General features: G+C 50.3%; 41 protein-coding genes and 1 pseudogene (1 of these 42 running past the window's edge). 26 read left to right on the top strand and 16 right to left on the bottom strand.

The features are described from left to right. From AC6R0L_RS05170 to AC6R0L_RS05150, 5 genes are all read left to right on the top strand, one after another. On the top strand, positions 1–1069 hold the 3' portion of the coding sequence (locus AC6R0L_RS05170) for an MFS transporter (RefSeq protein WP_500628480.1). Its footprint begins 137 nt before the window's first position; the window shows 1069 of its 1206 coding nt (coding positions 138–1206); its start codon lies off the left edge, out of view; its stop codon occupies positions 1067–1069. Positions 1070–1175: 106 nt separating this feature from the next. Beyond that, positions 1176–2498 carry a DASH family cryptochrome gene (locus AC6R0L_RS05165; RefSeq protein ID WP_500628503.1) on the top strand — a complete coding sequence of 441 codons (1323 nt, stop codon included), beginning with the start codon at positions 1176–1178 and terminating at the stop codon, positions 2496–2498. Then, a complete protein-coding gene (locus tag AC6R0L_RS05160; protein WP_500628479.1) occupies positions 2499–4055 on the top strand; it encodes a cryptochrome/photolyase family protein in 1557 nt (518 codons plus the stop codon). A gap of 128 nt (positions 4056–4183) precedes the next feature. After that, the gene (locus AC6R0L_RS05155; protein WP_487903702.1) at positions 4184–4915 is read left to right on the top strand and encodes a sulfite exporter TauE/SafE family protein; all 732 of its coding nucleotides are present in this window, start codon (positions 4184–4186) and stop codon (positions 4913–4915) included. 68 nt (positions 4916–4983) lie between these two features. Then, positions 4984–5418, top strand: coding sequence for a YccF domain-containing protein (locus AC6R0L_RS05150; protein WP_334552219.1), 435 nt, complete (start codon positions 4984–4986; stop codon positions 5416–5418). A 178-nt stretch (positions 5419–5596) separates the two neighbouring features. Here AC6R0L_RS05150 and AC6R0L_RS05145 read toward each other — a convergent pair whose 3' ends face one another. Next, on the bottom strand, positions 5597–6364 hold the full coding sequence (locus AC6R0L_RS05145) for an ABC transporter substrate-binding protein (RefSeq protein ID WP_487903701.1): 768 nt from the start codon (positions 6362–6364) through the stop codon (positions 5597–5599). A gap of 22 nt (positions 6365–6386) precedes the next feature. Continuing rightward, positions 6387–7466, bottom strand: a complete 1080-nt coding sequence (gene hisC / locus AC6R0L_RS05140; RefSeq protein WP_500628478.1) for a histidinol-phosphate transaminase — start codon at positions 7464–7466, stop codon at positions 6387–6389. Positions 7467–7671: 205 nt separating this feature from the next. On the opposite strand from hisC, the gene AC6R0L_RS05135 reads away from it, so the two are divergent. After that, on the top strand, positions 7672–8562 hold the full coding sequence (locus AC6R0L_RS05135) for a LysR substrate-binding domain-containing protein (protein WP_334552173.1): 891 nt from the start codon (positions 7672–7674) through the stop codon (positions 8560–8562). An 18-nt stretch (positions 8563–8580) separates the two neighbouring features. Here the strand turns inward: AC6R0L_RS05135 and AC6R0L_RS05130 are convergent, their stop codons facing one another. Together AC6R0L_RS05130 and glgX are read right to left on the bottom strand one after the other, a co-directional pair. Then, positions 8581–9447, bottom strand: a complete 867-nt coding sequence (locus AC6R0L_RS05130) for a glycerol kinase (protein ID WP_500628477.1) — start codon at positions 9445–9447, stop codon at positions 8581–8583. Positions 9448–9451: 4 nt separating this feature from the next. Continuing rightward, positions 9452–11404, bottom strand: coding sequence for a glycogen debranching protein GlgX (glgX, locus tag AC6R0L_RS05125; RefSeq protein ID WP_487903697.1), 1953 nt, complete (start codon positions 11402–11404; stop codon positions 9452–9454). 450 nt (positions 11405–11854) lie between these two features. On the opposite strand from glgX, the gene lamB reads away from it, so the two are divergent. Both lamB and AC6R0L_RS05115 read left to right on the top strand, forming a co-directional pair. After that, a complete protein-coding gene (gene lamB / locus AC6R0L_RS05120; RefSeq protein ID WP_500628476.1) occupies positions 11855–13150 on the top strand; it encodes a maltoporin LamB in 1296 nt (431 codons plus the stop codon). Between the two features lie 81 nt (positions 13151–13231). Beyond that, positions 13232–14143 carry a MalM family protein gene (locus tag AC6R0L_RS05115; RefSeq protein ID WP_500628475.1) on the top strand — a complete coding sequence of 304 codons (912 nt, stop codon included), beginning with the start codon at positions 13232–13234 and terminating at the stop codon, positions 14141–14143. Between the two features lie 149 nt (positions 14144–14292). Here AC6R0L_RS05115 and pulA read toward each other — a convergent pair whose 3' ends face one another. Then, entirely contained in the window at positions 14293–17916 is a 3624-nt protein-coding gene (pulA, locus tag AC6R0L_RS05110; RefSeq protein WP_500628474.1) for a pullulanase-type alpha-1,6-glucosidase, read from the bottom strand. 411 nt (positions 17917–18327) lie between these two features. On the opposite strand from pulA, the gene AC6R0L_RS05105 reads away from it, so the two are divergent. After that, positions 18328–18942 carry a fumarylacetoacetate hydrolase family protein gene (locus AC6R0L_RS05105; RefSeq protein ID WP_500628473.1) on the top strand — a complete coding sequence of 205 codons (615 nt, stop codon included), beginning with the start codon at positions 18328–18330 and terminating at the stop codon, positions 18940–18942. A 13-nt stretch (positions 18943–18955) separates the two neighbouring features. Here the strand turns inward: AC6R0L_RS05105 and AC6R0L_RS05100 are convergent, their stop codons facing one another. The 3 genes from AC6R0L_RS05100 to AC6R0L_RS05090 all read right to left on the bottom strand — a co-directional run bounded on the left by AC6R0L_RS05100 (position 18956) and on the right by AC6R0L_RS05090 (position 21836). Beyond that, positions 18956–19264: an AzlD domain-containing protein gene (locus AC6R0L_RS05100; protein ID WP_487902175.1), complete on the bottom strand. Its 309-nt coding sequence runs from the start codon at positions 19262–19264 to the stop codon at positions 18956–18958. Further along, a complete protein-coding gene (locus tag AC6R0L_RS05095) occupies positions 19261–19977 on the bottom strand; it encodes an AzlC family ABC transporter permease (RefSeq protein ID WP_500628472.1) in 717 nt (238 codons plus the stop codon). The genes AC6R0L_RS05100 and AC6R0L_RS05095 overlap by 4 nt, the downstream gene beginning before the upstream one ends. 146 nt (positions 19978–20123) lie before the next feature. Next, complete coding sequence (locus AC6R0L_RS05090; protein ID WP_500628471.1) at positions 20124–21836, bottom strand: phospho-sugar mutase; 1713 nt, start codon at positions 21834–21836, stop codon at positions 20124–20126. A 513-nt stretch (positions 21837–22349) separates the two neighbouring features. On the opposite strand from AC6R0L_RS05090, the gene coxB reads away from it, so the two are divergent. From coxB to AC6R0L_RS05070, 4 genes and pseudogenes are all read left to right on the top strand, one after another. Next, positions 22350–23501 (top strand): cytochrome c oxidase subunit II, encoded by a 1152-nt coding sequence (gene coxB, locus AC6R0L_RS05085; RefSeq protein WP_500628502.1) that lies wholly within the window; start codon positions 22350–22352, stop codon positions 23499–23501. After that, positions 23498–25165, top strand: a complete 1668-nt coding sequence (gene ctaD, locus AC6R0L_RS05080) for a cytochrome c oxidase subunit I (RefSeq protein ID WP_334552161.1) — start codon at positions 23498–23500, stop codon at positions 25163–25165. Before coxB ends, ctaD begins: the two co-directional genes overlap by 4 nt. Before the next feature lie 8 nt (positions 25166–25173). After that, positions 25174–25710: pseudogene (locus AC6R0L_RS05075) on the top strand (cytochrome c oxidase assembly protein); the annotation flags it as partial. 188 nt (positions 25711–25898) lie between these two features. Continuing rightward, positions 25899–26783, top strand: a complete 885-nt coding sequence (locus AC6R0L_RS05070; protein WP_500628470.1) for a cytochrome c oxidase subunit 3 — start codon at positions 25899–25901, stop codon at positions 26781–26783. A 51-nt stretch (positions 26784–26834) separates the two neighbouring features. Here AC6R0L_RS05070 and AC6R0L_RS05065 read toward each other — a convergent pair whose 3' ends face one another. After that, the gene (locus AC6R0L_RS05065; protein ID WP_487902182.1) at positions 26835–27068 is read right to left on the bottom strand and encodes a DUF2909 family protein; all 234 of its coding nucleotides are present in this window, start codon (positions 27066–27068) and stop codon (positions 26835–26837) included. 46 nt (positions 27069–27114) lie between these two features. Between AC6R0L_RS05065 and AC6R0L_RS05060 the strand changes: the two genes are divergently transcribed. The 5 genes from AC6R0L_RS05060 to aroG all read left to right on the top strand — a co-directional run bounded on the left by AC6R0L_RS05060 (position 27115) and on the right by aroG (position 31694). Next, entirely contained in the window at positions 27115–27894 is a 780-nt protein-coding gene (locus AC6R0L_RS05060; protein ID WP_500628469.1) for an SURF1 family protein, read from the top strand. Continuing rightward, positions 27878–28462 (top strand): redox-active disulfide-containing membrane protein, encoded by a 585-nt coding sequence (locus AC6R0L_RS05055; protein ID WP_500628468.1) that lies wholly within the window; start codon positions 27878–27880, stop codon positions 28460–28462. Before AC6R0L_RS05060 ends, AC6R0L_RS05055 begins: the two co-directional genes overlap by 17 nt. A 10-nt stretch (positions 28463–28472) precedes the next feature. Continuing rightward, on the top strand, positions 28473–29564 hold the full coding sequence (locus tag AC6R0L_RS05050; protein WP_500628467.1) for a COX15/CtaA family protein: 1092 nt from the start codon (positions 28473–28475) through the stop codon (positions 29562–29564). Then, positions 29557–30453 carry a heme o synthase gene (gene cyoE / locus AC6R0L_RS05045; RefSeq protein ID WP_500628466.1) on the top strand — a complete coding sequence of 299 codons (897 nt, stop codon included), beginning with the start codon at positions 29557–29559 and terminating at the stop codon, positions 30451–30453. The genes AC6R0L_RS05050 and cyoE overlap by 8 nt, the downstream gene beginning before the upstream one ends. A 185-nt stretch (positions 30454–30638) precedes the next feature. Next, complete coding sequence (aroG, locus tag AC6R0L_RS05040; RefSeq protein ID WP_487902187.1) at positions 30639–31694, top strand: 3-deoxy-7-phosphoheptulonate synthase AroG; 1056 nt, start codon at positions 30639–30641, stop codon at positions 31692–31694. Between the two features lie 108 nt (positions 31695–31802). On the opposite strand, the gene AC6R0L_RS05035 is transcribed toward aroG, so the two are convergent. Next, on the bottom strand, positions 31803–33869 hold the full coding sequence (locus AC6R0L_RS05035; RefSeq protein WP_500628465.1) for an alpha-amylase: 2067 nt from the start codon (positions 33867–33869) through the stop codon (positions 31803–31805). 91 nt (positions 33870–33960) lie between these two features. Then, a complete protein-coding gene (locus tag AC6R0L_RS05030; RefSeq protein ID WP_487902189.1) occupies positions 33961–34359 on the bottom strand; it encodes an XRE family transcriptional regulator in 399 nt (132 codons plus the stop codon). A 94-nt stretch (positions 34360–34453) separates the two neighbouring features. On the opposite strand from AC6R0L_RS05030, the gene AC6R0L_RS05025 reads away from it, so the two are divergent. Then, a complete protein-coding gene (locus tag AC6R0L_RS05025; RefSeq protein ID WP_500628464.1) occupies positions 34454–35362 on the top strand; it encodes an aldo/keto reductase in 909 nt (302 codons plus the stop codon). 291 nt (positions 35363–35653) lie between these two features. Beyond that, positions 35654–47866 carry a retention module-containing protein gene (locus AC6R0L_RS05020; RefSeq protein ID WP_500628463.1) on the top strand — a complete coding sequence of 4071 codons (12213 nt, stop codon included), beginning with the start codon at positions 35654–35656 and terminating at the stop codon, positions 47864–47866. A 67-nt stretch (positions 47867–47933) separates the two neighbouring features. Here the strand turns inward: AC6R0L_RS05020 and AC6R0L_RS05015 are convergent, their stop codons facing one another. Next, the gene (locus AC6R0L_RS05015) at positions 47934–48545 is read right to left on the bottom strand and encodes a TetR/AcrR family transcriptional regulator (protein ID WP_500626767.1); all 612 of its coding nucleotides are present in this window, start codon (positions 48543–48545) and stop codon (positions 47934–47936) included. A 110-nt stretch (positions 48546–48655) separates the two neighbouring features. Here AC6R0L_RS05015 and AC6R0L_RS05010 point away from each other — a divergent pair, with 110 nt between their 5' ends. Then, on the top strand, positions 48656–49816 hold the full coding sequence (locus tag AC6R0L_RS05010; RefSeq protein ID WP_500628462.1) for an MBL fold metallo-hydrolase: 1161 nt from the start codon (positions 48656–48658) through the stop codon (positions 49814–49816). 72 nt (positions 49817–49888) lie between these two features. On the opposite strand, the gene AC6R0L_RS05005 is transcribed toward AC6R0L_RS05010, so the two are convergent. Both AC6R0L_RS05005 and AC6R0L_RS05000 read right to left on the bottom strand, forming a co-directional pair. Next, the gene (locus AC6R0L_RS05005) at positions 49889–50980 is read right to left on the bottom strand and encodes a mechanosensitive ion channel family protein (RefSeq protein WP_500628461.1); all 1092 of its coding nucleotides are present in this window, start codon (positions 50978–50980) and stop codon (positions 49889–49891) included. Positions 50981–51060: 80 nt separating this feature from the next. After that, positions 51061–51501, bottom strand: coding sequence for a DUF2850 domain-containing protein (locus AC6R0L_RS05000; protein WP_334552145.1), 441 nt, complete (start codon positions 51499–51501; stop codon positions 51061–51063). Positions 51502–51799: 298 nt separating this feature from the next. Here AC6R0L_RS05000 and ppnP point away from each other — a divergent pair, with 298 nt between their 5' ends. Further along, the gene (gene ppnP / locus AC6R0L_RS04995; RefSeq protein WP_500628460.1) at positions 51800–52081 is read left to right on the top strand and encodes a pyrimidine/purine nucleoside phosphorylase; all 282 of its coding nucleotides are present in this window, start codon (positions 51800–51802) and stop codon (positions 52079–52081) included. Positions 52082–52265: 184 nt separating this feature from the next. Next, positions 52266–52553 (top strand): hypothetical protein, encoded by a 288-nt coding sequence (locus AC6R0L_RS04990; RefSeq protein ID WP_334552143.1) that lies wholly within the window; start codon positions 52266–52268, stop codon positions 52551–52553. Here AC6R0L_RS04990 and AC6R0L_RS04985 read toward each other — a convergent pair. Further along, entirely contained in the window at positions 52522–53460 is a 939-nt protein-coding gene (locus AC6R0L_RS04985; RefSeq protein ID WP_500628459.1) for a LysR substrate-binding domain-containing protein, read from the bottom strand. The two genes, AC6R0L_RS04990 and AC6R0L_RS04985, sit on opposite strands and share 32 nt — an antisense overlap. Before the next feature lie 90 nt (positions 53461–53550). Between AC6R0L_RS04985 and AC6R0L_RS04980 the strand changes: the two genes are divergently transcribed. Beyond that, positions 53551–54495 carry a DMT family transporter gene (locus AC6R0L_RS04980; protein WP_500628458.1) on the top strand — a complete coding sequence of 315 codons (945 nt, stop codon included), beginning with the start codon at positions 53551–53553 and terminating at the stop codon, positions 54493–54495. 21 nt (positions 54496–54516) lie between these two features. Here the strand turns inward: AC6R0L_RS04980 and AC6R0L_RS04975 are convergent, their stop codons facing one another. After that, positions 54517–55599, bottom strand: coding sequence for a DUF3541 domain-containing protein (locus tag AC6R0L_RS04975; protein ID WP_500628457.1), 1083 nt, complete (start codon positions 55597–55599; stop codon positions 54517–54519). Positions 55600–55981: 382 nt separating this feature from the next. On the opposite strand from AC6R0L_RS04975, the gene AC6R0L_RS04970 reads away from it, so the two are divergent. Further along, positions 55982–57313 carry a diguanylate cyclase gene (locus AC6R0L_RS04970; protein WP_500628501.1) on the top strand — a complete coding sequence of 444 codons (1332 nt, stop codon included), beginning with the start codon at positions 55982–55984 and terminating at the stop codon, positions 57311–57313. A gap of 9 nt (positions 57314–57322) precedes the next feature. Next, positions 57323–57671: Mpo1 family 2-hydroxy fatty acid dioxygenase (locus AC6R0L_RS04965; protein ID WP_500628456.1), on the top strand; the 349-nt coding region annotated here is incomplete at its 3' end.

Here is a 57671-nt window from a genome sequence, read left to right as displayed (position 1 = left end):
TTTCGCGATTGCCCTACAAAACCTACTATTTGGTGCGTTTCAGCCGTTTGTTGGTATGGCCGCTGATCGCTTCGGCGCCAAACGTATTATTGTCGGTGGCGCTCTGGCCTATGGATTGGGGCTCTACTTGACCTCGATCGCCACCGCGCCTAGCGTGTTGTATCTCTCATTGGGTGTGTTGGTTGGCCTTGGCCTTAGTGCAACCAGTTATGTGATTGTACTCGGGGCGGTAGCTAAAGTGGTGCCCGCACAGCACGCGGCTAAAGCGTTTGGATTGACGACCGCCGCGGGCTCGTTTGGCATGTTTGCGATGATCCCGGGCGCTCAAGCTCTGCTGTCTGATTTTGGCTGGCAAGGCGCGATGCAGGTGTTTGCGCTGCTCTGTTCTACTATGGTGGCTTTTGCTCTGTTTATGAAAACGCCTAAAACGAGTGCGGCGACCACTCAGGTGGCGGATGATCAAAACCTTAAACAGGCACTGAAAGAAGCCTTCTCCCACAAGGGGTATTGGCTGATCCATGTTGGCTTCTTTGTTTGTGGTTTTCATGTGATGTTCATTGCAACCCATTTGCCCAGTTACTTGGCTGATAAAGCCCTGCCTGCGTCTACGGCGGCGATGGCGCTGGCGTATGTCGGTATCTTCAATATTTTTGGTTCGTACTTTTGGGGCGTACTGGGTGATAAATTCAGCAAACGCCACGTGATGGCGGCTTTGTATGTTATGCGCACTATAGTCATCGCTGGGTTTGTCACTTTGCCTGTTACTGAGTCGACGGCGGCGCTTTTTGGCGGGGCGATCGGCTTTGTATGGCTAGGGACTGTGCCGCTGACGTCGGGTTTAGTTCGGCAGATCTTTGGCGCGAAATACCTTTCCACCTTGTATGGGTTGGTGTTTTTCAGCCACCAAGTCGGCAGCTTTCTTGGCGCGTGGGTGGGCGGTCGAATTTATGACTACTACGGCTCTTACGATCCGATTTGGTGGTCGACCGTGGTCTTGGCCTTTGCTGCGGCATTGATTCATTTGCCGATCAACGACAAGCCTGTGACAAGATTGGCCGCTGCGAGCTAATCCGCCCGTTCAACCTAATCCAAAGCTTTAAACTAATCCATAATGGTACAAACTGCGTATTGAATGGGAGTGATTGATTTTATGGAGCAAGGCTTTGTCACTCCCCATATCTCGAAGAGGGTTGTACTGGTTTCACAATGATTTTCGTCTGACAGACAACCCATTACTTCAAGCCGCAGCAGAGCAGGTCGATGAGATGCTTTGCGTCTGCAGCCCGCCTCAAATGACCCATTTCCTCTCAAGCTTTTCTCAGCAGTGCCAGTTGGGAGCGAGCAGAGAGGCTTTTTGGTCTCAATCGGCCAGAGATCTGGCGGCCAGTTTGGCAAAATTGGGTCAAAACCTCTATTGTTTGCCTGATCTTAGCGCCGCTTCGCTCGCAGCTCTCATTCGAGAGCAGGGCATTACCCACTTTTATTGTCAACGTTTTGCCGGTATAGATGAGCAGCGCATAGTGGATGCGTTGCAAGCAACGTGTCCTGATCTCAATATCATCCAAAGAGAGAGTGGCCACATACTTGATGAATCTGAGCTGCCTTTTTCACTCGCCGAACTGCCTGCCACTTTTAGCCGATTTCGAAACCGTGTAGAACCCCTTGCAGTGCCAGGGCCCTTGCCTGCGGTGGAGACATTGCCAAGTGTGATTGAGGTCGACTACCCCCTAGTGACGACGAGTCTCTGCCAAAGCGGGCAGTTTCAGGGGGGAGAGCGCGCGGCGCTAGCCCATTGTGACGATTACTTTTCGACGTCCAACGCGAGTCACTATAAAGCGACCCGCAATGGCCTTGAGGGCATGGCTTACTCGACCAAGTTCTCACCGTGGCTCGCTCAAGGTTGTCTCAGTGCACGGACCATTTTGGCCAAACTGGCGCAGTATGAGGCGGCTCATGGAGCCAACGAGTCAACCTATTGGATTGCGTTTGAGCTACTGTGGCGTGACTACTTCTACTGGTATGCAAGATTGCATCGTCAGCGTTTATTCGCTTTTCGAGGTATCACAGAGCAAGCGCCGCTCACGTCGTTTTACCCGGAGCGCTTTGCGGCGTGGATAGCAGGGGAGACGCCTTATGCTATCGTTAATGCATGCATGAAACAGTTGCGTGCGACAGGGTATATGTCCAACCGCGGCCGTCAACTGGTGGCGAGCTGTTTGGTTCATGAGTTGGGTATGGATTGGCGTTATGGTGCTGCGTACTTTGAAACGCAGTTGGTGGACTACGATGTGGCCTCAAACTGGGGAAACTGGCAGTATCTTGCGGGCGTCGGAGCGGATCCACGCAGCGGGCGCCAATTTAATCTCGAGAAACAGACCCAAACTTACGACCCAGACCGTGAATTTATCCGCCGTTGGCAGGGGACACCCTCGCACTCGTGCTTAGATGCCTTCGATTACAATGGTTGGCCGATTGAGGATAGCGGGGAGGGGAGATAAGTGAACTATTCCTGCGTTCGGCTCATTTTGGGTGACCAGTTAAATCATCAGCACGCTTGGTTTGCACAAAAAGAGGAAGGGGTGCTTTACCTGATCGCAGAGCTGCATCAAGAAGCCCACTACACCCGTCATCATAGCCAGAAAATCGCGGCTTTTTTTGCCGCAATGGCGAACTTTGCGCGTGAGCTACAAGAAGTGGGGCATCACGTGGTGCATCTGACCCTCGATGACACCGAGCCCTACAAGGATCTGCCCTCACTAATCGTGCATTGGGTCGAGCGGGTTAATGCCGAGACGTTCGAGTATCAAAGGCCGGATGAATATCGACTGATGCGGCAGCTAGAGCAGTTGTCACTGCCTCAATGTACAGTGCACTGCGTCGAAAGCGACCACTTTTTGCTGCCATTTGATGAGATTGGCGACTATTTTAAGTCGGGTAAAGCGGTCAAGATGGAAAATTTCTACCGCAAAATGCGCCAGCGCTTTGATATTTTGATGGACGCAGACAAACCCGTCGGTGGGCAGTGGAATTTTGATGGCGACAATCGCAATAAGCTCAAAAAGTCCGATATTGAAGCGCTGCCGAGAGCTTTGCTGTTTGCCAACGATGTCACATCGATCAATGAGCGTATCAAGCGTCATCAAATCCCGACGATCGGGCAGCAGCAAGAGCGTCTTGTCTGGCCGATATCTCGCCATCAAGGCTTGAATCTGTTGGCACACTTTTGCCGAGTGTGTCTACCGCTTTTCGGTCGCTTCCAAGATGCGATGACCGATCAGCATCCTAGCCAATGGAGCCTCTACCACAGCAGGCTCTCTTTTGCGATCAACACTAAAATGCTCAGCCCAAGGGAGGTGGTGGACGCAGCGTTAGAGAGTTACCACCAGAGCCAGCGCAGTGACAACCCGATTACGCTGGCGCAGATTGAAGGTTTTGTCCGTCAGATCATCGGGTGGCGCGAGTATATGCGCGGCATCTATTGGATCAACATGCCAACCTACGCGACGCTCAATGAGCTGCAAGCCCAGCGCCCCTTGCCGAGCTACTTTTGGCATGGTCGCACTCAGATGAAGTGTATACGTGCTTGTATTGGTCAATCGCTTGAGTGGTCTTACGCCCACCATATTCAACGCTTGATGGTCACGGGCAATTTTTGCTTGCTGGCTGGTGTTGCACCGGACGAGGTTGATGCGTGGTACCTTGGCATCTATATTGATGCCATAGAGTGGGTAGAGATGCCCAACACGCGCGGGATGGCGCTGTTTGCCGATGGAGGCATCATTGCCACCAAACCTTATTGTGCAAGCGGAAACTACATCAACAAGATGAGCGATTACTGCAAAGGGTGTCACTACGATGTGAAGCAACGTAGCGGGGAGAGGGCCTGCCCGTTCAATAGCTTGTACTGGCGTTTTATGTTGCTTCATCGTGAGCGTCTCAGTCGCAACCCACGCATCGGTATGATCTATCGTAGTTGGGATAAGCTGTCAGAGGCCGAGCAGGCAGAGGTGTTATCAACGGCGGAGCGTTACCTAGCGCAGATAGACGCGTTGTAACGCCGCACCTTGCAAGCAATGAGGTACTTAGCGTGATCTGTGGTATCTCCATGACGCTATCTCAGTTAAGATACGTTATTGATTGATTATCAAAAGCGGTAAACACCGTTTTTTGTTTGCGTTGACCTATGTTTGCTGAGTGGATGACTTCAGAGGCGCTGATTGCGGCGCTGCTTATTTTTATTGGTTCTTTTGTCCAAACCGCCATCGGTTTTGGTTTGGCGATTGTGGCGGCGCCACTGCTGTTCTTGGTGTCACCGGATTATGTTCCCGCCCCGATTTGTCTCGTTGCGCTGTTTATCTCGCTGCTGAATGCGCTCAAGCATCGCGCCAGTGTGGAAATTGGCGGCTTGAAAATGGCGTTGATTGGTCGGGTGCCGGGCTCTATCGCTGGTGGCGTATTGCTGGTGATGGTCTCGACCGACATGCTCGCGCTTTGGCTCGGTTTATTAGTGCTCTTTGCCGTGGCGGTGAGTCTGCTGCCTTTTCGTATTGAGCCAACCCCCGTCAAAATGGGCATCGCAGGTTTCTTTTCTGGCTTTTTTGGTACCAGCAGCGCCATCGGCGGGCCGCCGATGGCGCTTTTGTTGCAGCATCAAGAAGCAAACCAGTTGCGCGGTAATCTCTCGGCGTTCTTTGTCTTTAGCTCGATCATTTCTTTGATGATTCAAATGCCCGCGGGCTTTTTGAATTGGCACCATGTCTGGATCACCGTGCCGCTGATCCCTGCTGCTTGGGTGGGCTACAAGCTGGCTCAGATGACGACGCATTCGTTACCCAAAGAGAAAATTCGCGTGGGCGCCTTATTGCTGTGCAGTATCAGTGGTATCACGGCCGTGTGGCAGGCGCTGGCCAGCTAATGAGCGTGCGAAGCGGTTTTGTGTTTGAATAGATGACCAACAGTGATTGAGGAGATCTGGGAATGACTATGCTAAGAATGCTAGGCAATGTGATTTGGTTTGTGTGCGGCGGCGTCATTATGGGGCTGATGTGGTGGTTATTTGGTCTGCTGGCGTTTATTAGCATCATTGGCATTCCATGGGGGCGGGCGTGTTTTGTGATGGGCAATTTTTCCTTTTTTCCGTTTGGCCAAGAGGCGATCTCTCGTGAAGAGCTGACCAATGAGGTCGACATTGGCACCAGTCCATTTGGGCTGGTGGGTAATATCATCTGGTTTCTACTGGCGGGGATTTGGCTTGCGATTGGTCATATTTGTTCTGCGGTGGCGTGCTTTATCACCATCATTGGTATCCCTTTTGCGCTGCAACACCTGAAATTGGCGCTGATTTCGCTCGCACCGATTGGTAAAACGGTTGTGCCCGTCGAGCAAGCCGCTCGGGCACGCTATTCAAATCGCCCGTAGATTCCGTGAGTTCCACTCACCAAAGAGCCCCGCTTACTATATATAACAGTGTGCGGGGCTCTCTTTTTGACGCTCTGTTAGACGAACGACTAGGAAAACGCGTCTTACGCTCAGTGACTCAAAGAGTCATTGGTTCGCCGAGTTTCTATTTATTCGTCCGTCATTTATTCGCCGGTAATTATTCGCCGTAGATGTCGAAGCTAAAGTATTTGCTGGCGATCTTGTCGTAAGTGCCGTTGGCGCGAATGGCGGCAATGGCTTGGTTAAACTGCTCGGCTAACGCTGTGTCGCTTTGACGTAGTGCCAGTGCAGTGCCTTCACCAATGTAGGCTTTGTCAGTCACTGCTTCACCCACAAATTCAAACCCTGCACCAATTTCTTTGTCTAGGAAGGCAAGCGCGAGTTGATCTGAGTTACCAAAGGTGACGTCCAGACGACCGTTTTGCATGTCGATGTACACTTCATCTTGACCACTGTAGCGTTTGATTTCAGCCACATCACCAAACTTGTCCGTGACGTAACGGTCGTGAATCGTACCTGACTGCACACCGATTACTTTCCCTTTCAGTCCGGCTTGGCTGATCTCAATGTTGCCTTGCTTAGCGGTGACGAAACGTGCTGGCGTTTGGTAATACTTGTCGGTAAAGAGAATGCGCTTTTTACGCTCTTCAGTAATACGCATCGAGGCCATGATGACGTCCGACTTGCGCGCGAGTAAGCTTGGAATTAACGCATCCCAACCTTGTGATACCCAAGTGCACTCCAGTTTTGCTTCAGCACATAGGGCATCGGCGATTTCAATGTCAAAGCCCGCAGGTTTGCCATCGGCATCCATGTAGTTGAAAGGGGGATAAGTGAAATCAGACGCCAGACGCACGGTTTTCGCCAACGCTGGGGCGGTCATCATAGTGGCGGTGCAAGCAATGAGAGTGAGGAGTTTTTTCATCGTGGTTCCTTTTTATAATGGGTTACTGCGCCGAAGTGGCGGGGTAGCGACACATGAGCTCGGCAACTTCATCCATGCTTTGCTCTGAGCCGATGGTAATACGAACGCAATGCTTCAAACTTGGCTCATGAGCCTGATTGCGCGTGACCACGCCATGCTCGGCGAGGTACTGAAACAGGTCCACACCGGGTTTGGTGCGAATTAGAACAAAATTTGTCGCGCTCGGATAGAGGGTCTCGATCCAGTTCAGTGAGTCAATGCGCGCGATAAAGCGCTGTTTGGTCTCAATCAGACGCTGAGTCGCCGCGGCGACTTTTTTTAGTCCCTCGTTGCTGAGCGCTTTAAGCACAATCTCCGCCGTGCTGTCAGGCATCGGGTAAGGAGGGACGAGCTTTTTCACATAGTCCATAACCGCGGGTTGAGCGATGATAAAACCACAGCGCACCGCCGCCAAACCGAAGGCTTTGGATAAGGTTCGGATGACGACTAGATGCGGATAGTGATCGATAAGGTCGACCACGCTCTCGCCAAGTTCAAACTCAATGTATGCCTCATCCACGACCACGATGGCGTCGTTCGCTGTATTTTCGAGCACGGTAATGACGTCTTGACGGGCGAGCAGTTGGCCCGTCGGATTATTCGGCGAGCAGAGAAAAATAAGGTTCACCTTTGGCGCTGCGCGTGTGATGCCTTCAACATCTAACGCAAAAGCATTGCCCATCAAAGGGACATCAATAGTGTCGACCGCGAAGGATTCGGCGCAAAACTCATACATGGCGTAGGTTGGCGAGCAAATCGCGATCTTGTCTTTACCTGGCTGGCAAAAGGTTCTGACCAACAGATCAATCGCCTCATCGGCGCCGCGTACGGCCATCACATCCTGGTCGGTATTGCAGTACGCTTGGTAAGCGTGCGCGATGTCGTGAGGCAAGTAGTCAGGGTAACGGGAGTAATCGGATTGTTGTTCATCAAAAAAGATCGGGGTCTCTAATTCGTTGGCGTTGAGCCACACGCGCCCATGACCACCGATGCGTCGAGCAGATTGATAAGGTATTAATTTTTTTATGCTCTCAGGCGCTAATTTATCCGCTAATGAATCCATTTACGTTCCTTTGACTGATTTTATAGTCGCTCACAATGAAAAATTATTTCTTATAAGCGGTTTGTATTGCCAATTTAGTCAAAAATGGGAGTTGGATGAAACGAAAATAATACATGATAGCTATGCATTTTTGTCATGGCTTGTGCTAGGGGTTTTAACATGATTTGTGCTAGAGTCGTAGCATTCTGGCAGACAAGTATTGACGATGAATCATCGACTTCCTTCGACAAAAAATTTGCAAGCCTTCTTGGCAACGGCGGAGCATCTCAATTTTACTCATGCGGCGAGTGCGATGGCGATGACGCAAGGGGCGATCAGCCGTCAGATTCAGTCACTTGAATCCATGATGGGGGTGAGCCTGTTTTATCGCCACGCTCGCGGTTTGGCACTGACACCAGACGGACTCAAGTTTGTGCCACTAGCCGAAGCGGTTATTCACCAATTGCAAAATGCGGTGCGTGAGGTCGCAGAGAGCGCCAACCGCATTAAACTCAATGCACCTAGCTGTATCACCACGTTTTTGCTGGAAAAATTGACGGCCTTTCAGATTTCTCATCCGGATATCAATGTTGAGCTTACCTCGACCACCAAGCATCAGCTCCACCCTAACTTTGATAGTTTTGATCTGGTGATTATGTATGGCCGAGCCAGTGCGACCAAGCGTGTGAGACAGGTGCTTTTGTTTGAGGAGCGGCTTTCCCCGGTTTGTGCACCGCAGATCTGGCACCAAGCGCAGCAAGAGGGGGGCGGTGATGCTTACCAGTCATTGCGGCGCGTTAACTGGCTGCACGCGAATGCGGAGCAATCCGATTGGCAGCTGTGGCTTGATAGTATTGGGCTCAGTCAACTGCGCGGTGCACGTAACCAAACCTTCGCCACATTGGATCAAGCGATGAATGCCGCGCAACTGGGCTACGGGATGACGGTCGGCGATCTCACGCTGGCAGCGCGTCAAATCGAGCATCAACAACTGATTCAGCCTTTTGAACATGAGGTGCTGTCCGGCAAAGGCTACTATTTGATGGCTCCCGCAGACAGCGACAATCCGAATTTGAGTGCCTTTGTTGAATGGTTGGCGTCGGTGAATACGCCTTAGTCTTTGGCCAGTGGAAGGTTAATACGCCTTGATACCGTAAGCGCGCAGTTTGGCGGGTAGACACTCATCGAGTGTCTCGACCTCTTTTGGGTGTATCTCAATCAGTTCAAAACCATGTTGAGTGTAGAGGGCGTGAAGGGTCTCACGTTGGTCATCTGGCATTGCGCCGCTGTCTGAGCCCCAATACTGGATATAGACGTTGCCCGTTGGTAGATAAAAATCGCTCAACACATCTTGCTCAATAGGCAGCGGTCTATCATAGGCGTGGACAACGCCGTTCATGTACAGCCAGTTATCAATCAGTAGCTCACCTTTTGAGCGAACATAGTGCCCGTCTAAGGTGCGATGTTTGGCTTCAAACTTTTGCCGAAAGCTAGAGAGGGATTTATCCGTCGCGTGCGCCTGTGCATCTTGACCGGAAAACTCGACCACCGTTTGCCTCAGGCGTTTGTTGCGCGCTATTGAGTCATGCCAGACGACAAATTTCTGGCCGCTCTGTTTATCCTCCCGTTGGTAACCACCGACACTGAGCCCCGTCTGGCTCACTTGCCAGCCTTGCTCGGTTTTTTGGATCCAACCGAGTTCTTGAAGCAGTTGATTGATTTTTTTCGCCGCTAGGGAAAAGCGCTCGCCAAGCTCGGTGGCGGTGAGCGTTTTGCCGCTGGTGGCGTCACTATCAATCAGTAGGTTGCTTGGCCAGACGATAAACTGGCCAAATTTGGGGTGGGTGGCGTAGTCACCACCAAACTTTTTGCCCAGTTCCGTCAACACCCAACTCTCGTCATCACGATTGATGTAGCCAGCCAGTTTCAACTGATTAAACAAGGCTTTGGCGTCCAAGCCGCGCTGTTTTGCCAGCGCGGTAGTAGAGAGTTTGTCGGCCACTGGCTTAACTTGCCTTATAGTGGAAAATCGCCATCGATCCTGGCGCGATCAGCACTTGCTTGTGATCAATGGTTTGATGCACTTCGTGCGAATCGGTGTTGCAGATCATCATCCACTCTTGTTGATTTTCTGCTGGCAAGGTAAAGCGCGCGGGCGCCGTAGTTTGGTTGATGCAGTAGAACAGCTCGTCACCTGCTTTGTCGATGCCCAGTTGCAAAGCGACGCAACTGAGTTGGTTCCAATCTTCATGTTCCATGAAGGTGCCATCAATGCGTCGCCACAGTACGCGGTTTTCATTGCGGGTATCGCCACTAAAGGCGCGAATGAACGGCACCATGTAGGTTTGACGCGCTTTCACCATTTGAGCCAGCCACTCACGGAAGCTCTGCTTGTCTTGGGTCATAGACCAATTGAGCCAGCTAATTTCGTTGTCTTGGCAGTAGGCGTTGTTGTTGCCCCCTTGGGTGTGAGAGAGGACGTCGGCGGTCAAAATATGCGGAATGCCGAAGGCGAACAGTAAGCTCGCCATGAAATTGCGTTTCTGCCGCTCGCGTTTTTCGATAATGCGCGGATTATCGGTTGGCCCTTCGATGCCATAGTTTGCGGAGCGGTTATCCCCGTGACCGTCCCGGTTCTGTTCGCCGTTGGCGTCATTGTGTTTTTGCTTATAGGAGACCAAGTCCTGCATGCAAAAGCCATCATGATAGGTGATGTAGTTAACGGTCAGTTTATAGGGCCAATTCGCCGCGCTGTAGAGGTCACGCGAGCCCATAATGCGCGTCGCAAACTCTTTCATAAACCCTTGGTCACCGCGCCAAAAGCTGCGGGTGATGTCTCTTAGGCGATCGTTACACTCATTCCAGCCAACCGGAAAATTCCCTACTTGATAGCCGTTCGGGCCAATGTCCCAAGGTTCGGCAATCAGCTTCACCTCACGCAAGATAGGATCCTGGGCAACAGCTTTAAAGAAAGCGGTATTAGGGTTAAAGGCTTCACGTTCACGACCCAAGGTTGCGGCTAGGTCAAAGCGGAAACCGTCCACTTGGAACTCCTGCGCCCAATAACGCAGCGTGTCCATGACTAAGTTGAGGCTCGGCTGGTAAGAGAGATCCACCGTATTGCCACAGCCAGTGTAGTTGGCGTAGTGATCGTCGTGACGCAAGTAGTAGTTGGCATCCAGCGCTTTGAGGTTAAACACTGGGCCATCTGCGCCACCTTCGGCGGTGTGGTTGTAGACCACATCCAAAATCACCTCGATACCGTGGCGATGCAGCTCGCGAATGGTGGTTTTCAGCTCAGTCACGGCGTCATGCATCGCGTATCTTGGGTCTGGCACCATAAACAAGTATGGGTTGTAGCCCCAATAGTTGACTTTATCCATCTTGAGCAGGTGCGGCTCATGCATACAAGCGGCGACGGGCAGCAGTTGCAAAGTATTGATGTTCTGCTGCTTGTAAAATTGGATCATCGCTTCGCTGACTAAGCCCAAGTAGGTACCACGCGAGTATTCAGGCACATTCGGGTTAAGTTTGGTGACCCCTTTGACATGCGTTTCAAACAGCACCATTTCGTCACGCGGGCGATGAGGCTTAGCGACACCTTGCCAATCAAAACTGGTTTTAGTGACGACGCACTTGGCTAATTGGAAACTTTTTTCAGCATTGAAAGGGAGGTCATAGAAGAGAGGCTTGTCGAGGGCTTTGGCATAAGGATCAGAGAGATAATGCTCTGCATCGTTGACCCGGGTAATAAAGCCGTATTTTTGCCCCGCTTTAATCCCTTCTATATAGGTGTGCTTAATGCCCGCGTCTTCATTATCGAGCGGGTACGTCGTATAAGAGCCATCGGCTTTAAAAAGCGCGAGTTGTAAGTCTTGGTTAGAAGGCGAAAAAATCGAGAAGTTACAACCTGCTGCATCCAAGGTGGCCCCTAATGGGTATGGGCGAGAGCACTGCATTGTCTTTTACTTATTGTCGTGTGTTTTTCAATCTCACTTTAGTAAATAGTTTTGTTTATAGCAGGTCAAGCCTATTACCAAAATAATTCTCAATGAAATTTAATTACAATTTAATGAAATCAAAAAACCAAATCGTGAGCCGTGTGTCATTTCGTGCGAAACTTTGTTTCGAAATCCTCCTCTACTCCTCCCGATTAGTGTGATCTCAACCAAATCAACGGCGTACTCCCACATTCCTCCTCCCTTCTCATCCCCCTCAAATTAATCTGAGGTGGAGGAAGTCAGCCTTACCCCGCTTCGTTAATCTAGCCACAGTTGAAACGAACGAGGATGAAGCGCAAGCCAAGTCCTATCTTACCTCTCTTTTTCAAACACTCCGTTACTGCCTTGCGGGATGTCCTTAGAGGAAGAGAGTAAAAGAATAATAATCCCTATAAATGGAGTTAAATAATGAAAAAAGTAAGTGTAATTGCTGCTGCAGTGGCTGCGACATTATCTGCTGGTGCTTTCGCAGCTGATGTGGAATTCCACGGTTACTCTCGTGCAGGTGTTGGCCTGAGTGGTGAAGGTTCTCACGTAACTTACGAGAAAAATAAAGTAGGCCGTCTTGGTAATGAAGACGACCTCTATGCAGAAATTGGCTTGAATGCTGAGCTGTACAACAAAGGCGATGTCTCTTTTAAACTGGAGTCTTTGGTCGCATACAGTCAGGACGGCAACAACAACTGGGAAGGTAACGCGAACGCATTACGTGTGATGAACGTGCAAGCCAAAGGCTTGATCGATTCAGACAAAGACGCCGTTCTATGGGCTGGTCAGCGTTATTACCAACGTAAAGACATTCATATCACGGACTTCTACTTCCTCGACACGTCTGGTGGTGCTGGCGGCGGTATCGAAAATCTATCTCTAGGTGGCGGTAAACTGTCTGTTGCTTTGATGCATGATGATGGCTCACAAACGGTTGCTGATGGTGAAGAGTTTGTGTTTGACAAGGATCAATGTACTGGTTCAGGAACCCCAGCGGATGATACTTGTTACAAAAAGGCCGCCAAGACTAAAGATGAAAAAGTGTCCGGCTATACTTTGGACCTACGTTATGCAGGTATCGACCTTTGGGAAAATGCCAACTTAGAGCTCGCCTTAGCGTATGATTTTGCTTCTGAGGCGAAAGGCCAAACAGTGGCGGCTGATGATGGACTATTGCTAACTGCGGTCATTGGTCAAGGTTTGTCGAATGGTTTTAACCAAACAGTCCTTCAGTACGGTACCTCTTCTTACGGTAAGCAAATGGCGACCTATGGTGGCGGTGGCTGGTTTGATCGCTCAGGTGGTAACAATGACGCTGATGGCTTCCGTATCATCAACTGGGGCGTAACAGGTCTGGGTGACGCTTGGGAATTGGGTCACGTAGTCATGTATGCACAAGCTAATGATACTGACAAAGGTGACATCACCGCATACAACGCAGTTGTTCGCCCAATGTATAAGTGGGATGAGAACATGCGTACTATCTTTGAAGCGGGTTACTTTGCTGACGAAACAAAGTCTGGTGGCACGACGACAGACGCGTCTGGTTCTAAGCTAACGATTGCACAAGCATGGTCTGCGGGTTCTAGCTTCTGGGCGCGCCCTGAAATCCGTATCTACGGTTCATACTTCATGGATCACGAAGCAGATAGCTTTGCAAATGATACCGATGACACAGAGTTCAGTGTTGGTATTCAAATGGAAGCTTGGTGGTAATATAGTTTCCTAGTCTTATAAGTCCATAAATCCAAGCCGGCTTATTGTAGTCGGCTTTTTTCGTTTAACGCAGAGGTAGCGATGAAACAACTCGTATTAGGCTGTGCAATCAGCATGGCACTACTTGGCTGTACCACGACGGAAACCGTTGTTTTTGATTCCGCGGGTGTCGCTCAAGTGGCTCAGTCATACTCAGACATTCAATGGGTTGAGGTAACGCCAACCAAGCGAATTAATTTTGCTATTGATGACACCAACCAGACCTACACCTTTGCAACGGGTCAAAGTGCGATTGCGGCGTTTACTATCGATACGCAAGGCAAAGAGTTGGAGTTAGAACTCGTTAGTCATTTTAAAAAAACGGTCTTTTACCCCAATGCGTTGCTGCTCAATGAAAACAATCAAGTCCTCAAGCGTTTTGGAAAAGATGATTTTGAATACAAACATGCGTACGCGCTTGATGGCGATCGCCTTGTCAGTGAAGTGACGGTTCAGCCTGTAGGTAAACAGAAAGTCAAACTGTTGGTCTTTACAACACCTGAGTTGGTCACGGGGGAGTCTGAAGTCTTGCATCCCGTTAAGCTTGACGCTATTGCTCGCGGAAACTATCCGCCTGATGTCCCTAACCCAATCATTCCTCATGCGGAATTTGGCCAGCTGACACTGGTCGCAACCGTGGATGATGCGGTCATCGTTGAAGAGCCGATCACCGTTGCAAGCACGGATACCGCTCATGCTCAGTTCCAAAAAGAGTTGGCAGAGCAGAAGAGCACCGCGAATCAACTGACGTCAGAAGTTGCGGTGATCAGCACCGATGAAGTAGCAGAGTCATCACTGTTGACTGACGCTCAGAGGTCTTTCTACTTGTCTAGCATTGAAAACGCGGTCAATGCAGGGTTACTCGACAAAGCCTTGAGCCTGCTAGAAGAAGCCAAAGCGCTCAACGTTGAAGGTGCACAAGAGACCTTTATCAAAGCGGTGAATGCGCGCTAACCACTAGCGATTCGAACGTAGTTAACCGTACGATTAGTTAAAAAGAAGCCCATGTGATAATGAATACACATGGGCTTTTTCGTGCTTTTGTCAATATGCAGTCTGAATGGAACAAGTGAGGCGCCCATCGGCGCCTCGTCTTGCTTAGGTTAGTTGGCCTTTACCACAGAAAGCACAGGCTGAGTTTCGCTGTCGTTTTGTAGGTAAACGGCATTAAGCTTAAAGGTGTAGTCACCCGCTTCGCTGATGGTGACTGAGCAGTTGCCGTCGCTACCAAGTGGTAGTGAGCTGCTGGCTTGTGCGGCGTTGTCGCAACCGATGTTGGGGTTACTCCAACCTGAGTCGGCGAATTTGAACGCGTAGCTTCCGGCATCGAGGGTATGGGTGACGCTGTAGATGCCGTTGCCAATAAAGCTCATCGCCCAGTTCGCATCATCGCTCCAACCATTCATTTCACCTTTGACATACACGGTGGTGTCGCCGTACGGTGGTGTGTCGGAAAGATCTTTACTGCTCACGGGTAAGCCAGCGCCTTGCACGCCAGATTGCTCTTGAACAAACACAGCGGTGGTGAGTGCTGGCACGCTAAAGGTGTTACCGCTAAAACTTGCCCCTTGGACATCGCTGTCTGCCGAGTTTTGTTGCACAGCGTGCAAGGTAAAGTTGCTCGCGCTTGCGATATCGAAGTCTTGCGTCTGTGCCGTGGCGTTGACGATGACCACAATCGCATCATAGTTGGCATCCAAATCGTCGCCTGCGCTCACACCATCGTCAATAGACATGACAATCAGCCCCTGAGTTTGCTGAGGTCCGACATTATGGAAATCAACGCGGTTTTGTACCTCGGTCAAACTTGGCAAACGGAACAGCTCACTGGTGCTGCGTATGGTGAGCAGCTCGAGGAACTGTTGTTTGCTCAGCTCGATGTCGGTCGGGACAGGTTTTGCGGTGCTGTCACTGAGTAGGGTTTGAATCAGCGGCCAGTTGGCGCCATCTTTGTCTTCACGCGGTAGGCCGACATTCCAGTTATTGTCTGAGCCGTCAAAACGTACGCGGTTAAACCAATCGCCCGAATCATAAGAATCACGCTGCATCGATTTCGAACGCAGCAACTCCGAGCCCATATGAATGAACGGAATGCCTTGTCCAAGCATCACGGTAGAGAGTGCCACCGTCTGCATTCTGGCGCGTTCAGCGCTGCTGGTGCCTGTCGCAATCTTATAGGCGTTGTTGTCCCACAAGGTTTGGTTGTCGTGTTTAGAGACATACGAAATGTTCTCAGATGGTTTGTGAGTGTAACCAGCCGGCGCACCGTTGTAGTCGATGTTTTTACCCATCTGCAGCGTGCCTTGATAATCGGTGAGGCGATAATCGGCAAGGTTACCGGCCATGCCAAGACGCACCAAATCTTGATTGTGCAGCATGGCATCAAGATAAGCCTGATCTTGAGTCACCTCTTCGTTGGGGTATGCCGCGTTGGCAAAGCCCTGATTAAAGCGAAGTGGGTGCTTACCTTGTGAGTTTTGTCCGCCGTCAAATGGGCTGCCACCACGTACTGCATCCCGCAGGCGATCGGAGAAGGTACCGATCTCGGTGCCTGCCATGTTAATTTGCGTGGCTTGCTCAAAAAGAGCGTTATTGGCCACCTCACCAAAATCCCAACCTTCGCCATAGAAGAGGGTTTCAGGGTCGATGCTGCGCACTTGCTCTAACGCGTAGACCATCAGATCTTTAGGCTGGTGGCCCATCAAGTCAAAACGGAAACCATCGACTTTGTAATCGCTGGCCCACACTTTGAGCGAATCAACCATCAACTTGCCCATCATCAAGTTTTCTGTTGCCGTGTTATCACAACAGGTGGACATCTCAACTTGGCCAGTATTGGTGTCTAGGCGGTGGTAATACCCAGGGACAATTTTATCCAGCACCGATTTTTCATTGATGCCAGAGGCGTTCGTGTGGTTGTAGACCACATCCATCACCAGCTTCAACTCCATATCGTGCGCCGCTTTGACCATTTCACGGAATTCGACAATGCGCGTGGTGCCTTCGGGGTTGGTCGCGTAGCTGCCTTCAGGGACGGTGTAGTGGAACGGATCGTATCCCCAGTTAAAGCTGTCTAGCATACGCAGATCATTCATGAGTGCTTGCGCTGCACCTGTCGTGGGGTCATAGCTGTTGAGCACATCTTCGATGATCTCGTTGTCGCCATTGGTCTCACAAATCGCCGCTGTAGATTTAATAGCGCACAGCTTGCCCACGGTATCGGTAATATCGACGCGATTGTCGCTCTCTTCATCCACCGTCGCAATGTCGAATGCGGGTAAAATATGCAGCGTAGTCAGGCCGGCATCTTTGAGCGCTTGTAGGTGCTGCACGGATTCACGTGACGCTTCGGTCAACGCGGTGTATTTACCGTTGAGCTCTGGGCTGCCAAGTTGATCACTGAAGCTGAAATCACGCAGATGAGATTCGTATAGGACGTGATCTTCATCTTTAGCCAGCACCGGGCTGGTGGAGCTCTCCCAGCCGCTAGGCATAAGATTGCTGTCGTTGAGATCCACCACTTGTGAGTAGCGTGAATTGCTGGAAAGGCTGAGTGAGTATGGGTCTGTGACCAAACGGGTTTCCACCACGCCTGTGGTTGGATGATAAACGGTGACTTGATATTGATAATAGAGGCCGACTTTGTCACTCAGCGCCTCAGACGACCAAATGCCGGTTGTCGTGTTTTCACTCAGCGTCACGCGCTCTAGTTCCGTTTTATCGGTATCGTAGATGACCAATTCAACGTTCTTTGCAGTGGGTGCCCACAGTTTGAAGGTGGTATCGCCTTGCTCAACGATGGCGCCGAGTGTTTCAGCCATTGCATTACCCGCATCGCTTGCGGCGAATACCGCATCCAATACACCCGCTTTTTGCACTTCGGTTGAGGCTACCAAGTGACCACTGTTGTTATAAGCCGCGACCACCACTTGCGATTTTAGGATGGTGCGTAGTGTGGCGTCATCGACATCCAGTGTAATTGCGCCCAATTCTACGAGATGGCGAAAACGTGTTTTCAGGTCATCGCTTAGGCTGCCACTGGTTGAGAGGGCAACTTCAGTTCCACCTTGAATGGTTTTGTCACTGCTCATCGAAATGCCGCCGTTTGGCGCGTAAAAGAGCTTGACCGATGCGGCGCTTGAGGCGCTTTCCCATGCGAGTGTATCACTGTTTAGCCAGTGGGCTTTGCGCCCATCAATCATGACTGGCCGCTCTTTGGTGGGTGTATAGTACAGCTCACTGCTACCATGGAAACCAAATAGGCTGCGTGTGGGACCAAGTTTGGTCAAATCCACTTTAGCATTTTGGCTACCAAAGGCTTTCTCATCGCCTTTGTGGAGAATAAAGTTCATGCAGTTATGTGGATCTGAGGCGTCAAGATCCACCTTGAGCACGTAATACGCGCCATAGGTAGCGCTGATACCCGTACGAAGATAAGGCGCGTTCCAATCCGTACCGGTGTCGGCAATGTCCATTGCTGGTAAATCCGTACTGGTGCATCCCTCCCCATTCCAAAGGTGCATGCCCCAACCGTCATAATCACTGCCGGTTGATTGCGCCGCAATCTCGCTGTCGCGTTTGTAGTAGATCACCACCTCATCGTTGGCAGCTGGGTAGAGGTCGTCTCCCTCTTCGGTTGGTGGATTGAGTTTACAACCCGCCAAGGCGGCCACGGCAAGCATGGGTATGATGGCCTTAACCACCGGATTAAACGTGTAGTGTTTCATCGTTATGTGCTTCCATTCTCTGTTGATTAGCAACAAAAAGCATACGATTGAGAGGCCACGCCATGTGTGAGTACCAGAGCTAAAGTTGCTTTGGTGTGAGAAATAATGGCGTGATTGAGTGCGCCTCACATCTCTGGTTGAAAAGTGAACAATAAGTGTTTTTAGGATCACAAAATAGCGTGTAAAAATAAGACTCAATTCGCGTAGAGGAGGAGGGGTGAGGCGTAGTACAGGAGGAGAACTCAACCTAAATTGTGTGAGTTCAGTAGGCGAAAAAAAGACACATATTTTTTGTTGTAAAATAACGGTCTCAGATCTGAATTTATCAGATTGGTAGGTTAAATTGTCAAAAAACTCATTTAGAATCGGTGCGTTAGTTAACAACGACAATTGATGACCACGGATGGAAAAATGACGTCAATAAAACTCGGCAGTAGTGAGATTACCCCTAGCAAAATCGTCTGTATTGGCCGCAACTATATCGAACATATTCACGAGTTGGGTAACGCCGTTCCAGAGCAGATGGTGGTGTTTAATAAGCCAGCCAGTGCGATTACGTCAACCTTGTCCTCTTTTCATCAAGAGCCGCTTCATTACGAAGCAGAGATCTGTTTTGTGGTGACGAACGGAGAATATAGTCATGTGGGGCTAGGGCTTGATTTGACCAAACGCGGCTTGCAGTCGTCTCTCAAAGGAAAAGGATTACCCTGGGAGCGAGCAAAAGCGTTTGATGGCTCTGCGGTGCTTAGCCGTTTTATGCCACTCGATGGCATAGAGGTGAATGCGCTGAGTATCGAGCTCTACATCAACTGCGTGCGCGTTCAAAAAGGTGCAGTCACGCAGATGATCTATTCTCCACAAGCGATTTTGCAAGAGCTCGGCAGCTACACCACGCTATATGACGGGGATGTGGTCATGACAGGCACGCCACAAGGTGTGGGCGAAGTGCACAGTGGCGATCGCTTCCTTGCGCGGTTGAAAACGGATGACACCACCTTGATGGAGATTGAGTGGATTGCACAATAATCGGATGCGTGAGTTACATCAGTTTCAATAGTAGGAAAAGACACATACTGATCACGGTGGTCAGCAATACGTTTTTGGTTTTCCAAGCAATCAAGGCCGCAATCACTGCGCCCACTAAATAGGGATTGCTGTGTGACAGCCATAGCTCTCCCTCCGGTATAAAGACAATCGGTGCCCAAATGGCGGTTAATACCGCAGGCGCTGAGTAGCTGAGCAAGCGCTGCATACTGTGATTGAGCTTGAGTGGTAATTTGGGCTCAAGAAACAGGTAGCGGCTGAGAAACACCAACGCCGTCATCGCTAAAATTGACCCTAAAATCATACCGCTCTCCCTTTCACTTGCTCCGTCACATAACCTGCCAACATGCCACTGATACTCGCTAGCATCAGTCCTCCATCGAGTGAGAAATAGTGACAAGTGACCGCGACGATCAGCGAAGTGAGTACGGCAACGATCACTGGCGACGACTGAATATTGGGCACGACGATGGCAATAAAGGTCGCCGCAACCGCAAACTCGAGACCGAGCTCATTCATCATCGGGATTTGATTGCCAAGCACAATGCCTGCTAAGGTCGCTAAGTTCCAACAAAGATAAAAACTGAGGCCAGCGCCCAAGGCATACCAGCGATCGAACTGCTGCTCAGATTGCTGACCACAGATAGCAAACAGTTCATCGGTCAGCAAAAAACCGAGCGTCAGACGCCATTTTAGAGGCAGTGGACTGATTCGATTGCGCATCGACACGCTGTACAGCAAATGACGGGAAGTAATAAAGAAGGTGGTGAGCAACATAGTGGCAAGCCCTGCGCCCGCTTTAAACATGCCCGTTGCGACTAATTGCGCGGAACCCGCAAACAAAATCGCCGAGAGCGCTTGGCTCTCTAAACTGGTCAATCCCGCGTCGATGGCAAACGAGCCTGCGAGCAATCCCCAAGGGATCACCGCAATGCTCAGAGGCACCATAGCAAGGCTACCTTTGAGAAATTGTTCTCGTTTACTGGTTTGGTGGGTGGGGAGTGTGTCGGTATCCATAAGCCTCAATTATCCGTTTTGCACTGGTCTCTATTTTTCGCCAGGTGAAAAGCCAGCGCGATAGGCGACATGCCATTGATTCTGCTAGCTTATCGATAATGAGGCCGTTATACAAAGCGCTTTCGTGTCATAAAAGCGCTTGAGTGCTAAAGGTGGGTTAAGCTCGTTTGATGTTCACTGATGAGTAAATCCATCACTTGCTGAGCGTGGTTGCTGGCTTCGGCAAAACTTTGCTCAGGTGGGAAGGCTTCGACCACTTCGTAATAACACTTAATTTTCGGTTCAGTGCCGGATGGGCGAACAATCACACGCGCGCCACCCGCGAGATGATAGATAAGCACATCACTGGCCGGTAAGTTTATGGTTTCCATTCGACCATCTTGATAGGTGGTGATGAGCGTTTTGAGATCGTCGACTCGTTCGATGTCACGCCCTGCAATTTGGCTGACTGGTGAGGCTCTTAGGCTCTCTCCAATAGCGGGTGCGCTTGGGTCAAGGGCAATACTGCGCTGCGCATTGACCACCATGCCATGTTGACGATAAATCGTCTCCAGTTGATCCCACACGGTTTTTCCTTGGCGTGCTAACTCTGCCGTCAACTGAGCAAACGCCACCAGCGCTGACAGGCCATCTTTGTCCCAGACGGTGGTGCCAATGGTGTAACCCAACGCCTCTTCATAGGCAAACAGGAACGGGCGATCACTCGATACTTTACTCATGGCAACGTTAGTGAGCCACTTAAAGCCCGTCAGCGTTTGGTAGTACTCACCGCCAAGCGAGCGCGCGATGCTGGCGAGCAGCGTTGAAGAGACAATGGTATTTCCCACGAGCGGCGTGGCACCTTGGCTGCGATCAAAATGACTGAGTAGATAATGACCAAACAGCGCGCCCACTTGATCGCCGGTTAACATTTGATAGTCGCCTTGCGCGGTTCTTGCCGCCACCGCAAAGCGATCCGCATCGGGATCATTGGCGCAGGCGAGATCGGCGTTGTGCGCCTTGGCTAATTCAATCACTTTGTCCATCGCGCCCGCTTCTTCGGGGTTGGGGAAGTTAACGGTCGGAAAATGGCCATCTGGCTCACGCTGCTCTTTGACGCTGTAAACTTGGTTAAAGCCCGCATCGCTGAGCAGTGCTTCTGCCATCTCTGCGCCGACACCATGCATGGCGGTGTAGCTGATGGTAATGGGGGCTGGCGCTTGGCCGAGTTGCGGGTGAGTGTTGATGGCTTGTCGATAGGTGTTGTAGTACGCGTCATCAAGCCAAACCAGCAAGCCTTGAGACTCAGCCTCACTGAGATCCATCAGCGCGAGCGGCGCCGTCGCGGCGTCTTCAATGTGCTTCGCAATGCCGGAATCATGCGGTGGAACGATCTGAGCGCCATTCTCCCAGTAGACTTTAAATCCGTTGTATTCCGGTGGGTTGTGGCTGGCTGTCACCACCACCGCCGCTGCTGCGCCAAAGTGTTTGACACCAAACGCCACGATAGGCGTCGCGGCAACATGATGCGTGAGAAAGACTTTAATCCCAAGGGCCGTCAGTACCGCAGTGGTATCGTGTGCAAACTGTTTGGAATCGATGCGGCCATCGTAGCCGACCACGACGCCGCGCTCAGCTGCCTGTGGGATTTGTGCTAGCAGATAGTGACCTAGCCCTGTAGCGGTTTCTTGAATCACCAACCTATTCATACGGTTAGGCCCACAACCCACTTTGCCCCTTAGGCCCGCGGTGCCAAATTCGAGCCGTTGGCTAAAACGATCGTCAAGTTCTGCTTGTTGCTGCTGCTCGATGAGACGTTGTAGCTCTTCACGGGTGGCGGGATCGGGATCGCGTGCTAGCCATTGATCATACTGTTTCATGTTAAGGGTTCCTCGTAGGTCTTGCGACTGACGGTTTGTATGTCGTTCTCTTTGTATTGTAGCTATCTATTACAGCAATGGACGACAGTGTAACTATGGTTGTGATGATTTTAATTGATATCAATTATCATTTATAGGAGCGCAATCGTTAAATCACTATGCGGCCAAAATGGCTATGCCAACAAAATTACTTTGCCGATAAAAAACATTGGGTCACAAAAAAATCATTGGACCTTGTCAACCGCTTGCACAATCTGAAAACGCCAACTAGCTTTTAATTACATTCATTTTGTTAACATAAATATAACAAATTAAACCAAATTTCGCTGTTTATAGGAATCAACTGAGCGACTCCCTTCGGGTGATGTGTAGTAGGCCGAGGTGCGGTGAGGGAACGCTGAGTTCAAGCGAGTTAGCCAGTAGGCTACCGAGCAAAGGAGACATCGTTTGAAACGAGTACAGCAGGCACTGTGGCGATTACTTGGGCAATGGCTTGGCTATGGAATAACCAGTGTGTGGTTGGTGTTACCCGCCCACGCATCGGCCGAGGAAAGCCCCACAGGCACCACCTACAACATGACACAAGGTGTGACCAATATCAGCGGTCAGGTCTATGAACTGCACATGCTGATCTTTTACATCTGCTGCGCCATCGCACTGGTGGTGTTTGGCATCATGTTCTATTCCATGTATCACCACCGAAAATCCAAAGGCGCGGTTGCGGCACATTTCCATGAAAGTACCAAAGTCGAAGTGATCTGGACGGTGATCCCGATCGTCATCTTGGTCTTGATGGCGATCCCCGCCACCAAAACCTTAGTGGCCATGGAAGATACGTCACAATCGGACTTAACGATCAAAATCACCGGGTCGCAATGGAAGTGGCACTACAGCTACTTTGATGAAGACGTTGAGTTTTTCAGCTTGCTCGCGACCAGTCAAAAAGCGATCGATGGCATTGAAGAAAAAGGCGCCCATTACCTGCTGGAGGTCGATAACCCGTTAGTGTTGCCGATCAATCGCAAAGTACGATTTTTGATGACGTCCGATGATGTGATCCACTCTTGGTGGGTGCCAGATTTTGCGGTCAAGAAAGACACCATTCCAGGATTTATTAACGAAGCGTGGACGCGCATCGATAAGCCAGGGGTGTATCGCGGCCAATGTGCTGAATTGTGTGGGAGGGCGCATGGTTTTATGCCGATCGTGGTCCACGCAATGGAAGAAGCAGAGTACGAGCAGTGGCTAGCGGATAAAAAAGCACAACTCGCTCTAGCCAAACAAGAGGCTGCGGCGTCACTGACGGCAACACTCTCTCTCGAAGAGCTCGTCACCTTGGGCGAGAAAGTCTATCTCGATCGCTGCGCGGTATGTCACCAAGCCAATGGCGCTGGTATTCCGGGGGCGTTCCCGGCGATCACGGGCAGTAAAGTGGCTACGGGTGAGATAAACAATCACATTGACACCATTGTTTATGGCCGCCCGGGCACTGCCATGCAGGCGTTTGCCAATCAATTGACCGACAAAGAAATCGCGGCGGTGGTGACTTATCAACGTAATGGACTGGGTAATAATACGGGTGACGTCATACAAGCGTCAGACGTCGATGCCTATAAAGCTTCAAAAAGCGCTAACAATGCTGGCGCAGCCGAGGAGGGACAATGAAAACGTCCAAATCTGACTCTATGACGGCAGACAACGTCAAATCTGCGCCTGTAACGGATGCGGAGCTAAGCCGCGCTGGTCACGCTGAGGGCGTGATAGAAGATCATCATGACGATCACCACGATGCGCCAAGCGGTATTTACCGCTGGATTTACTCCACCAACCACAAAGACATCGGCACGCTCTATCTTTGGTTCAGCTTTATCATGTTCCTTACTGGCGGCGCGATGGCGATGGTGATTCGCGCTGAGTTGTTCCAACCGGGTCTACAACTGGTGGAACCGCAGTTTTTTAACCAAATGACCACGGTTCATGGATTGATCATGGTGTTTGGCGCCGTAATGCCGGCTTTTACTGGGCTTGCAAACTGGATGATTCCAATGATGATTGGCGCGCCGGATATGGCGCTACCTCGAATGAACAACTTAAGTTTTTGGATTCTTCCTTTTGCGTTCTTGATTCTGATTGCCTCGCTGTTTACTGAAGGCGGCGGTCCCGATTTCGGTTGGACGTTCTATGCACCGCTATCGACCACCTATGGCCCCGATAGCACCGCGCTGTTCGTCTTTTCTGTACATATCATGGGCATCAGTTCCATCATGGGCGCGATCAATGTGATCGTCACTATCGTCAACATGCGCGCGCCAGGAATGACTTGGTTCAAAATGCCCATGTTTGTTTGGACTTGGCTGATCACGGCGTTTCTGCTGATCGCGGTCATGCCGGTATTGGCGGGGGCGGTGACCATGGTGTTGACCGATAAGTACTTTGGCACCTCGTTTTTTGATGCGGCTGGAGGGGGCGATCCGGTAATGTTCCAGCACATTTTCTGGTTCTTTGGTCACCCGGAAGTGTACATCATGATTTTGCCCTCATTCGGTATCATTTCGGCGATTATCCCCGCTTTTAGTGGTAAAAAGCTCTTTGGTTATCACTCAATGGTCTACGCGACGTGCAGTATCGCGCTGCTCTCTTTCTTGGTTTGGGCGCACCATATGTTTACGACCGGCATGCCGGTGTTTGCTGAGCTGTTCTTTATGTATTGCACCATGCTCATCGCGGTGCCGACTGGCGTGAAAGTGTTTAACTGGGTCGCGACTATGTGGCGAGGGGCGATGACGTTTGAAACGCCGATGCTGTTTGCTATTGCGTTTATCATTCTTTTCACGATTGGGGGATTTTCGGGCTTGATGTTGGCGATCGTTCCCGCGGATTTCCAGTATCACGATACCTACTTTGTGGTGGCACATTTCCACTATGTCTTAGTCTCGGGCGCAGTCTTCTCGATCATGGCGGCAGCGTATTACTGGTTGCCGAAGTGGACGGGTCACATGTATGACCATAGGTTGAGCTTGTGGCATTTCTGGTGCTCGGTCATTTCCGTCAATATCTTGTTCTTTCCGATGCATTTCCTTGGTCTTGCGGGGATGCCAAGACGCATTCCTGATTACGCCATTCAGTTTGCCGACGTCAATCAAATCGTCTCCATTGGTGGGTTTGCCTTTGGTCTCTCTCAACTGATCTTCTTGTGGCTCGTCATTAAGTGTATTCGTGGCGGCGAAAAGGCAAGCGCAAAACCGTGGGAGCGTGCAGAAGGTTTGGAGTGGAGCGTGCCTAGCCCTGCACCACATCACACGTTTTCAACACCGCCTAAGATTGATTGAGGTGAGAGATGAGCCAAGCAAATGCGAACCAGAAATTGACCTTAAAGCTGTGCGCTGCGGTCGTCGCTATGTTCGGTTTTGGTTTTGCACTTGTGCCGCTGTATGACGTGATGTGCGATGCGTTGGGCATCAATGGCAAAACCAACAGCGAGTCGGTGGTGGCACCTGCCGGGTTGAGTATCGATACCTCGCGTACCGTGAGAGTGGAGTTTATGGCGCACAATAACCCGGGTATTGAGTGGCAGTTTCAGCCCAAATTGACCCATCTCGATGTGCACCCGGGCGAGGTGATTCAAACCGCGTATCAGGCGAAAAACCTCGCCAATCATACCGTAGTGGGGCAAGCAGTACCGTCGGTCTCACCCGGTCTAGGGGCTACCTATTTCAACAAAATAGAGTGCTTTTGTTTTAATCAGCAACCCCTAGATTCAGGGGCAGATGCCGAGATGCCACTGATTTTTTACATCGAACCGGACATTCCCGATTCGATTCATACACTGACACTCTCTTACACCCTGTACGACATCACGCAAAAAGAGACGCCATCCGTTGTTGATGACACCTCAACGCCTGTCACCGCGATGGCTCGGGTCGCATCGGTGCCAATGGCGGCTCAAGACACATTCCGTCAAGGTAGTCGGAGTCAAGGTAATGGACGTCAAGGGAATGGAAGTCGAGGTATTGTGAGTCAAGAAAGGGTGAGTCAAGGAAGCCTTGAGCAAGGAGTTACCCCATGAGTACGAAACATCAACCGTATTTTGTTCCCGCGCAGAGCAGTTGGCCGATTGTCGGCGCCGTGGCGCTCTTTTTAATTGCTGTTGGCGCTGGGATCACGGTGCAGAGTATGGCAGAAGGGGGCGATACCAGTGTCTTTGGTAAGCTGATTTTAACCGCAGGCTTACTGTTTTTACTCTATATGTTTGCAGGTTGGTTTAGCAATGTGATCACTGAGAGCATGAGTGGCAAATACTCAGAGCAACTTTCTCGCTCATTTCGTCAAGGAATGAGCTGGTTTATCTTCTCGGAAATCATGTTCTTTGGCGCCTTTTTTGGTGCGCTGTTTTACGCGCGCATGGTTTCTGTCCCTTGGCTTGGCGGCGCGAGTAACAACGCCATGACTCATGAGGTGCTGTGGCCCGCTTTTGAGGCGTTGTGGCCGCTCACCACCACTCCCTCAGGCACGACCACCACAGCGATGCCTTGGCAGGGCATCCCGCTGATCAATACCTTGTTGCTGCTGACTTCCTCCATCACGCTGCATTTGGCCCACACCAGTTTGGAAAAAAATCACCGTATGGCCCTGATCGTGTGGTTGGAGCTGACGATTGTGTTGGCCTGCTTCTTCCTTTACTACCAAGGGGTGGAATATGTGCACGCCTATCAAGATTTAGGGCTCACTCTGCAATCCGGGGTGTACGGCAACACCTTCTTTTTGCTGACCGGATTTCATGGCATGCACGTGCTGCTCGGGACAACGTTTTTGATCATTTTGCTGGCACGTGTGGCGAAAGACCATTTTACGCCGAAAGACCATTTCGCTTTCCAAGCGGGCAGTTGGTATTGGCACTTTGTCGATGTGGTGTGGCTGTGTTTGTTTGTCTTTGTCTACGTGCTTTAAAGAGGTAGACGACGAGGTAGACAAAGAAAAAAGACAGGCAGATAAGAGCAGTTAGTAGGGGCGCACGTTCGGCTCAATGAAACCACTAAGCAGCGCGGCAATTAACAAAATGACCGCGAGAGCAGAGAGGAACACGCGTCGCCCCAAATAGTGACTCATGGGTTTGTTGTCTTCTTTGGAGGTGTCTTGGCGCGGGCCTTTGACCATCTCAATTAATGCAAGGCCAAGATTAAACAGAATGAACAGTAGTAAGAGAACGAGCAGCAGTTTAAACAAAAAAATCATCCGAGATTCCTTACGTCGCCGGTTTTATACCCGAGGCTTTGCGTTGATGGTTCTGTTAACTGTGGTTGCCTTTTGCTTTTTGGTCAAACTTGGCTTGTGGCAGCTCTCGCGAGCAGAAGAAAAAGCGCAGATCGCGCAAAGCGTCGCAGAGCATTTGCAGCAAGGCCCTGTCGCACTCAGTGCCTTGTCTCAAGTGCAGAGAGCGCAGCCAACCGGTGTGATGGTGCATTTCGATTACACCCCCATCGCAGGAAAAACCGTCTTGCTCGACAATCAGTCATACCAAGGCAAGGTTGGCTACTTAGCGATTCAATTGGTGGATGTGCGTGGTGTGGATGAGCATCTGTTGGTCGAACGCGGTTGGGTGGAAGCAAAAGCAACGCGAGATGTATTACCTGAGGTGGAGTGGTTGAACGAGCCCGGTTCGATGAGCGCAAGGCTGTATCAGAAATCGTTCAACCCGCTAAGCAATGAGCTGTATTACGAAGCGGGCAACCCCGCACGGGTGCAAAACATCAATACAGAGGCGCTTGCCAAACAGTGGGCTGCACCGATGGCGACATTTATCGCGCAACCTACCTCTTGGTCTATAGATGTAACAACTGGGGAAAGTTGGCCCTACCCTCAGCCGTGGCAACCCATATCGATGAGCCCAGAGAAGCATTTGGGTTACGCCGTGCAATGGTTCTCTATGGCGCTGGCTTTGCTACTGATTGTCTCACTGCTGCTGTTTCGTACCATCAAAAGAACGCTTGCAGAGGTCAAGGCGCATCATCGCAGCCTAGACTCTACTCACAAGGAGGTGTCGCATGACTCATGCCGCTAAAATGGGAACCCCGAATTCGGTCGATACACGTCGTGTCACCCGAGGGCGCTTGACGCTGATCGCGTTGGTGCTGTTTTTCACTCTCCCCGTGATTGCCGCCAAGGCGATTTTGGTCAAGCAGTGGTACAACTCGGGCGTGACCAATCAAGGGACTCTAATCGAACCGCTCACCACCTTTGAGTCGCTCGGTGTCGCCAATCCTTTTCAGCATAAACAGTGGCAACTGGGCTACGTCTTGCCGAGCGAATGTGAGGCGCGATGCCAACAGCAAATTCATCTTCTTGGTCAAACTCACATTGCACTAGGAAAATATCAAGAACGCGTCGCCCCAGTATTGCTGCGCACCGATAAAAGCGCACCGTACCTAGAAGAGCACGTGCTGACCAGCATTGCGATCAATGAGGCGTTTCATCAAGTGGTCGGGGACTTTGAGTATGTGATTATCGACCCATTGGGGCAGCTAGTGATGCGTTATCCGCCAGAGCAAGATCTCGCCCAACTACCCGCGCAAAGCAAAGGCTTACTGGCGGATTTGCGCAAATTGCTCAAGCTGTCTCGGGTCGGGTAAGAGGGGAAGTATGATTACATTACTAAGAGCCAGTTTACTGCTCACCTTGATGGTCATTCTTCTTGGTGCCTATACTCGTTTGGCTGACGCAGGACTCGGGTGTCCGGATTGGCCCGGTTGTTACGGCCATTTAACGGTGCCCAATGAAAGCCACGAGCTAGCCAAAGCGAGCGCGCTTTACCCTGAACTCACGGTAGAAGCCGACAAGGCGTGGCTTGAGATGATCCATCGTTACTTTGCCGGCAGCCTTGGCTTGCTGGTGTTTGCCATCGCCTACCTTGGCTTGAAGCATCGAGCGTTACCTGTTGGGCTGTCTCTCGCACTCCCTGCCGTGATTGTGTTTCAAGCGTTACTGGGGATGTGGACGGTTACGATGAAGCTGATGCCGATTGTCGTTATGGGGCACCTGCTTGGTGGTTTTACGTTGTTTAGCCTGCTCTGTTTGAGCTATTGGCATGTGACTCGTTATCCGTTGGCACACCGACTGGGTGACATTTCAGTATCTCGTGGACTGCGCTGGCTGGCAGGGAGCACGGCATTGGTAGTGGTAGCGCAGGTGGCATTAGGGGGATGGACCTCATCAAATTACGCCGCGCTGATGTGTACTTCTCTGCCGATTTGTGAGGGAAACTGGACACAATATTTGGATTTTGAGACGGCCTTTGAGCTTATCCAGCCCAAGAGTGAGAGTTACGAATTCGGTACTCTCGACTATGGCGCGCGAATGACGATTCATGTCACGCATCGTTTTGGTGCCATGCTGGTGACGCTGTCTGTTCTCGCGTTGGTGGTCGCGCTTAAGCGTTATCGTAATACGGAGTTTACCCGCTGTGCCCATTGGCTACTTGGGCTGTTGGTCCTTCAAATCGTACTGGGAGTAAGTAACGTACTGCTCAGTTTACCTTTGGCTATTGCCGTTGCGCACAACCTTGGCGCAGCGCTGCTGTTGGTCGCCACGTTGAGAGCCAATTACTTGCTGAGCCAAGTCAGTGCGCCAAAGAAAGCGACGCAGCGCATTAGCCCGAGAATCGCCGCGTCTGTGAGGACGCAACCCCCAAAGCGCCCGTCAGTGATTGACATTAAGGAGAGTGCTCATGAGTAAAACCGCGACGTTTACCTCCAGCGCGGAGAAATCACTCGCGCATCACTATTTCACGCTCACTAAACCGAAAGTGGTGGCGCTGATGCTGCTTACCGCGCTGGTGGGGATGTGTTTGGCCGTGGAAGGCTCACTACCCATACAGCAAACGGTGCTTGGGTTGGTCGGCATCGCCTTGATGGCGGGTTCAGCAGCGGCGTTTAATCACCTGGTCGATCGCCGAATTGACGCGATTATGGCGCGTACTTATCAAAGACCTCTGCCCTCTGGTCGCATCAAGGCGGTCAATGTATTTGTGTTCGCCTTTGCTCTTGGCGCCGTGGGGATGGGGGTGTTGCTCTTTGGCGTCAACGCACTCACGGCTTGGCTGACGTTAGCGAGCCTTCTGGGTTACGCGGTGGTTTACACGCTCTACCTTAAACGTGCGACACCGCAAAACATTGTTATCGCAGGCATCGCCGGCGCTATGCCTCCCTTACTTGGTTGGACGGCGGTCACCGGTGAGATGCACGCACACGCTTGGTTACTGGTGATGATCATCTTCATCTGGACCCCGCCTCATTTTTGGGCGCTGGCTATCCATCGCAAAGCGGATTATGCCAAAGCCGACATCCCCATGCTCCCTGTGACCCATGGCGAGGAGTACACCAAAACCTCGATCTTGCTCTATACCGTGCTGTTGACATTGGTGTGCTTAATGCCTGCCTTAGTCGGTATGGCAGGCACCATGTATTGGGTCGGGGCAACTCTGCTCTGCCTCGGCTTTGTTGCTCATGCCTGGAAACTGAAATTCGCTCCCACCGACAAATCAGCCATTGAGACGTTTAAGTACTCAATCTATCAGTTAATGCTGCTGTTTCTGCTACTTTTAGTTGATCATTACTGGATGTAAATATTAATGAACGGTCGGTGTAAATTTTAAAATTAGATATAATATTGCCTTTTAAATAAAATAATGCTTGCAAGCCTTGTTTTTGGCAGATAAGTTACTGGGAACAGAGTGACGAGAGATTGAACATTTTTGCATCACTGTCTTTGATGCTGTGTTCAGGCCAAGAAAATAGGAAGAAGTAAGCGATGTTTCAAACTGATGATGTACGAATTAACCAAGTAAAAGAGTTATTACCCCCTGTTGCTGTTTTAGAGAAGTTTCCGGCGACTGAGTCTGCTTCTTCAACCACGTTTCGTTCGCGTGAAGCGATTTCTAATATTTTAAAAGGCGATGATGACCGTTTGTTGGTCATCATCGGGCCTTGTTCTATTCATGATCCTGAAGCGGCGCTAGAATATGGTCAGCGTCTTAAAGTTCTGCGCGATGAGTTAGGCGATCGTCTTGAAGTCGTGATGCGCGTTTATTTTGAGAAACCGCGTACCACCGTTGGCTGGAAAGGCTTGATCAACGACCCGTACTTGAATGACTCATTTGCGATCAATGATGGTTTGCGTATGGGGCGTAAATTACTGTTGGATTTGACCGACATGGGCATGCCCACCGCAAGCGAATTTTTAGACATGATCACCCCGCAGTATGTGGCGGATTTGATCAGCTGGGGTGCGATTGGCGCACGTACGACAGAGTCGCAAGTGCACCGTGAACTCGCCTCGGGTCTCTCATGCCCGGTTGGGTTTAAGAACGGCACGGATGGCAACATCAAGATCGCGTCTGATGCAATTCGAAGCGCTGGCGCATCGCACCACTTCCTTTCGGTGACCAAATTTGGCCATTCAGCCATTGTCGAGACAGCAGGCAACCCAGATTGCCACATTATTTTGCGTGGTGGTAAAGAGCCAAACTACAGCGCCGATCACGTCGGCACCATCAAAGCGGAGCTGGAAGCCTCAGGGTTGCCACAGAAAGTGATGATCGACTTTAGCCATGCGAACAGTTCAAAGCAGTACCAAAACCAGATGGTTGTAGCAGAGGACGTGGCAGGACAAATTGCAGGCGGTGAAGACGCAGTATTTGGTGTGATGATTGAATCTCACCTTGTGGAAGGTCGCCAAGATTTGGTGGCGGGCTGTGAGCTGACGTATGGTCAATCGATTACCGATGCGTGTATTGGTTGGGATGACACCGAGAAGGTACTGCGCCAACTCGCTCAAGCGGTCGAAACGCGTCGTAATAACCGTTAATTCTCACCTTCTTGAACTCTTTCCAAGAAAAACGGGCTCCGCGGAGCCCGTTTGCTTTTCTATTGCACGCGCTAATGTGCGTTAGCGGCTAATGCTCTCATTCACTCTTTACTCGCGCTTGGTGCCGACAAAGGCAACAACGACCTTGTCGTCCCCTAAGGTGCGAGAGAAGACGTACTCTTGGTTGTTGTCAATCACGCGGTGTACTCCGCCGCCAATCGCTGGGTGATTCTGACGAAATTGACCCACACGTTGCCAGTGTGCAAGAAGTGCCTGGCGCTCTTTATCCAGTGTCCAAAGCATGTCTGAGCGTGTCCCTTGATGGAAGTCATCGGCATAAGGGCCTATTTCGCGTCCCACTTCATCGCCGTAATAGACTTGGACCGCCCCCGGGCTGAGCAGCAGCGCGTTGGCTGCACTGCGCTGCACATCAAGCGAGTTGAAACGGCTGAAAAACAGTTCGGTATCGTGTGATGACATGTAGCTCACCGGGGTAAAGTCCGGCGTTTCTTGCATGGAATCTGCGTAGTTTTGATAGGTGCTTTGCATCTTGCTAAAGCAGGCGGCGCCCTTATCCATTTTCTTTTGTAGATCAAAGTTGATTAGGGCATCAAAGCCTTGATCGGCATAGGGAGAGCGGTAAGCTGAGTGTCCCCAGACTTCACCCATCATCCAAAACGGCTCGCCCGATTGACCATTGGCTTCACGCCACTGCTCTAGACTTGTGCTAGCTTGTTCTTTGAGCCGTTGCCATACTTCGCCCTCGACGTGTTTGACGGTATCAACACGAAAACCATCAATACCAAAACGTTTAACCCAGTCACTCTGCCATTCAATCAGATAATCCGAGACGCGATAATTGTCGCGGCGTTGAACGCGTGTGCCCGGGTTGTCCAATAGCCATTGCGGCGGTGTCACAAATTGTTGTGATTCAGTACGGAAATCAGGTAACCCAGCCAGTGTCATTTCGATGTCGCTGGAGCCCGGTGCAGGGTAGCCCGGTAGGCCCGCTCTGACCCAATCGCCACCCCACCAAGATTGCCATTGTGGGCTGTTGTAATCGATGGCTTGGTGGAAACTGTGCCAGTTCTCATCACCGTTTGGCTGCCAATCTTGCCAAGTGGCCGGCATTTTACCAGCATTGACGACGTCGATGTTGTCGGTTTGCAGATCGGCTAAGGTGGCGTACCCCGAATGGTTGATCACGGCATCGAGGAAAATCTTCATACCGCGTTTGTGGGCTTCGGCGACTAACGTTTTCAGATCGTCCTCTTGCCCAAAGTTGGCGTCAATTTTCGTGAAATCACGAGTCCAGTAGCCGTGATAACTGTAAAACGGGAAGCTGCCCTTTTCGCCGCCCCCCACAAAGCCATGCACCTGTTCTACTATGGGCGACAGCCAAATCACATCCGTTCCTAGGCTTTGAATGTAATCGAGTTTTTCTATCACTCCTTTAAGATCGCCGCCGTGGAAGGTGCCCACTTCATCTTTGCCATCCTTGCGACGACCGTAGCTGGCATCATTACTGGTATCGCCGTTGTGGAACCTGTCCACCATAGCGAAATAGATGTTGGCGTTACGATAGGTAAAGTCTCGCTCTACTGGCTCGGTGAGCACTGGTTCAAGGAGTAGGACGCCACCACTGTTCTCACTAGGTTCGAGTGAGACTTGGCCGTCGCGAACGGTGACGATTTGACCGCTTAAGGCCTCTTTTAGCTCGATACCATCGGGGAAGGTGTCACCTAAGTTTAGTGTGACGGGGCCACCCACGTATTGACGACAATTCACATCCGGCAGTGGTCGTTTGAACGTTGTAGTGGTGTTTTTCTTCGCTTCGCGGGCGATCACCAATGTATTTGCTTCGGCGTCGTATTCGAAGGAGTAATCACCGCTAAAGCGGATGTTGACGGGCAGAGTCGTTGCCGTTTGACAGTTCAGGGCAATCGGCTGCCTAAACTTGACCTGCTCGAGGTTTGTGGTGGGGCAGTCACCACCGGTAGCGGAAATGTGTAGCGTATACTCTTGCTTGGGCAGCGGTAGGACCAAGAGCGTATCGCTATTGAGAGGAAAATCTCGGCTGGTGGTTGTGGTTGAGAGAGTGAGCGTGGGTGACGCGAATGCAGTCGCACTCAACAGCCCACCAATCACTATGCAGTGTGGTTGATATCGTTTCACGTTCTGTCCTTGTTGTTTTTTTAGACAGAATACTGCGAACGAAGCGGCGCCACATCCTACCCCCGATCTACGCCCTAAATTTTGCTCTTAGTCACAGTTCTTTCGGGCTGTGACGATGAAGAAATTGCAGCATTGCCGCCTGGTCAAGATAGCCATCGGATTTCTTATGGGCGCGTAAATATTGGTATGCCGCGATCACTTTGCGATGTTGCTCGATGGGCTCTGGTGTTTGGCCCATGACGGTCTCATACGCCATGGTGTAGGCAGGCATATCGACCACTTCCGCTTGCCTGTAGAGATATCCGCACCCTGTGGCTAACCACTCCAGTGAGCAGTTGGCTTTCATCGCGATTTGATTCGCTTTGGCCAAGCTAGGTTCGCTGCCTTTGAGGTATTTGCGAATCAGAGCTTCGGAGAGCTCGACCCGACGCGCAAAACCAGAAATGGACTCTTCACCGATGAGGGCTTGAAGACGCAGTGCAAAACTCATTTTCGTACTCCAGTTCGAAATTCTGCACAGTATACGTTGTAGGTTGAAACAAACAAGAATAGGGTAGAAGCGTTCTTTTTTTAGGAGGTAAAAGATGGTGTCTAAAGTAACAATTGCGCCGCAGGGGCCCGAATTTTCACAGATGATTCAAGGCTACTGGCGTTTAGCAGAATGGGGTATGACGCCGCAAGAGCGTTTGACGTTCCTTAAGCAGCACATTGAGCTAGGCGTAACCACGGTAGACCATGCGGACATTTACGGTGGCTACGAGTGTGAGCAGCTGTTTGGTGAAGCGTTGAAGTTGGATCCTTGTGTACGTGACCAAATTGAGATAGTCACTAAGTGCGATATTAACCTATGCGTGGATAAGTTCCCGCAGCGTAAAGTGAACCACTACGACACCAGTGCGGCCCACATTTACCAATCAGTGAATAATTCACTGGAGCGTTTGGCAGTGGAGCAGATTGATGTATTGCTGATCCATCGTCCAGATGCCTTGATGGACGCAGACGAAGTGGCAGAGGCTTTTGCTGAGCTGCGCAAAGTGGGCAAAGTGAAGCACTTTGGTGTATCGAACTTTTCTCCTCGTCAGTTCGAACTGCTGCAATCGCGCGTTTCTCAGCCTCTGGTGACCAATCAGGTGGAAATTAACCCACTCAATTTTGATGTTGTCCATGACGGCACCCTAGATCAAATGCAAATGCTTCGCACGCTACCGATGGCGTGGTCTTGTCTTGGTGGAGGCAGCATTTTCAGCGGGGACACAGAGCAAGCAGCTCGCGTACGTGATGAACTGGAAGCGATCCGCGCTGAAATCGGCGCAAGCAGCATCGATCAAGTGATTTACGCCTGGGTACGTCGTCTACCGTCGAACCCACTCCCTATTATCGGCTCAGGCAAAATTGAGCGAGTGAAATCAGCCGTCGAGTCACTTCAGTTCGAGCTGACACGTGAGCAGTGGTATCGTGTTTGGGTTGCATCGAAAGGTCATGGTGTGCCATAGAAATCGCAAAAGAATAATAATAATGAGAAGGGAGTCAGCATTTGCTGGCTCTTTTTATTTTATCGTCTCCTATACTGAAAGTGCCTCATGTCATTGTTGAGACTGTGGCGAAAAAGCTCAATCTTTGCTTACTCTCGCTGTGAGATTGAGTGATGATGTTAGATGTGCATGTTTTTTGCTTCTCTAAAATTACAACTCTAATAATAAATTCTCGTTTCAGTCAGTTCGCTCTAGTGCAACACCCGTATCCACGTCAAAGACGTGGGACGCTAATTCACAAAGGGAAATGTTATGGACGTAGAAGTCATTCGCCAGCCAAGTCGTGTCAAAGAAGTGAATGGTGATGTCGTGATCGCCTCGCCCAACGGGGAGGCGCGCAAAGCGCAAGTCGGTGAGAATATCAACATCGGTGAGATGATCATTACCGCTCAAGGTGGGACGCTCGTTCTCGAAGACGTATCAGAAACACTGTTTATTGATGAAAATTGCGTCAGCTGCATAGAACCAGGTGACGGATTTGGTTGGGCAACCGCGCCAGTCAGCGGCGACATTCAGGTTGATGATGCGCTACTTGGTGAAGGGGCACTGAGCGGTGATGAATTGGCGGCCATTCAAGAGGCTATTCTTGCGGGCGCTGACCCGACGGCGATTTTAGAAGCCACGGCAGCGGGTGCAGGGACGAGTGGCTCAGCCAACGGAGGCTTCATTACTATCGCGTACAATAACCCTGAAGTACTGGCGAGCACCTTTTTCGAAACCGCGGGTTTCAATGCTCAGGCCCAGTCTGAAACGCAAGACACTGGACGCCGCTTTCAATTTTCTCAAGGTGTCGAGAGCGTAGCAACCACCCTGCCTGAAGGTTCGTTATCTCTCGGGACCTATCCTGCCACTATTGTCAGCAGCACTCTCATTACTGCCGGGGATCTTACTCTCGATCCCGAGTCTTTTGTTCCTGAGACCTCATCCATAGCCGCGCTACTCACAGAACTCAATAGTGATATCACCTCGAATGGCGGGGATGTCCAGTTTTCCTATAATGACTCGCAAAATGCAATTGTTGGTGTCAATGAGCAAGGGGAAGTATTACGCATTGACATTAACGCGGCCAATATTGGTCGAGACATCAATCTGGAGATCACCACAACGCTGAGCCAACCGATCGATCATCTTCCGTCAGTGGCGGGAGGTTTGGTGGCGTTTAATGATGACCAAATCACGATCAACATTGAGATTCAGGGAGCGGATACTTTAGGTAACCTATTGCGCTCACCTATCAGTGTGAGTACGGCGATCAGTGACGGTGAGGCGCCGACACTGTCTCCTATCGACGGTAAAACGGCACTAGAATCAAGTTTGGCGACGGGAACGGAGGCAGGCAGTGTTAGCCCGATTGTAACGGGATCGATAGCCGGTCAGCTTGGCAGTGATCAAGTGGTGGATGTACGTCTGGACGTCGAGGCATTCAACCAGAGTCAGCAGACCAATGGTCTCACCTCTGCAGGGCAAATCGTGACTCTTGAGGCTAACCCGTCGCAACCGGGTGAGTATGTTGGATTTGTCATACAAGGTGAGGAGCGAGTCGATGTCTTTTCTCTCATCATTGAGAGCGTCAGCAACCTGAGTTCTGGCGGCTTTGAAGTCGCGTATCAATTCGAACTGCTTGCGCCACTTGACCATTCAGAGCAGGGCAAAGACGACGTTTTAGTTTCATTGCCTGTTTTCGCGATTGATGCCGATAACGATACTACCGCCAATAGCAACTTAGTCATTGCCGTCGTGGATGATGTTCCTTTGGTATCTGATGCGAAGATTGTGGTGACCGAACCGGATGTTCAATATGGCAACGAATCTCAGTCTATCACTCTCATCAGCGCCTCGGGCGCCGAGCAAGGCGTGGTGACGCAATTCACCTTTGATGGCGGCGACCCGATTCCGTTAGTCGACGGTCAAAGTGAATACTTGGTCACCGACGGTAAGGTGATCGTCTCTGCCGATGGCACACTCTCGTTTGCGCCAGACAGAAACATCGATCACTCAGCCAGTGACGTGGTTAGCCACACCTTAGTGGCGACCATTGAAGATGGCGATGGTGACGTGTTGACCAGCACGGTGATTATCGATATTAAAGATGGTAATGACCCTGTCATCACTCAAATCGAGACGGCGCAAGTGTCAGAATCCGGTTTAACGGGCGGCACCGAAGACGGCCAAGCTGCCGTGCAAGACAGTGGTACCATCACTATCGATGTGGGCAGTGATGACATTGCCGCGCTGACACTCGATATCACGCGCTTTACCGAGCAATCGACATTGAAAGCGCAAGGGCAAACCGTGCGCTTGATAGAAGACTCTGATGTGCCCGGTCAATACCTGGGAGTGATTACCGTTGACGGGCAAGATGTGCCTGTTTTTGCGGTCGCGCTCGATCAAGCCACCCTTAAAGATTACACCTTTACCTTGCTCAGACCGCTCGATCACAGCGGTGATAATGATGAGAGCTTGGTGATTAACTTGCCGGTGGTCGCGGTGGACAGCGATGGTGATGAATCAGCATCGGTGAATCTCGCGATCACCGTCAATGACGACATGCAGACGGTGGTGGATGGCGAGATAAAGGTCACCGAGCCCGATACGCAGTACGATAACGAATCACAGCCTATTACTCTCATCAGTGCGCCGGGCGCGGAGCAAGGCGTGGTTACGCAATTCACCTTTGATGGCGGTGACCCGATTACGTTAGTCGACGGTCAAAGTGAGTATGTCGTTACCGACGGTAAAGTGATCGTCTCTGCCGATGGCACGCTCTCGTTTGCGCCAGATAGAAACATCGATCACTCAGCCAGTGACGTGGTGAGCCACACCTTAGTGGCGACCATTGAAGATGGCGATGGTGACGTGCTGACCAGTACGGTTACTATCGATATTAAAGATGGTAATGACCCTGTCATCACTCAAATCGAGACGGCGCAAGTGTCAGAGTCCGGTTTAACGGGCGGCACTGAAGACGGCCAAGCCGCGGTGCAAGACAGCGGCACCATCACTATCGATGTGGGCAGTGATGACATTACCGCGCTGAAACTCGATATCACGCGCTTTACCGAGCAATCGACATTGAAAGCGCAAGGGCAAACGGTGCGCTTGATAGAAGACTCTGATGTGCCCGGTCAATATCTGGGGGTGATCACCGTTGACGGGCAAGATGTGCCTGTTTTTGAGGTCGCGCTCGATCAAACCACCCTTAAAGATTACACCTTTACCTTGCTCAGACCGCTCGATCACAGCGGTGATAATGATGAGAGCTTGGTGATTAACTTGCCGGTGGTCGCGGTGGACAGTGATGGTGATGAATCAGCATCGGTGAATCTCGCGATCACCGTCAATGACGACATTCAGACGGTGGTTAACGGCGAGATAAAGGTCACCGAGCCCGATACGCAGTACGATAACGAATCACAGCCGATTACGCTCATCAGTGCGTCGGGCGCTGAACAAGGCGTGGTGACGCAATTCACCTTTGATGGTGGCGACGCGATCACGCTGGTTGAGGGGCAAAATGAATACTTGGTCACCGATGGCAAAGTGATCGTCTCTGCTGATGGCACACTCTCTTTTGCACCTGATAGAAACATCGACCACTCAACCAGTGACGTGGTGAGCCATACCTTAATCGCGACCATTGAAGATGGCGATGGTGACGTGTTGACCAGTACGGTCACTATCGATATTCGCGATGGGAATGACCCTATCATCACTCAAATCGAGACCGCGCAAGTCTCAGAATCTGGGTTAACCGGTGGCACGCAAGCAGGCCAAGCTGCGGTGCAAGATAGCGGCAAAATCACCATCGATGTCGGCAGTGATGACATTACCGCGCTGACACTCGATATCACGCGCTTTACCGAGCAATCGACATTGAAAGCGCAAGGGCAAACGGTGCGCTTGATAGAAGACTCTGATGTACCCGGTCAATACCTGGGAGTGATTACCGTTGACGGGCAAGATGTGCCTGTTTTTGAGGTCGCGCTCGATCAAGCCACCCTTAAAGACTACACCTTTACCTTGCTCAGACCGCTCGATCACAGCGGTGATAATGATGAGAGCTTGGTGATTAATTTGCCGGTGGTCGCGGTGGACAGCGATGGTGATGAATCAGCATCGGTGAATCTCGCGATCACAGTGAATGACGACATTCAGACGGTGGTAGATGGCGAGATAAAGGTCACCGAGCCTGATACGCAGTACGATAACGAATCACAGCCGATTACGCTCATCAGTGCGTCGGGCGCCGAGCAAGGCGTGGTAACGCAATTCACCTTTGATGGCGGTGACCCGATCACGTTAGTGGACGGTCAAAGTGAGTATGCCGTTACCGACGGCAAAGTGATTGTGTCTGCCGATGGCACACTCTCGTTTGCGCCAGATAGAAACATCGATCACTCAACCAGTGACGTGGTGAGCCACACCTTAGTGGCGACCATTGAAGATGGCGATGGTGACGTGTTGACCAGCACGGTCACTATCGACATAGAAGATGGCAACCTTCCTGTGATCACTCAAGTGTCTGGTGGCAGTGTCTTTGAAGCGGGACTTTCCAGCGGTTCTGGAGGAGAGAATACGAATCTCGACGTCAGAGGTACCGTTACCATGACGACAGGCAGTGATGATATTGCCAAGCTGGCGTTTGATTTGGAGCAGTTCAATGATCTCAATAACGAAGGTATCTACGCCTCGGGTCAACGTATTAGGGTCGAAGAAAAGTCTGCTGAGCCAGGCAGTTATGTAGGCTATATCGAACTTGATGGTGAAAAGCTACCCATATTTGAGCTGGATTTAGGTCAGCCGTCGCTGAGTGACTATCACTTCACCTTACTGGCTAATATCGATCACACCGTGCAAGGCCTTGATAGCCAAATCATTGCTTTACCTATTGTCGCGATAGATGCTGATGGTGACGCGTCTTCAAGCGCAGACATTGAAATCAGTGTCACCGATGATATTGCCAGTATCGACGGGTTAAGTAATACCAGCGAGTGGAATGTCGAAGAAGCCAATATTGAGGGCAGTGGTGCATGGGTCGAAGGGCAACTGGAATATACGCAGGGCGCGGATGGCGTGGTGAGTTTTGCGCTCAGCAATCTCGCTCAGACTCAAAGTGGCCTGACTTCGGGCGGTACTCCTGTCGTCATTCAACTGATTGAAGGCGCAGATGGTACGACAAGCTATCAAGGTATCGCCAATCAGCAACCAGTCTTTACTTTAGTTCTTGGTGATGACGGCAGTTATCGCTATCAGCAACTGAGGGCTTTAGACCATGCTGAAGACTCCAATGTTCTGACCATTCCTTTTGATGTGGTAGCTGTGGACGGCGATGGGGATCGCTCTTCTGCATTTCGTCTCGGAATCAATGTTGCGGATGACGCACCCACTTTAAATGATTGGAGTGGGGGCAATGCCGTCGATGAAGATGACATTGAGTCTATTGGTTCAGATCAAAGTGATTCCAGTCGCGTCTCGGGGCAGTTTGCTGTCGATGACGGTGTGGATGGTGTCACCGAGTATCGATTAATGGACGCGGACGCCATTTTGGCCAGTGTCAGTTCGGGTGAAGACGCTTTAGTCTGGCAAGATGTGATTAACACTGGCTCCACATGGAGCTACACCGCCGTCACAGCAACCAATGCCACCCCGGTTTTCCGAATCATATTTGATACGCAAGATGACAGTTACGCGTTCGAGTTGTTGGGGCCAATTGATCATCCGGTCGCAACCAGTGAAGACGATGTGACACTCTACTTCACTGTAGCAGCGGTAGATTATGATCACGATGCAAGTAACGTACTGACATTGCCGATTGTGATTACTGATGATATTCCAACCTTGGCTGACCAATCCATCACCAAAGTAGAAGGCAGCGGGTTCGGCCGTACGAGCGTCAACTTCTTTGACCAGATAACGGACCAAGGGGCTGATAGTGCTGAACTAACGCGCCTAGAAGGCGGAGTCAGTGGAGATGGCAATCCGATCGTATTTAGAGTCTCAGCCAATACCTATGAAAGCGCCATTGAACTATCAAGTGGGCAACAAACCGTGCGAGTGTTTGAGCAGCTAGGTGGGGATGACGCCCCCAGACAGTTAGGTGTGCTGCGTATTAACAGCGATGGTTCGGTTCAGTTTAAAGCCAACGGTTATTTGGATCATGATGGTGACGACATCACGTTCAGTGTCCATGCCATTGCGACTGATGGCGATGACGATATCGATCAAGCGACGTTAGATGTCACCATCACAGACAGAAACGCCCGCACGATCAATTTAAATGTCACCACCTTTGAAGATGCCGGTCGAGATGCATCTATTGTTTACGCCGCTGGTGATGAGCCCGAGCGCGAGAACATCAATGACAATCAATCTGAGCTTGATAATGCACCGACCAAATTGAGCGTGCAGGTCAATCTCTATGATGTCGATAATGACGAGTCGATTGGCGCGTTGACCATCATTGGTGGTAATTACGCAGGGACATTCTATTACCAAGACAGTACCGGTGTATTCCACGCTATTAAACAGGATACGGATGGAAAACTGCGTTTAGATGGCAGTGAACTGGTGCAGAGCCAAGCTCAAGATGGCAACAATGTCATTGCCACTATTGATAACCTCTACTTTGTGCCTGATCGTAACTTAGCCACCAATGGCAATATGACTGTGCGGTATTCACTGGATATTCTCAATGGTACCGAAGTTGATCACAGCGTGAATGGCCGAATCCGAATAGACGTTCAGTCGGTTGCAGACATCGCTGTTTGGGATGAAGCAAATAGCATCGTTCACTATGAAGTGCTTGAGGATGATAGCAACGTCACACTCAAACTACACGCCCAGACCCAAGACACCAGTGCACCAGAGACCATTACCTATGAACTTCGAGCAGTGACGGGAGACTTCGAACTGCTCGATAAAGGCGGTCAGCCGCTGACGGCAAATAGTGAGGGTGTTTATCTTGTATCTTCCAGCGATATCAACTCGATTCAGATTGATCCTGCGGAGCACTTTTCGGGGCAAATTCAACTGAGTGTGGTTGCAATCAGTGAAGAAGAGGTGAATCCATACATCGTCGGTTCTGTCGATAAGTCGACGGCGCGATCCGAGGCGAAAACCATTACTATCGATGTGGCGCCACATGCCGATACTGGCACACTCAAAGTGAGCCGGATTCGCATCAATGAAGACAACATCGCAGACCCAGACAATACCGATCTGCAAGGCAATCGTGATCCATTGACGTTGGATGAGGTGATTGAAATGTTGCCTTCGGCAGACGCAGATGGCTCTGAAGCGCTCTTCGTGCGTATCGCCAATATTACCCAAGGCGCATCGTTGGTTTGGGCTGGTACAGGCGACAGCCCAATTGTGGAGATCAACGTCGATGGCGTAACGTACCAAGAGATCCCATATGCCGTTATTTCACAGGTTGAAGTCGTGCCCGCTGCGCACAGCAATGAAGATTTTCGCTTTGAAGTGACCGGCGTCGTGAGAGATAGTGCGTCACTGTCTGATGACGCAACGTTGAGTGCTACTCACGACACCTACATTGGGCCTAAAGTGGTCAATGTTGAAGTGAAAGGGGTGGCCGATATCCCGATACTTAACGACCAATTTGATTCGGGCTGGGTGGCGTTAAGCGACAATGGCCAACTGCGTATCGAAACGACCATTGAAGAGAGTCAGGATGCGCGCAATTTTGCTCAGCTCGATTTTGAAGTGCTCTCAGGAGAGAAGGCGCAAGCGCTGACGGAGAACTCAGAGACGCTCAGTGTGATTTTGTCGAACATTCCACAAGGGGTGGTAATCGAGGATACGGAGGGGAGTGTTATTGACTTAAACTTCGTCGGTTATGTGGATGGTCAACCTAGCTACGAGGCGAACATTACCGGTGCGATCAATGATTCTGGTATCGTTATTCGCCCTGTCGATTCTTCAACCCAAAATATCGATATTACCGCCACCATTGTCGTCACAGAAAACGATGGTCACAGCTTAAGTTTTGATACTGACATTCGCGTTAATGTCGCCCCTGTCATTGATGCCTCAGAGCAATACACCAACCGCTCGGTGGGCAATGAGGATTCAGCTATTAATATCGATTGGCACCCCAACGGGAGCGACTATATTGATAGCGATGAGCACTTTACGTCGATCACGATCACTGGTATTCCAAGCGGAGCGATGATTAACGTCAACAACCCAGACGTCAATGTCGATGTGACACAAGACGCCAATGGGGTAAGTACTTTGGTCGTCACGCCTAACGGACTTAGCCATGGGGCGTTCACTCAAGTCGCGTTGGAAGCGGACTTTATTCAAATCACCCCTGCCAAAGATGCCAGTACTAATTTCACGCTTTCGACAAGCGTCGAGATAGAAGAGCGCGATGTCGAATACACCAGTGATGATATTGTCGGTGAAGGCGGTCGTGTTAGCGCGACACTCACAGGCTCAATAGACGTGGTGGTGCGTCCAGTCGTCGAGCCACAAGATGAAAATAATGGCCTGCGTTTATCTAATGAGCAAGGCGTGGTGTTTGAACCTCTCTCTTTGACTGGGGATGGGCAGCTAAACTATGTGCCGATCGTCGCGACGTCGGGTGCGATTACGTTTACCACTAATCAAGACAATCCTGATCTCAATGGTGAGGTCATCATCTCATACCAAGAAACGGATAACTCGTCGGTCGAGTTGGTCTCTCAAGTGGTGCTTGAACTGAGTTATGTGCCAGACCCTAATAATCCTCTTAAAGATCTAACGTTACCAGACTCTGTACTGGATCAGTTGCTGGTGACAGGGGCGGCCTATGAAGGCAATGGGCGCTGGGTGATCACTGACGAGAGTAATTTCAGTGTCAAAGCACCAGAAGGACTGAACTTCGGTGATATCGATTTAACCGGTACGAATGAGCTCCAGATGACCCTGCACACCCAAGTGGTCGACCCCGGTGATATTGATGCCAATGGTGAACTCTTGGAGCCGAGTGAATCATCGACTGGTGCTCAGCGCTCAACCAGCGTTGTTATCGCTTTTGCAAAACAGATTATTCCGGGAGATGAGGTGGCCGCAGAGATCGCCATCACAGACGATCAGATTGTGACGGCGCAAGAAGATACGGTTGTCAATCTCGGTCAGCAGATGACCACACTGAGCGTGTTGTCGTTGAGCGGCGCTATCGATGGCTCGCCTGATGAGGTCACCTTGGTGTTTGAACCAAGCGTTGAGATAGGAGGTGTTGTTTATCCGATCACGATTCAAGGGGGCGATGTCGATTTCGTTAACGGTAAGTTTGTTTATCAGACGCAATACAATGACGGCGCTTTGGGTTCTATCGATGGGTTGTCGCTTGTGCTGCCAAACGATTACTCCGGTGATTTTCTATTACCGTTTACGGTGATCAGCAAAGATACCACCAGCGGTGATGAAAACGTCGCGTCTGCCAGTGTGATCGTGCAAGTTGCCCCTGTCGCCGATGTGGAGAGTGGTAACAGCGCCAAACCGAGTTTTTCTATCGATGTTCTAGGTTCACTGGATGATGACATGAGCGCGATTGACGCTGATAACAACGGCCAATCCGATGCTATCGGCTATGAAGACAGTTACATTCAGCTTGCCGTCACCCACGCCATTGCTGATCAATTGAACGGTGAGACTGAAGGTGGCCAAGAAACCTTGAATCAAGTGATGTTGACGCTGGCCAATTCTAATGTGGGCGCCTTTTATCAAGTGGTCGATGACGGAACAGGTGGTCAAGTTTATCAATGGGTAGGGACGTCGGTGTCATTTGATCAGCGAGCCATCAATGACGGAGCATTAGATACGTTATTGTTTAAACCAGCGTTAAACTATCCGTCTGCAGATGGCAATAATCAGGTGGTGGTGAATATTAGTGGTGAAGTTGTCGATAGCGCGGTCTTCAATCAGTCACCATCAACCGGAGAGGCAACCGATAGCCAAACGTTCACCACGTCGGTGAGCTTTGAGGTCATGCCAGTGGTTGATGACGTGATCGTGTCAGGGCCTGGAAACTCTGCGGAAACGATAGAGATTGAAGGTAATGAAGATGAGCTGATAGCGCTTAGCGCATCGGGACCGATCGATATTGCGCTCACCGACGATGATGGCTCCGAGCAGTTTGTGTCGATTAAGTTGACTGGGGTACCCGAGGGATTTTTACTGCTTGCCGATGCGGATAGCGACTACAGCGTGAAAAACAACGGCGACGGTGTGTGGAGTGTGCGTTTACCATCGGCGCAGATGACTCATGTGGATTTGAGTGGAATATCACTTCAAGCGCCGAAAGACTTCAGTGGTACGGTGGAGTTCAACCTAACGGTATTTACTCAAGAGTCACTGCTTGGTGTGCCAACGGAAGTGACAGCGCCGCTACCTAAATTTGTCGTTACCGTGAATCCAAGGGGCGATGACGTCGACCTCGACAGCACGGATCGCATCGAAGGCTTGGAAGGAGATAACGTCGATATCGAGGTAGATGCGTCAGTGATCGACAATGTGTACAGCGCCTCAAGCGTTTCAGGGGTAAATGAAAATGGTCCAGAAACCCTGCGCGTTACCGTCACAGATGTGCCTGAAGGCGCGAGCATTTACTATCCCGATGGCGTGACGCTAGCGCAGTTCGACGACGCGACACAGACATGGGTGCTCAATATCAATGCGCAGCATCTAGACAAAATCGTGTTCAATTCAGGTGATCGCAACAGCGATAGCCAAAGTGCGACGGCTATCGATAAGCCGTTGACAGTCAAAGTCCAATCGGTAGATAGCGACGCGCAAGGTGTTGAGGTATTAGGCACTCCGGCTGAGTTTTCGGTGATGCTGCTCATCGATGCAGTAAACGATCAGCCAAGGTTTGTTAATGTTTTGGATGTAGACACCTTAGAAGATACATCGGTGGCACTCAACACTTTGCAGATTGACGATATCGACAGCACGCTTGATGACCCGGATGCTATGTATCATCTCACTCTCAGCGTGGATAAGGGCTCATTGCTGGTGCTCAGTGATGCAGAACTCGTCTATGGCTTGATCACAGTGCAAGGGAGTGACGGTCAATGGATTTTGGAAGGCAAGCTCGCGAACATCAATGCTGCACTTGCGGCGTCTGTGGTCGTCTATCAGCCTGCGGACAATGCGAACGACTTGAATAGTGGTGGTCCTGCTCTCGTCACAGCCGAAGTAAACGATTTAGGTAATTTTGGCTTAGTCGATGATACCAACGCGTCAACCAGTCAGAGTGCACAAACCTCGTTCGCAATTCGAGTCACTGAAGTGAATGATCAGCCTGTCGCGGCCTCGCTGGATCTAGGCACCATGTCTGAAGAAGGCTCGATAGTCATTAGCGCGCAGTCACTGATTGATGCCAGCTCAGATATTGATGGCGATACGCTGAAAGTGGTCAATCTTCAATTGATGGAAGGGGAAGGGAACCTGGTTGCAAGCTCTGACGGTTTATCTTGGACTTTTACCGCAGGTGAAAACTACTCTGGGCCTGTGCGGTTTAGCTACACCATCGAAGACAATGGTCAAACCCAAGGCAATGATGACTTTCTTCAAGATACCGCGGAGCTGCAACTGCATGTTCAAGGCGTGAGTGACATACCGACACTGACTATTGCCCCAGAAAATGAGGCAATCAAACACATCACTGCCAGTCAAAGCGTGAGCAACCAAGGTATTGCGTTGCTCGGTATTGTCGCAGCACTCACCGACAGTAGTGAAGAACTGAGCTTGTTGATTGAGGGAGTACCAGAAGGCGCAGTACTAAGTAGCGACAGCGGTACGGTAGTCAACGAGAGTGGGGATTGGTATGCCAGTGCTGATGCGATTAATTCTCTACAAATACAAAACGTTAGCCTAGGTGAGCATTCCTTGACGTTAACCGCAGTATCGACAGAGATTGAAGAGGACATTGGCATCGACAGCGCTTTCTCTGAACCCATCGAGTTGTCACTGACGGTGGTAGAGGAGGCCAGTGACATTGATGGCTCTTCACAAACCCGTCCTCAGTGGATCATTGCAGGTGACCAAGATACTCAACTGGTCGGGGGCAGTGGTGATGACATCATTGTCAGTGGTTTAGGTTCTGATATTCTCACCGGTGGTCCGGGAATGGACACCTTTGTGTGGAACAGCATTGAAGATGGCGCGGCAGATACGGTCACGGATCTCAATATCGCAGAGGGCGACAGGATTGATTTGAGGGAACTGCTCCCTGAGCTTAAAGCCAATCAGGTGGATATGGATGTGCTGCTCGGTCATATCAATGCCAGACTGGTCGATGATGATGATATCGAGCTGGAGATCCATCCCGATGGAGAAAACGGTGCGCGTCAAACTGTGACATTAAAAGATCTTGGTCAGCAAATCAGTTTTGCTGAGATGGACTCATCGCAGATTGTCTCCACCCTAATTGAGCGCAATGTGATCATGCACGATTAGCGTCATTAAGCTAGCCAACCGAAAGATTGGCTAGCTTGACGCTGACTTCTTAGGGCTTGGAAGTCAGCTATTTGCTGCGAACGTAAGCGGCGCAGAACGTGACCACCGCCTGATCGATGGCGGCGTCAACCGCATCATCACTGGGTGTTGGCAGATGGCCAAGCAGTTGAGGCCAAAAGATCACGGCTTTGATTGAGCCAATAAATTGATCGATGGCGAGTGGAATGTTGGCGATCTCGAGTATACCTGCGTCGATGCCTTGCTGCGCCCAGCGGTACAAGCCGTAAGAATCCTCAATTGAGGAGAATTTTTCCATCATTAACGCGGACGTCTCTGCGCAGCGCATACACTCGGTCATCACCATGCGCGCCGTCATCTGGAAATCGTCATTGTTGATGTGACACATCTGTTTGCGTGTGATGGCTTTAAGCTGCTGCTCTATTGCAACAGAAGTGTCAAACTTCAGGTCGTTTTGGTCATCAAAGCGACACATCAGCTTGTCTACAATAACCTCAAACAGGGCATCTTTGTTTGGGTAGTACTTGTAGAGTGTACGTTTTGATACGCCCGCATGGCGAGAAATCCCTTCCATACTCGATTGCTCAAAGCCTTTTTTTGCAAAGACTTCGATGGCGGATTTGATGATATCTTCTTGTTTTATATCGCTTCTAGTGCTCATTAGCCGAACCCAACAAAACTAAAAGTAAACGATAGTGTTTACTTTTATTAGGATAGAACCTAAAGTATACACCATCGTTTACTTTTTTGGGTAGCCAATAGGTCATGAAAATGAGCAACGTGATTAAAGCCTCAGTGATTTCTGCGTTAGGTGTCGTAGGATTAAGTCAATTTAGCAAAGCCAATCCCGATTCAGCCCTCGCTCGTAGCGAGCAACAGCGCGCTGAGCGCATCGCCCAGTCGCCTCAGTTTCAAGGTGGTAAAGTGATCACTAGAATGCCTTCAGTGCCTTCTCCTGAAAGTATGTCTTCAGTGATGTGGACCTTCTTTTTTGAGCGCAGCTCCCTAAAGCCTCAAGGTTCTCTACCCAATAGGCCAGTTGATATCGAACGCTTGAATCAGCGTAGTGATGAGATGCGTGTCACTTGGCTTGGGCACTCGAGCCTGTTTATCGATATCGACAAAACGCGCATCCTTATCGATCCGGTTTTCGAATACGCTTCCCCGCGCCTAGCGAAGCGATGGTTTGATCGTAATGTGAGCGCGCCAGTCAGCCGTGAAGCACTACCTACACCGGATGTGATTGTGATATCCCATGACCACTATGATCACTTAGAAGAGTCGACGGTCCGTTATTATGCCGATAAAGAGGTATTGTTCTTTGTGCCTCTTGCTGTTGGTCGTCACCTCGAAAAATGGGGCGTGCCAGCGGAAAAAATCCAAGAGTTCGACTGGTGGGAGTCTGCTCGCGTGAACGGTGTGGAGCTGATCGCTGCACCCGCTAACCATAACTCAGGCCGCACGGGCTTTGATTCCAATACCACGCTGTGGGCATCCTGGGCGATCAAAGGTCAGCATGGTTCACTGTTTTATAGCGGCGACAGCGCGTATGACGATCATTTTGCTCAAATCGGCCAAAAGTTGGGCCCGTTTGACATGGCCTTTATTGAGGTGGCGGCAAACGTTAAAGAGGGCAAAGGCTTCCCCGTTGAAAACTGGGGCCACATGCAGGCCAAACATACCATGCAAGCGTTCTTGGATTTAGAGGCTAAACACCTGTTCCCAGTGCATTGGTCCACGTTTGAGCTGTTTGCTCACAAATGGGATGAGCCGATGACAGACCTGATCGCGGAAGCGAAGCACGCTAGCGCCCAGTTGGTCACGCCGATGATTGGTGAGACGATTTTGGTCAGTGACGACATTCAAACCAGCTACTGGTGGCAAGAGCCTGTCACCTATCTGGCGAATGCCCAATTGAGCTACCAAAATTAGCCTGCGATCATCGGCTAGCTTGTAGAAAAAGCCTGCAGTTTGCAGGCTTTTTGTGTTTCTGGATGGTCAAATTTATTCATCCGGGCCAATGAAGGGTGTTTGATTGGCGTCTATTTTGAGCGTTTGGGTTGGGAAGGCGATATCCGCTCCGTGACGATGGACGATATCTAAAATCTGCAACAGCACATCTTGCTTTACTTTGTGAAAGCGAATCCAATTGACGGTTTTCGTAAAGGTGTAAACCATGATGGTGAGTGATGAGGGAGCAAAGCCATTAAAGTTAACAATCAAGGTCTGTTTTGCGTCAATATCTGGGTGATTTTGCAGCATGCTTTTGATGTCATTGGCGATCGGTTCGAGTTTGGAGCTGTCGTCATAGCGAATGCCGATGTTTTCGTGAATCCGACGGTTGAGCATGCGAGATGGGTTCTCCACTACAATACTGCTGAACACGGAGTTGGGCACATAGAGAGGACGTTTATCGAAGGTTCGGATGATGGTCATACGCCAACCAATTCGCTCGACGGTACCTTCAATTTCTCTGTCTGGTGAACGAACCCAATCGCCGACTTTAAATGGGCGATCAAAGTAAATCATCATGCCACCAAAGAAGTTTGACAGCAGATCTTTCGCGGCAAAACCGACCACTAAACCACCGACACCACCGAAGGTGAGTAAGCCTGATAAGCTTAGGCCGAATGTCTGCACAACGGTGAGTGCGCCAATGACGACAAAGAACAGGCGCGTCACTTTGGCGATGGCTTGTACCGTGGTTTCATCACGCTTCTTTTGTTTGAGAATGTACTCTTCAACATTGCTTATGAGACGCATCACTACCCAGATGAAGATACCCACAACGAGAAAATGTTTGAGTGTGCTCAACCAGTTGAGATTAGAGTCAGTTTGCTCTTGCAAGACAAAGCCAAGAGAGATGGTCGCTGGCCAACACCAAATCAGCGTGCTGACGGGGGTTTTGAGCGCTGAAAGCACGAGGTCATCCCAATGGAAATGCGTTTTCTCCACCAAGACTTCTAAGCGCCCATACACCAGACGCCAGACTATCCAAGCGACAAAACTGGCGAGTGTGATGAAAATAACATTGCTGTTCCACTCTTTGATAAACAGTAGCACATCCTGTTGCCAAGCTAAGACTAACTCATTCATTTTATTTATCTTTGGGTTATGCGCAGAGGGTTCAGTATAGAGGTTTAGGTGAGCTGTGAAAACCAGCCGAATGTCAGAGTTTATTGACTGCTGAAATGATCGGAGAGTGCCGTACGTCGGTGCTTGGCCGCGCCGCCACCTTCTAAATCGACCGTATCTTCATAGCCTTCTTTGATAAAGCGCTGCGTGGGGCTGTTGGGCTCGAGTCGTTTCAATTGCGGAGAGCTGAAAGTGCCTGCAATTTGGTAAATGGACTTACCGCCCCCTGTGGTGACGAAGACTTTTTTGCCATCAAACTCGAAATCTGTTGCCACTAATCGGTCGTTACGAAATACCCCTTCGCTACTGAGCGTCAGTATTTCAGTATTGTAGGTGGGTGCGCCAATTTCTATCCAGCGTCCGTAGACATGTTTAGGGTGCACATAGTCTTGATAACTCACATACAAGAGTGCGGAAAAGCCGAGCGCTAAACCGATGATCACAACGGGCAATACCACTTTAAAGATGGATACTTTGTTCATAGTTTCGCTTCGATCTTGTGTGAATAAACAACGTCCTACCAGTCTAACCCCTCGCTCGCCAGTTCGATATCTCAAATGAGACCAATTCAGAACTTAGACAAAAAAGTTTGATCTTTAGCCAAATAATGATGCTTTGATAAGCGGTGACGCAATATGAATCCAATAAGTATAGCGTTCGATGCGTTGGCGCAATGATGCAATGGAAGGTCAGCAAAGGAAATGCTTGCTCTGTCGGGCGGTTTCGTATAAAAGTTTCACTCCATCAATGATAATCGAGTCGTTATTCAAGGAGAGAATCGTGATCAAAGTCAACTCGTACTTCGAAGGGAACGTTCAGTCGTTAGGGTTTAATAAGCAAGGTGAAGCGTCGAGTGTCGGTGTCATGCTCGCGGGTGAGTACACCTTCGGTACAGCAGCACCAGAGCGCATGACAGTGGTGAAAGGGGCATTGACCATCAAACGTGTGGGTGATGCAGACTGGACAACCTATTCCAGCGGCGAGTCATTTGACGTGGCGGGCGACTCTTCGTTTGATCTGCAAGTCAAAGAGGCGACGGCCTACCTGTGTGAATATCTCTGATGCAGTGAGAACCGTATTGGTCTAGATTTGAAACCACGCAATGGCGTGGTTTTTTTGTCTCTGCGCCAAAATGATAACGGTTGTTTCGAAAAATCCGAAAGGATAGTCAGTTATTATCAGTTTAATCACGACAGCCATGAACTATACTCATTAGTATGCCGTGATGCATCGTGAGGAGGTGACTATGGCCGTTGTACCCAAACACAAAGACCAGAATAGCCGTTACGATCCCAGCCAGGATTTAACCGCCGACCAGCTTCATCGCTTTGGTAAAGCGGCTAGCAAAGCGCATGAAAGGCGTAAAGAGCTGGCAGAGAGCGGTTCGGTAGTGTCCGCTGCGCGCGCTGCGAAGGATGCGGCATTTCGCCCTGTCTATCGTCCTAAAAAAGACAAACCCAATACCGTTCGTTATGCCGTATGGCTGGTGGTTGTGATGGTATTCAGTTTGTGGCTGATGTACATGTCTCGTTAAACTCACTTCTCATCCAATTACGCAGAATCAACACGTGCTCGTTTTTGAGTTTTTCTTTCGCACAAGCAAAGTAGAAAGCTTGATGCGGATTGAGCACAGGTTGGCCAATTTCGACCAAATACCCCAATTTAATGTCATCTCGAACGAACATTCGGTGCGTAACCAACACGCCCAAGTGACGTGTTGCGGCCTGTACGGCTTGGATGGATGCGCTAAAGCTCAGATTCTTGGCGAAGGTGGGCAGAGCAAGTTGATGGGCTTCAGACCAGATTTGCCAGTCGTTTTTGCGTCGATCGTTGAGCGCGACAATGGCGGGTTGTTGAGTGAGAATGACCGCGGGATCCATCAAATGCGCATCCTCAACGTCACCGGCATAACACTGCCTAGCGACCTCTGGACTGGCGACCAGTACAAGTTCGTCATCGGCGAGTTTTTCACAGTAGTAGTCCTGCCAATCGCTGGTATTGCCATGAATGAGCGCCACATCCACCCCTTCTTCTTCTAAAACGAATTGACCAATCAAGGTGGAAATACGGATATCAATATCGGGCGCGTGTTGATTGAACTGGCTTACCCGCGGGATCCACCAGTGCATAGCAAGCGAGTTAACCATGTTGAGGGTCAGACGGTTGCTATGGCGATTGGCTAAAAGGTGCGACGTGGCCGCGACGATCTCTTCCAGTGCTGGTGCCACGCGGCGATAGTATTGCCGCCCCGCTGAGTTGAGAACCACTTGACGACCAACGCGAGTAAATAGAGGTTGCTCTAGTTGTTGCTCGAGGTTTTTTATCGCCTGACTGATCGCGGAATGACTGACATACAAGGCTTTAGCGGCGGCCGTCATACTTCCGGTTTCGGCAACGGCAACAAACGCATATAAGGATTTCATCGGAGCAACTATTTTCATTTGTAAGATTTTCTAACAGTTGATGTTGTGATTACTCGTTATTCATTGCTGAAAAAGGTCGATAGACTGGGCGCAGATAACGGAGGAATAATGAAAACCACACAAGACATCTCTACATCACCTGTCCTTTTTATGTTGGCCTCTACCTTCAGTTTGTCACTGACTGGGCTAATGTCAAAACTTTTAACAGATTCTATCGCGCCGAGCGCGCTGAGTTTTTTGCGTTTTGCGGTGCCTGCGCTGTTGATTGGGTTAATGACCAGTCGGTCGTCATGGGCGTTGCCTCGCGGACAAGTACGAAAAGCATTGTGGGTACGTGCGCTGTGTATTGCTGCGTGTCAGATCTGTTTTATCTACGCCTTGAGCCATCTCAGTTTGGTTGAAAGTGTGGTGTTGTTTGGTACCGGGCCGCTGTTTATCCCCGTGTTGGAAAAACTCATTTTTCGCACTGCTATTGGAGCAAAGGCGCTGTGGGGACTCACATTGACATTTGTGGGCGTGATATTGCTTGCTGGGGAGTGGGGAGCGCTGACCTTCAAACCGGCGTTATTGGTTGGGTTACTGGCCGGTCTTTTTAATGCGGGCTCGCAGCTCAGTTTGTACCGAGTCAGTCATTCGTCGATGAGCAGTTTGGCGATTAACCTTTGGACCTTCGTGTTTGCGGCCTCGCTGGTTGCCCCCTATTTGATTTGGCAAGCGGTCACCTCTGCGCCGCTTGTTTCTCCTCTGACTGGATATTCGCTCCATTGGGGCTGGGGCTTACTGGCTTTGTTGATTGTGTTGATGTCGCTGCTAATCATTAACACTCAGGTATTTCGAGCCAAGGCGTACCGTTTGGCGGCTTCGGGCTCTCAACTTGCTCCGCTTATTTTCACCAATTTAATCTTTTCCACCCTATGGCAATGGGCCTTTTATGATGAGCATTACCATGTATGGCAGTGGATTGGCCTGTCGATTATCGTTCTCGCTAACGTTATGGTGGTGCTAGTACCTCACTGGCACAACAAAAAGCCCAAGCTGTTATGGAATAGATAGTACTTCGTAAGCCGAGTGCCACTAGTCAATCGATGATGGCTTGATGCGCAAGCCATAAGGCAGCGCACTGAACACCGATTTGTGACGGGACGGTATCGGAGCCTCATTCACGCCTTGCCAGTCAAGCAGCATAATGGCCAACACGTTGCGATGTTCACCGTAGGTCAAATCAAAATCACCGCTGACTGAAGCGATCATACCGCGCTCAGCATTGATGGATTGTTGAATCGCGGCGCGCGTTTTAGCGACAACAGGGTCATCCTCAAGCCCCGCCAGCAAAAAGGCGATGCCCACTTCGGCGATAATATCCTCTTTGGTACGAGCTAAAATGGTGTCGATGTTCTCGCGCAGATAGTGGTAAATCCACTCATGCTGTTTCTCGTCAACCGCGTGCTGATAATAGTGTGATGCGGCAAAAATGATGTGCGTCATACCGTAGATTTTATTGCCGTATTGTTGATTGGATAAGGCAGCGTCTTCGGCATCTGGGTAGGTGCTTCGAAAGGTCTGTGTAAATGCCTCAACCACATCTTGCTCTTCGAGTTGTTGTAGCCAATAGACTTGATTGGCCAGTTGGGCTGCCCACGCTTTGATCATGTCTGGGTCGGTGACATAGCGTTTGAAATCGTAGCGACGGATCACGTTTCGTAGCGCGTTATCATCCAGATGCTCTAAATGATATTCGTTGGCGCGAGCCAAAGAGCCGAGCAGGTCGACACCCAGGTAAATGTACTCAGGGTAGCGCTTAGTCATTTGATAACGGCGTTGACTGCGCTCGTCTGAATCCCCCTCATAGCTGCGATTGCGTTTTTGGGCGTAGGCCATGATTTGCTCTGGAGTGTGTACTTGCGCTGCAAATCGGTTGAGTCGACTCGCCACCCTTGCCATATCGCTCCAAACTGCGGCTGCGTATTGGTCATCAAGCGTTTGGCGATACATTCTCAAACCGTAATGGCCCTCTTTAAAGGCTGGCAAAGTGTAAAGTTTACGCTCGTAAGTTTGGCGGATAACCTCTGCCGACTGCTCGTACGTCATCGTCTGAGCGTGAAGCAGCGTACTCAATGTGGTTATGCACAAAATAAGCAAAGTGGCAGGGAGTCGCATTCATGTGTCCTTACAATTGGATAACGAGACAAAAACGGTGAGCGTAGAGTAAAGCAAGTATTCTTCAATGTTATGTAAGCGCCCCGTCAAATGAAGGCGAATAATACGTGAGATGAGGTAAAGCACAAGCGATGGAGAGGAGAGGGTGAGAAAGTGACGTCTTTGTTGTTAATTTAGCTATCATTAAATTAACAAGTGTGAATGAAACGACTGAAAACATTAACAAAGGTGTGTAACCTTATGGGCAATACTGGTAATAACTAATATTTGCGTCAATAATAAATCACTGATCTTTATGTTTTTTATTTTTATGTGTTTCAAAGCCATAGGAGGCTGAGTGAAATCAAGCTTTGGTAGGCAGTGGCCAGTCTATCTCCTGTTTATGCTGTTGTGTGTTTGCTCCGTGAGTTTGGTGGAGTTCCTCGACCGCAGCCAAAAGAGCTTTCTGCGCGATAGTATGTTAGCGCGAGCGAAAGAAGAGTTGTCCATTATTCGCTCAGAGATTGAAGCGTCAATCGTGTCCGATATTTATGTGGCTAACGGCCTCTCTTCTTTGGTTGCGGCTAATCCTGACTTTGACTTTTCTGGCTGGGATTTAATCGCATCGAGCATTATGCGCCGCAGTAATAATGTCATGGTCGTCGCACTGGCACCGGATGATGTGATCCAATACATCTACCCGCTAGACGGTAATGAAAAGGCCGTAGGTTTGGTGTATCAATCGATTCCAGAGCAATGGCGTACCGTACGAAAAGCGCAGCAATTACAAGAAATTTTCATTGCCGGACCCGTCGATCTCGTGCAAGGCGGACAAGGATTGATTGCACGCGTGCCGATTTTTATGGACCCTCCCTACAACAGCAAGTATTGGGGAGTGTGCAGTGTGGTCATGTCACTTGAGTCTCTCTATCAACAAGTCGGGGTGGAAGCGTTTGAATACAAATACCACCTAGCGATGCGAGGGGTAGACTCTTCTGGTGAAGAAGGCGAGATTTTCTACGGCAGCCAAGCGGTATTTGATGACGCATTTTCTGAAGAGATCGTACGCTTCCCCTATGGGAGCTGGCAAATTGCTGCGTCAGAGAAAACCGATTTGCTCGCCACTATTGAGTGGTATCGTGTTAACGCCGTGCGCATTTTAGGGTACCCGATGACCATGCTGCTTTTGTTCGCGTTCTCTACTATCTATCGATTGTATGACAATGCACACAAACGCTCCCTGCAAGATGAGCTCACTGGGCTGCCCAATCGTCGCTACTTTATGTACTCACTCCAGCAGCAGTTTGATCTGGTCTCAAGAGATGAGAAAAAAGGCGGCTTTGCTCTTTTGAATATCGACCTAGATGGCTTTAAGTTCATTAATGACACCTACGGGCATGCCGCGGGCGATAAGGTGCTGGTGGCGGTGGCTGAGCGTTTGGTTAGCACGTTACGCGCCTCGGACACTGTAGCTCGGGTTGGCGGGGATGAGTTTTTAGCTATGCTACCACGTGTCAATCGTGAAGAGGACGTAGACCGCATTCGCACGGAGTTAACTAAAGCGATTGCCCGAAACCCAATCATATATGAGCAGCACTTGATCACAATAGAGGTGAGTATCGGCCACGCGATGTACAACGCGAATATGCGCAATATTAATCAGCTGCTCAAGCTCGCGGATAGCAGTATGTATGACATCAAACGCCATCACCGCAAGGGATTCGGCACGTCTTAGAGGTGGATGATGAAGAACTTGACTCAATGGCTAGCGGCGTACGGTGAGAGCCATCAAAACCCGATTAATCAGAAAATTCATAAAGTGGCTGTGCCGGGTATTTTCTTGTCGGTCGTTGGGCTGATTTGGTCACTGCCGAGTTTGGAGTTGTATGGGCTCCGTCTCAATTGGGTTTGGGTGGCCGCACTCCCTGTGATGATGTTCTATTTTCGCTTGTCGCTTAGCGTGTTTATTATGATGCTAGGCTTCCTTCTCGCGTGTATTGCGTTAATTTGGTCTCTGGAGATCATGAGGGCGCCGGTGTTGCTTGTCTCCATAGCACTGTTTGCGGTGCTCTGGATAGCACAATTTATTGGTC

The sequence above is a fragment of the Vibrio sp. R15-SG3-ISO1A genome (assembly GCF_059833955.1).
Note: the sequence above shows the minus strand (reverse complement) of the source record. Positions and strands in the feature narration are given on the sequence as shown.

Bases quoted from the DNA above. Each gene is read 5' to 3' on its own strand.
- AC6R0L_RS05135 (WP_334552173.1), top strand. From the start codon at position 7,672: ATGAATCATCGACTTCCTTCGACAAAAAATTTGCAAGCCTTCTTGGCA.
- AC6R0L_RS05065 (WP_487902182.1), bottom strand. From the start codon at position 27,068: ATGATTTTTTTGTTTAAACTGCTGCTCGTTCTCTTACTACTGTTCATT.
- AC6R0L_RS05115 (WP_500628475.1), top strand. From the start codon at position 13,232: ATGAAACAACTCGTATTAGGCTGTGCAATCAGCATGGCACTACTTGGC.
- aroG (WP_487902187.1), top strand. From the start codon at position 30,639: ATGTTTCAAACTGATGATGTACGAATTAACCAAGTAAAAGAGTTATTA.
- pulA (WP_500628474.1), bottom strand. From the start codon at position 17,916: ATGAAACACTACACGTTTAATCCGGTGGTTAAGGCCATCATACCCATG.
- AC6R0L_RS05150 (WP_334552219.1), top strand. From the start codon at position 4,984: ATGCTAAGAATGCTAGGCAATGTGATTTGGTTTGTGTGCGGCGGCGTC.
- AC6R0L_RS05000 (WP_334552145.1), bottom strand. From the start codon at position 51,501: ATGAACAAAGTATCCATCTTTAAAGTGGTATTGCCCGTTGTGATCATC.
- AC6R0L_RS05100 (WP_487902175.1), bottom strand. From the start codon at position 19,264: ATGATTTTAGGGTCAATTTTAGCGATGACGGCGTTGGTGTTTCTCAGC.
- AC6R0L_RS05005 (WP_500628461.1), bottom strand. From the start codon at position 50,980: ATGAATGAGTTAGTCTTAGCTTGGCAACAGGATGTGCTACTGTTTATC.
- lamB (WP_500628476.1), top strand. From the start codon at position 11,855: ATGAAAAAAGTAAGTGTAATTGCTGCTGCAGTGGCTGCGACATTATCT.
- AC6R0L_RS05020 (WP_500628463.1), top strand. From the start codon at position 35,654: ATGGACGTAGAAGTCATTCGCCAGCCAAGTCGTGTCAAAGAAGTGAAT.
- AC6R0L_RS05050 (WP_500628467.1), top strand. From the start codon at position 28,473: ATGATTACATTACTAAGAGCCAGTTTACTGCTCACCTTGATGGTCATT.
- AC6R0L_RS05060 (WP_500628469.1), top strand. From the start codon at position 27,115: ATGGTTCTGTTAACTGTGGTTGCCTTTTGCTTTTTGGTCAAACTTGGC.
- ctaD (WP_334552161.1), top strand. From the start codon at position 23,498: ATGAAAACGTCCAAATCTGACTCTATGACGGCAGACAACGTCAAATCT.
- AC6R0L_RS05090 (WP_500628471.1), bottom strand. From the start codon at position 21,836: ATGAAACAGTATGATCAATGGCTAGCACGCGATCCCGATCCCGCCACC.
- AC6R0L_RS04990 (WP_334552143.1), top strand. From the start codon at position 52,266: ATGGCCGTTGTACCCAAACACAAAGACCAGAATAGCCGTTACGATCCC.
- AC6R0L_RS05030 (WP_487902189.1), bottom strand. From the start codon at position 34,359: ATGAGTTTTGCACTGCGTCTTCAAGCCCTCATCGGTGAAGAGTCCATT.
- AC6R0L_RS05095 (WP_500628472.1), bottom strand. From the start codon at position 19,977: ATGGATACCGACACACTCCCCACCCACCAAACCAGTAAACGAGAACAA.
- AC6R0L_RS04975 (WP_500628457.1), bottom strand. From the start codon at position 55,599: ATGCGACTCCCTGCCACTTTGCTTATTTTGTGCATAACCACATTGAGT.
- AC6R0L_RS05025 (WP_500628464.1), top strand. From the start codon at position 34,454: ATGGTGTCTAAAGTAACAATTGCGCCGCAGGGGCCCGAATTTTCACAG.
- AC6R0L_RS05155 (WP_487903702.1), top strand. From the start codon at position 4,184: ATGTTTGCTGAGTGGATGACTTCAGAGGCGCTGATTGCGGCGCTGCTT.
- hisC (WP_500628478.1), bottom strand. From the start codon at position 7,466: ATGGATTCATTAGCGGATAAATTAGCGCCTGAGAGCATAAAAAAATTA.
- cyoE (WP_500628466.1), top strand. From the start codon at position 29,557: ATGAGTAAAACCGCGACGTTTACCTCCAGCGCGGAGAAATCACTCGCG.
- AC6R0L_RS04980 (WP_500628458.1), top strand. From the start codon at position 53,551: ATGAAAACCACACAAGACATCTCTACATCACCTGTCCTTTTTATGTTG.
- glgX (WP_487903697.1), bottom strand. From the start codon at position 11,404: ATGCAGTGCTCTCGCCCATACCCATTAGGGGCCACCTTGGATGCAGCA.
- AC6R0L_RS05015 (WP_500626767.1), bottom strand. From the start codon at position 48,545: ATGAGCACTAGAAGCGATATAAAACAAGAAGATATCATCAAATCCGCC.
- AC6R0L_RS04970 (WP_500628501.1), top strand. From the start codon at position 55,982: ATGCTGTTGTGTGTTTGCTCCGTGAGTTTGGTGGAGTTCCTCGACCGC.
- AC6R0L_RS05105 (WP_500628473.1), top strand. From the start codon at position 18,328: ATGACGTCAATAAAACTCGGCAGTAGTGAGATTACCCCTAGCAAAATC.
- AC6R0L_RS05145 (WP_487903701.1), bottom strand. From the start codon at position 6,364: ATGAAAAAACTCCTCACTCTCATTGCTTGCACCGCCACTATGATGACC.
- AC6R0L_RS05070 (WP_500628470.1), top strand. From the start codon at position 25,899: ATGAGTACGAAACATCAACCGTATTTTGTTCCCGCGCAGAGCAGTTGG.
- AC6R0L_RS05010 (WP_500628462.1), top strand. From the start codon at position 48,656: ATGAGCAACGTGATTAAAGCCTCAGTGATTTCTGCGTTAGGTGTCGTA.
- AC6R0L_RS04985 (WP_500628459.1), bottom strand. From the start codon at position 53,460: ATGAAAATAGTTGCTCCGATGAAATCCTTATATGCGTTTGTTGCCGTT.
- AC6R0L_RS05055 (WP_500628468.1), top strand. From the start codon at position 27,878: ATGACTCATGCCGCTAAAATGGGAACCCCGAATTCGGTCGATACACGT.